Source organism: Nostoc sp., assembly GCF_036916985.1.
In the GTDB taxonomy this organism is placed as follows: Bacteria; Cyanobacteriota; Cyanobacteriia; order Cyanobacteriales; family Nostocaceae; genus Nostoc.
In genome coordinates, this window is the sequence record NZ_JBALFD010000070.1 from 1 (window position 1) to 57,671 (window position 57,671).

Annotated in this window: 40 protein-coding genes and 2 pseudogenes (1 of these 42 running past the window's edge); 18 read left to right on the plus strand and 24 right to left on the minus strand. The window is 41.8% G+C overall.

Annotation, left to right across the window (positions count from 1 at the left end):
- Positions 1–298: hypothetical protein (locus V7L07_RS23345; RefSeq protein ID WP_335061234.1), on the minus strand; the 298-nt coding region annotated here is incomplete at its 3' end.
- 151 nt (positions 299–449) lie between these two features.
- Between V7L07_RS23345 and V7L07_RS23350 the strand changes: the two genes are divergently transcribed.
- Positions 450–863: a hypothetical protein gene (locus V7L07_RS23350; protein WP_335061235.1), complete on the plus strand. Its 414-nt coding sequence runs from the start codon at positions 450–452 to the stop codon at positions 861–863.
- Positions 864–1,010: 147 nt separating this feature from the next.
- A pseudogene (locus V7L07_RS23355) lies at positions 1,011–1,115 on the plus strand (type II toxin-antitoxin system HicA family toxin); the annotation flags it as partial.
- Between the two features lie 142 nt (positions 1,116–1,257).
- Here the strand turns inward: V7L07_RS23355 and V7L07_RS23360 are convergent.
- Positions 1,258–5,259: a DUF2157 domain-containing protein gene (locus tag V7L07_RS23360; RefSeq protein WP_335061236.1), complete on the minus strand. Its 4,002-nt coding sequence runs from the start codon at positions 5,257–5,259 to the stop codon at positions 1,258–1,260.
- 433 nt (positions 5,260–5,692) lie between these two features.
- Complete coding sequence (locus tag V7L07_RS23365) at positions 5,693–7,285, minus strand: glycosyltransferase family 39 protein (RefSeq protein ID WP_335061237.1); 1,593 nt, start codon at positions 7,283–7,285, stop codon at positions 5,693–5,695.
- A 736-nt stretch (positions 7,286–8,021) separates the two neighbouring features.
- Here V7L07_RS23365 and V7L07_RS23370 point away from each other — a divergent pair.
- The gene (locus tag V7L07_RS23370; protein ID WP_335061238.1) at positions 8,022–8,990 is read left to right on the plus strand and encodes a TauD/TfdA dioxygenase family protein; all 969 of its coding nucleotides are present in this window, start codon (positions 8,022–8,024) and stop codon (positions 8,988–8,990) included.
- A 412-nt stretch (positions 8,991–9,402) separates the two neighbouring features.
- Here the strand turns inward: V7L07_RS23370 and V7L07_RS23375 are convergent, their stop codons facing one another.
- On the minus strand, positions 9,403–9,846 hold the full coding sequence (locus V7L07_RS23375) for a TOBE domain-containing protein (protein WP_334775835.1): 444 nt from the start codon (positions 9,844–9,846) through the stop codon (positions 9,403–9,405).
- A gap of 94 nt (positions 9,847–9,940) precedes the next feature.
- Between V7L07_RS23375 and modA the strand changes: the two genes are divergently transcribed.
- Positions 9,941–10,735, plus strand: a complete 795-nt coding sequence (modA, locus tag V7L07_RS23380) for a molybdate ABC transporter substrate-binding protein (RefSeq protein ID WP_335061239.1) — start codon at positions 9,941–9,943, stop codon at positions 10,733–10,735.
- Positions 10,736–10,873: 138 nt separating this feature from the next.
- Here modA and V7L07_RS23385 read toward each other — a convergent pair whose 3' ends face one another.
- The 4 genes from V7L07_RS23385 to V7L07_RS23400 form a co-directional block, all read right to left on the minus strand.
- Positions 10,874–11,431, minus strand: coding sequence for a peroxiredoxin (locus V7L07_RS23385; protein WP_335061275.1), 558 nt, complete (start codon positions 11,429–11,431; stop codon positions 10,874–10,876).
- A gap of 200 nt (positions 11,432–11,631) precedes the next feature.
- Positions 11,632–11,874: a regulatory protein SipA gene (sipA, locus tag V7L07_RS23390; protein WP_335061240.1), complete on the minus strand. Its 243-nt coding sequence runs from the start codon at positions 11,872–11,874 to the stop codon at positions 11,632–11,634.
- 125 nt (positions 11,875–11,999) lie between these two features.
- Entirely contained in the window at positions 12,000–14,285 is a 2,286-nt protein-coding gene (locus tag V7L07_RS23395) for a PAS domain S-box protein (protein ID WP_335061241.1), read from the minus strand.
- A gap of 694 nt (positions 14,286–14,979) precedes the next feature.
- The gene (locus V7L07_RS23400) at positions 14,980–16,281 is read right to left on the minus strand and encodes an adenylate/guanylate cyclase domain-containing protein (protein ID WP_335061242.1); all 1,302 of its coding nucleotides are present in this window, start codon (positions 16,279–16,281) and stop codon (positions 14,980–14,982) included.
- Positions 16,282–16,413: 132 nt separating this feature from the next.
- Between V7L07_RS23400 and V7L07_RS23405 the strand changes: the two genes are divergently transcribed.
- The 3 genes from V7L07_RS23405 (at position 16,414) to V7L07_RS23415 (ending at position 22,167) form a co-directional block, all read left to right on the plus strand.
- Positions 16,414–18,003 carry a DEAD/DEAH box helicase gene (locus tag V7L07_RS23405; protein WP_335061243.1) on the plus strand — a complete coding sequence of 530 codons (1,590 nt, stop codon included), beginning with the start codon at positions 16,414–16,416 and terminating at the stop codon, positions 18,001–18,003.
- Positions 17,933–19,147, plus strand: a complete 1,215-nt coding sequence (locus tag V7L07_RS23410; RefSeq protein WP_335061244.1) for a DUF790 family protein — start codon at positions 17,933–17,935, stop codon at positions 19,145–19,147. Before V7L07_RS23405 ends, V7L07_RS23410 begins: the two co-directional genes overlap by 71 nt.
- 359 nt (positions 19,148–19,506) lie before the next feature.
- Positions 19,507–22,167 carry a chloride channel protein gene (locus V7L07_RS23415; protein WP_335061245.1) on the plus strand — a complete coding sequence of 887 codons (2,661 nt, stop codon included), beginning with the start codon at positions 19,507–19,509 and terminating at the stop codon, positions 22,165–22,167.
- 379 nt (positions 22,168–22,546) lie between these two features.
- Here the strand turns inward: V7L07_RS23415 and V7L07_RS23420 are convergent, their stop codons facing one another.
- Both V7L07_RS23420 and V7L07_RS23425 read right to left on the minus strand, forming a co-directional pair.
- Positions 22,547–22,738 (minus strand): hypothetical protein, encoded by a 192-nt coding sequence (locus V7L07_RS23420; protein WP_335061246.1) that lies wholly within the window; start codon positions 22,736–22,738, stop codon positions 22,547–22,549.
- A 119-nt stretch (positions 22,739–22,857) separates the two neighbouring features.
- Entirely contained in the window at positions 22,858–24,915 is a 2,058-nt protein-coding gene (locus tag V7L07_RS23425; RefSeq protein WP_335061247.1) for a serine/threonine-protein kinase, read from the minus strand.
- Between the two features lie 569 nt (positions 24,916–25,484).
- Here V7L07_RS23425 and V7L07_RS23430 point away from each other — a divergent pair.
- Positions 25,485–26,717, plus strand: a complete 1,233-nt coding sequence (locus tag V7L07_RS23430) for a peptidase (protein ID WP_335061248.1) — start codon at positions 25,485–25,487, stop codon at positions 26,715–26,717.
- A 149-nt stretch (positions 26,718–26,866) separates the two neighbouring features.
- On the opposite strand, the gene V7L07_RS23435 is transcribed toward V7L07_RS23430, so the two are convergent.
- Together V7L07_RS23435 and V7L07_RS23440 are read right to left on the minus strand one after the other, a co-directional pair.
- Complete coding sequence (locus tag V7L07_RS23435; protein ID WP_335061250.1) at positions 26,867–28,903, minus strand: serine/threonine-protein kinase; 2,037 nt, start codon at positions 28,901–28,903, stop codon at positions 26,867–26,869.
- A 425-nt stretch (positions 28,904–29,328) separates the two neighbouring features.
- Positions 29,329–30,429, minus strand: a complete 1,101-nt coding sequence (locus tag V7L07_RS23440; RefSeq protein WP_335061251.1) for a serine/threonine-protein kinase — start codon at positions 30,427–30,429, stop codon at positions 29,329–29,331.
- A gap of 395 nt (positions 30,430–30,824) precedes the next feature.
- On the opposite strand from V7L07_RS23440, the gene V7L07_RS23445 reads away from it, so the two are divergent.
- Complete coding sequence (locus tag V7L07_RS23445) at positions 30,825–30,959, plus strand: hypothetical protein (protein WP_334778570.1); 135 nt, start codon at positions 30,825–30,827, stop codon at positions 30,957–30,959.
- Positions 30,960–31,517: 558 nt separating this feature from the next.
- Here the strand turns inward: V7L07_RS23445 and V7L07_RS23450 are convergent.
- Entirely contained in the window at positions 31,518–32,720 is a 1,203-nt protein-coding gene (locus tag V7L07_RS23450; protein ID WP_335061253.1) for an AGE family epimerase/isomerase, read from the minus strand.
- A 173-nt stretch (positions 32,721–32,893) separates the two neighbouring features.
- Between V7L07_RS23450 and V7L07_RS23455 the strand changes: the two genes are divergently transcribed.
- Positions 32,894–33,793: an aspartoacylase gene (locus tag V7L07_RS23455; RefSeq protein ID WP_335061254.1), complete on the plus strand. Its 900-nt coding sequence runs from the start codon at positions 32,894–32,896 to the stop codon at positions 33,791–33,793.
- 159 nt (positions 33,794–33,952) lie between these two features.
- Here the strand turns inward: V7L07_RS23455 and V7L07_RS23460 are convergent, their stop codons facing one another.
- Together V7L07_RS23460 and V7L07_RS23465 are read right to left on the minus strand one after the other, a co-directional pair.
- Complete coding sequence (locus tag V7L07_RS23460) at positions 33,953–34,639, minus strand: DUF6875 domain-containing protein (RefSeq protein WP_335061255.1); 687 nt, start codon at positions 34,637–34,639, stop codon at positions 33,953–33,955.
- 732 nt (positions 34,640–35,371) lie between these two features.
- Positions 35,372–37,045: an alpha/beta hydrolase gene (locus V7L07_RS23465; RefSeq protein ID WP_335061256.1), complete on the minus strand. Its 1,674-nt coding sequence runs from the start codon at positions 37,043–37,045 to the stop codon at positions 35,372–35,374.
- A 505-nt stretch (positions 37,046–37,550) separates the two neighbouring features.
- Here V7L07_RS23465 and V7L07_RS23470 point away from each other — a divergent pair.
- Positions 37,551–38,009 carry a hypothetical protein gene (locus V7L07_RS23470; RefSeq protein ID WP_335061257.1) on the plus strand — a complete coding sequence of 153 codons (459 nt, stop codon included), beginning with the start codon at positions 37,551–37,553 and terminating at the stop codon, positions 38,007–38,009.
- 88 nt (positions 38,010–38,097) lie between these two features.
- On the opposite strand, the gene V7L07_RS23475 is transcribed toward V7L07_RS23470, so the two are convergent.
- Positions 38,098–39,132: a M28 family peptidase gene (locus tag V7L07_RS23475; protein WP_335061258.1), complete on the minus strand. Its 1,035-nt coding sequence runs from the start codon at positions 39,130–39,132 to the stop codon at positions 38,098–38,100.
- 389 nt (positions 39,133–39,521) lie between these two features.
- Here V7L07_RS23475 and V7L07_RS23480 point away from each other — a divergent pair, with 389 nt between their 5' ends.
- Both V7L07_RS23480 and V7L07_RS23485 read left to right on the plus strand, forming a co-directional pair.
- Positions 39,522–40,667 carry a hypothetical protein gene (locus V7L07_RS23480; RefSeq protein WP_335061259.1) on the plus strand — a complete coding sequence of 382 codons (1,146 nt, stop codon included), beginning with the start codon at positions 39,522–39,524 and terminating at the stop codon, positions 40,665–40,667.
- 410 nt (positions 40,668–41,077) lie between these two features.
- Complete coding sequence (locus V7L07_RS23485) at positions 41,078–43,420, plus strand: adenylate/guanylate cyclase domain-containing protein (RefSeq protein ID WP_335061260.1); 2,343 nt, start codon at positions 41,078–41,080, stop codon at positions 43,418–43,420.
- Positions 43,421–43,595: 175 nt separating this feature from the next.
- Here V7L07_RS23485 and V7L07_RS23490 read toward each other — a convergent pair whose 3' ends face one another.
- From V7L07_RS23490 to V7L07_RS23505, 4 genes are all read right to left on the minus strand, one after another.
- Positions 43,596–44,771, minus strand: coding sequence for a homospermidine biosynthesis protein (locus V7L07_RS23490; protein WP_335061261.1), 1,176 nt, complete (start codon positions 44,769–44,771; stop codon positions 43,596–43,598).
- Positions 44,772–44,951: 180 nt separating this feature from the next.
- Positions 44,952–45,650, minus strand: a complete 699-nt coding sequence (locus tag V7L07_RS23495; RefSeq protein WP_334695473.1) for a DevA family ABC transporter ATP-binding protein — start codon at positions 45,648–45,650, stop codon at positions 44,952–44,954.
- A gap of 119 nt (positions 45,651–45,769) precedes the next feature.
- A complete protein-coding gene (devC, locus tag V7L07_RS23500; protein WP_335061262.1) occupies positions 45,770–46,945 on the minus strand; it encodes an ABC transporter permease DevC in 1,176 nt (391 codons plus the stop codon).
- Positions 46,942–48,249: an ABC exporter membrane fusion protein gene (locus tag V7L07_RS23505; protein WP_335061263.1), complete on the minus strand. Its 1,308-nt coding sequence runs from the start codon at positions 48,247–48,249 to the stop codon at positions 46,942–46,944. Before V7L07_RS23505 ends, devC begins: the two co-directional genes overlap by 4 nt.
- A gap of 325 nt (positions 48,250–48,574) precedes the next feature.
- Here V7L07_RS23505 and V7L07_RS23510 point away from each other — a divergent pair, with 325 nt between their 5' ends.
- Positions 48,575–49,192, plus strand: a complete 618-nt coding sequence (locus V7L07_RS23510; RefSeq protein ID WP_335061264.1) for a TetR/AcrR family transcriptional regulator — start codon at positions 48,575–48,577, stop codon at positions 49,190–49,192.
- 134 nt (positions 49,193–49,326) lie between these two features.
- Here V7L07_RS23510 and infC read toward each other — a convergent pair whose 3' ends face one another.
- Positions 49,327–49,818, minus strand: coding sequence for a translation initiation factor IF-3 (gene infC / locus V7L07_RS23515; RefSeq protein ID WP_334695575.1), 492 nt, complete (start codon positions 49,816–49,818; stop codon positions 49,327–49,329).
- A gap of 236 nt (positions 49,819–50,054) precedes the next feature.
- Here infC and V7L07_RS23520 point away from each other — a divergent pair, with 236 nt between their 5' ends.
- The 3 genes from V7L07_RS23520 (at position 50,055) to V7L07_RS23530 (ending at position 53,498) form a co-directional block, all read left to right on the plus strand.
- Positions 50,055–51,395, plus strand: coding sequence for a DEAD/DEAH box helicase (locus V7L07_RS23520; protein ID WP_335061266.1), 1,341 nt, complete (start codon positions 50,055–50,057; stop codon positions 51,393–51,395).
- A 422-nt stretch (positions 51,396–51,817) separates the two neighbouring features.
- The gene (locus tag V7L07_RS23525; RefSeq protein ID WP_335061267.1) at positions 51,818–52,522 is read left to right on the plus strand and encodes a Uma2 family endonuclease; all 705 of its coding nucleotides are present in this window, start codon (positions 51,818–51,820) and stop codon (positions 52,520–52,522) included.
- A 304-nt stretch (positions 52,523–52,826) separates the two neighbouring features.
- Positions 52,827–53,498 (plus strand): glutathione S-transferase family protein, encoded by a 672-nt coding sequence (locus V7L07_RS23530; protein WP_335061268.1) that lies wholly within the window; start codon positions 52,827–52,829, stop codon positions 53,496–53,498.
- A gap of 247 nt (positions 53,499–53,745) precedes the next feature.
- Here V7L07_RS23530 and V7L07_RS23535 read toward each other — a convergent pair whose 3' ends face one another.
- Both V7L07_RS23535 and V7L07_RS23540 read right to left on the minus strand, forming a co-directional pair.
- A complete protein-coding gene (locus V7L07_RS23535; RefSeq protein WP_335061269.1) occupies positions 53,746–55,809 on the minus strand; it encodes an SUMF1/EgtB/PvdO family nonheme iron enzyme in 2,064 nt (687 codons plus the stop codon).
- Position 55,810: 1 nt separating this feature from the next.
- A complete protein-coding gene (locus V7L07_RS23540) occupies positions 55,811–56,203 on the minus strand; it encodes a Pepco domain-containing protein (RefSeq protein ID WP_335061270.1) in 393 nt (130 codons plus the stop codon).
- 331 nt (positions 56,204–56,534) lie between these two features.
- Between V7L07_RS23540 and V7L07_RS23545 the strand changes: the two are divergent.
- Positions 56,535–57,419 (plus strand): annotated as a pseudogene (locus V7L07_RS23545) (Rpn family recombination-promoting nuclease/putative transposase).
- A 68-nt stretch (positions 57,420–57,487) separates the two neighbouring features.
- Here V7L07_RS23545 and V7L07_RS23550 read toward each other — a convergent pair.
- Positions 57,488–57,671, minus strand: the final stretch of a protein-coding gene (locus tag V7L07_RS23550; RefSeq protein WP_334764728.1) for an NAD(P)H-quinone oxidoreductase subunit J. The gene runs 347 nt beyond the window's last position; 184 of the gene's 531 nt are visible here — the last part of the coding sequence; its start codon lies beyond the right edge, outside the window — the gene reads right to left on this strand; it ends in the stop codon at positions 57,488–57,490.

The following is a 57,671-nucleotide window of genomic DNA, read 5'->3' on the forward strand; positions in this document are numbered from 1 at the left end:
CATTTGCTATTTCGGCGACTACATTTGCTATTTCGGCGACTACATTTGCTATTTCGGCGACTACATTTGCTATTTCGGCGACTACATTTGCTATTTCGGTGACAGCATTTGCTATTTCGGTGACAGCATTTGCTATTTCAGTGACAGCATTTGCTATTTCGGTGACAGCATTTGCTATTTCGGTGACAACATTTGCTATTTCGGCGACAGCATTTGCTATTTCGGTGACAACATTTGCTATTTCGGTGACAACATTTGCTATTTCGGCGATCGCTGTTACATAAATGATTGCGTTCATCCCGAAATAACAGACAAATACAGATGGATAGATTAGTAAAAATACAGAGAAACTCTCAATATTAACTCTTAATTAAATCCACAAAACTACTCATCTCACGTAGAAAGGCATTCCGCTATGTTGAAATAGAACTATTTAAGAAATATCTCCCATGTCTCTAAAAACTCGCGGTTCTGCTGCTGTAGACAAAGCTCAACGCCGTCTTGCACTGCTTAAATCCATTAATGAGAACTTGGATTTAGGACATGGATTAACAATTGAAGCTTATACTCGCTTCATTGATAATACCCGTGCCACCCTAGAAGCTCATAATACCCTTCTGTCTAATCTTGAGGAATCTCGTAAGACGATGAATCAGATGGACAAAGGACTCTCGGAACTATCTGAGAGGATGCTTAGTGCAGTCGCAACTGTCTACGGCAGAAACAGCATGGAGTATTCAAAGGCAGGTGGCTCTAGCCGAAAGCGGAGTACGAGTAAAAAATCTATTTCACAAGTTCCTACAGTTGTAACGGTTCCCGTCACTCAACCCACCCAAACTACAACTAACGGCAAAGGTGGGTAGAGAAATGTCTAACGACAATCTGCTACGCATCTACGTCTTATTTTTGAGGTTTTCTGTAGGGCGATACCTACGGTGAGCTATGCTGCTAACGCACTCACTCTTCCACAACAAGCGATGTCTACGACGGGCTACGCCTACGCTTCTTCGGTAAAATTAAATGATGTGAAAGCTGTTTTTCACGAACCGCATCCTCAAAATGAGACAGATAAAGGAGCAGTCAAATCTGTTAGAGAATTTTTAATTAAGGCAGGTACACCCGTAAGGGCACGGCAATGCCGTGCCCTTACGGGTGTACCTCATCTGAATGGTAACCGCTATAATGCACCGACGGTAATGCGATCGCCCCAAATTATGCACGGCGTTTAGAAGGCAGAAAAAGGTAAAATATCTATCGCTATTCCCATGATTGAAATTCATCAATGGCGCTACGAATTAGGGATGTTATTTGAGCGCGGCGGGTTTCAAAGTTGGCGGCGATGTAAATTAGCAAGATGCCAACTACTAAGCCAATAACCCATTTTAAAAAAGAGTAATGCAAGCTTAAAATTACCGATTGATTGATTGTAGTAATTAAAAAAGTGGCTGTACCAATGTAGAGAAAAGCCCGTACTCGCAAAGCTAATCCAGCAAAAATAGCGATGAGACTGAAAATTCCAGGTATCCAGGCTGTATCTTGATTAAATAAAATTGCCCACCCACAAATTAAACCACTCCCTAGCACTCTCAGAAGATGACGAGATTTTTTGTACTCTGGTAGCTTCAGCTGGGTATCTACTTGAGCAATATAAAGCAGTGATAATCCAATTGGTGTGACATACCACAAAGCATCAGTTAGATGTAAGGAATTAAACCAACGGTAAAACGCCCAATCAATCAAAGCGACACTAACATAAGTAAAACGGATGTTTTCACCCACCTTTGCTAGGAAGATGTAGAATCCGGCTGCGAGTACTAAGGTAACTGGGTAAGTTTGCAGTCTGGTTTCCCATAAAATTATTAGCGGTATGATGTAAGCGGCTTGTTGCCAAGGTCTTTTAGACCAACCCCACCTTTCCCAAGGTAGGATGTACAGAAAGTAAGCTACCACACAAGCGATCGCACCATTCCACGGAACTAATGGCCCAGCCCAAAATTTTCCGACTGCTGTCTCGCGCCAATAAACCCTCATGCCGGCTACCTCTAATAAACCAAGGTAAACCCACATTTCGGCGATTGTAATTCCTCTGAAGAAGTTGGGGGAAATGCGCGAATTTCGTCCCTGAAAGATGGCATAACGAATCAAAAATACTCCCGTTGCCAATCCCACTAAACGGTTAACTGCAATGGGAAGAGGAATGGCAGCCATTAATAAACAGCTACTCCAAGCCCAATGAATATGGGCAATTCCTTCTAGTTCTTGAGGAGTTAGACGTAAGTAGCTGATTAGCCAAGGTGACAGAATGCGGTAAGCATACATAATACTTGCACCAAGGGTAGACATGGCAATCAATCCATCACCTAATGCTCCTCCTGATGCTTGTGACATTTGATAGAACAAAAGTTCATAAGCAGAAATGGATATGCCAATAATTCCTAAGTACAGCAAGGGTTTGAAGTTCTCGCGCCGTCGCCCCACGCCAATAATAATTAAAGCTACACCCAAGGAACACAACCCTGTCCACTCGGTAAAGGTGTTCAAACGCAGGAATACACTGAATGCACCGTAGATTAATGGCAAAATGTGAAGGCTGCTAGGAAGCTTTTCTAATTGATGTCTTCGCCGCCACCACTCGCCGACAAGTTGAGCAATTAAACCTAAAGCAATATTGGCGATTGGCAAGCCACGCTCCGCGAACGCTATTTTAACAATTGAGCGTTCCCCCAACCCTAGCACCTGGGCAATCAACAATTCTAAACACCAACCAATACTATAAAATGCCCAATTTGTCGGTTCTCGCCAACTGCGATAAACAATAGCTGCCAAGGTGATGGCAGTGGCAATTAAGAAGAAAAATCCGGAAGTGGTAAACCCTCGATAAATCAGTACTGAGTGCAGCGTCAAACTCAACAATTCAAAACCACACAAGGCGATCGCCCACTGATCGCTAGCGGCTGCATAGATAGCTGCTAATTCGTTACCGCGTCGGCTTAAAACAGTCCGTGCTAACCATAAACTTAAAGTTGCGATCGCTCCTGCGACAAACCAACCTCCTATGGCTAGGCGAGGCAAACCAGGCACACCTGTCCACAGCAACGCCCCAATGAAACTTAAAGCAAATCCTTCTGTAATTGCCGCAGATAGCTGGTTTCGCAAATAGCGCGTATTGGCAAACATCAACCCAGCACCTACAGCCAAACCGATTAATCTGATTCCTGGTAGCTGTAACGTCAATAGCTGGGCAACTACCACAGTTAAGACACTCAAGTAACGGCTAGTAATGCGACGCTCGATAATTGTGGCATTGGCAACACCCGTGAGAGCTAAAGGCGTAACTAGCCATAAGACTCCCCAATTGCCTTGACTATCAACTATGCCATACCAAGATGATTCTGCATTCATCCACAAGATTAAAAAACTAGCTGCGGCTAGTCCTAAACCGATGTCCCATGCACTACGCCGCCATAGTCCATTGCTGAGGCTAAATCCCCATTCTGCAACCATCAGAGCTAATAAAATACTTGCCCAGGCTTGTGGACTCAGGTTTGGTAACAGCCAATTAATGGTAGAGCAAAATGCCAGCACCCCCATGATGTGAGTTAGGTATATCAAGGGAAGGGATGAAGGGGAACGGCGTTGAGTGACGAATGCCAGAGTGGTGGTAGAAAATAACAGATTTAGCGATCGCAATGTCGGATTTATCAGAGCGATCGTTGTTAAAAAAGCTCCTAATAAGAGGGTGAGTAGTTCGCCAAATTTAGCTAATTCTCGCTTTTGACTGCGATACAAGCTATCTGTGAGCGCCACCATCAAAATTACGTAGGGAAATAAAGCTATACCCAATAAAGCCCAAGGTTCATTTTGAGAATTGGTGAGTTGAGTACTAGTTGCGATCGCTAATTTCTGTAAGTTATCAGGTACTAACCGCCAACCTAAGCAAATCGTCTGTAAACCAATGACGAAAACCGCTGCCAAGTCTACCTTTAGACTGTACTGCCGCAAGCGACTCCCTACAAACCACAAACCCAAACCACTGACAGCGATCGCTTGCCAAGGATAATTTACTACCGATACCAGCCAACCCAAAAAAATTAAAATGCCACCAATTTTTTCCCAGAGTAAAAGAAATGAGGAAGATGAGGAGGATATTAATGTTACTTCCCCTGCCTCCCCTGCTCCTCTGCTCCCCTGCTCCTCTGCCCCCTGCTCCCTGCCCCCTGCCCTTTGCACCAACCAAGTAACCAACCAGCCGCAAATACCAATCGCTAACCCCAACTGCGTGATATCTACCTTGGCAACAAAAATTGCTCGTACTAACAGCACTATTAGAGCATAAATAATTACAGCAGCAGTTGAACTAATACTTAGCCTACGGCGTAGGCGTAGCCCGTCGTAGACATCGCCTCGATCTTCCTCACTGACAGGATGAGGCTGTTGGTAAAGATTGTGATAGATAGTAATAATAGTTGTGCCGATCATTGCCACATAAACAGCAATTAAGGGAAATCCTCTTAATTGCCAACCCCAATGCAGATAACTCAGTCCAATAATATTTGCTAGAGGTAATTTGCCAGGATGTAAATTAGCAAAAATAGTCCGATTTTTGGAGAGTAAAACAGTTATAGCAGTGAGGATAGGACAGGCGATCGCAACTACAATCCAATCAACAGGATTCCGCCACAATTGAAAGCTATCAATTGCCCAAAAATTTACTGGCACTAACAAAAGAGTGACAATCAGCAATGTCTGAGCTGTCAATCTGAGGTTATTTTGACTAGTCGCCCAAAAGCTTAACCCCCAAAAACTTAAAGTATAAGCAAATAAAACCCCATACTGTCCAGAAGCCGGAAACCTCTCCCACTGACTAGCAGCCAGTACCCCAGAGGATACCACTACCAGGAAAACGCCTAGAAAAAGCAGCCAACGTACACTCAGTTCAGCCCCCAAGGACTGTAACATTGCACTGATAAAGTTGGGTTTAGGTGGTGTTTGTTGCGATCGTCTACGGCTACTAGATTGTAAAGCTGCTGTAGACAACTCCTGTACGGGGTCGTAAGTTGCAAATACTACCTTTGTTTTCGCTTCAGCTTGGGGTTTTAACACCACCGCACACACCAGAAACTCTTGGCATAGCTGCTTAACTTGGGTATCGGATATTAAACCTAAGCGCAGCCATATATCTAGTCCTTCTAATAAATGAGGATGGGAAGATGGCAGTCTGACTTCAATTATCAGCGGACGCTCAAGGGGCGATGACATAAGCGGCGGGAGTACAAGTATATACTTAAATTATTTGTTTAATTAAAGTATATTTTGGTTCTGATTGTGCCACTGATTAGGCTAATTAATATTAATTTTTAACCTACGAGGGATATTCAAATGCCAACTGTCTTGCTTTTAGGTTCGACATTCTAGTTTGGCAACAGCTAGATGTGTCCCTATCTTTGGTTTAATTGTCAGGATTCAGGAATCAGAATAGTGGAAAGTTCGGGAAACAACTTGAAGCGGTTAATGTACTTGCGATCTCAAACCTTTCAGACAGCAGATTTCAGGTAAATGAGGTACAAAGTTTAATAAAAAAGCCATATACCAATAGACTTTCAAGTCTGTTTCCTGTTCCCTGCTGTAAATTCCGACTTCTGACTCCTGTTAGTGTTAACGGGGCGTTGATCCAGTGCTGAATTCTTAACGTTTAACTAGGCTTTGTTATTTTCCAGAGAAAGTTATTTACCTGCTGTAACTTTGAGTGATAAACTTTTTCAATTCCAGCTTTTAAGAAGTCAGAAGGCTCGAACAAGAACACAAAGATGTCAGTAAAGCCATCAGTAATTTCTGGTAACTGATTTTCTTTGACAATTTGAAATCGCACTTTTGAATCAACTAAGTGACCAAGTATTTGTATTGGTGGAAGTATATTTTTCTCATCACTAATTATCAGGGGTTTATTACCTTGACTAATAATATGAGCAATTTTAGGAAATTCTTGGTATTTTTCAGGGAATTGGTTCCACCAAATCTGTGCTTGAGAGTGGTATATACAAGAGACAACTCCGCCCGTAATTACTATAAATGCTACAAGTGAACAGAGTTGTTTTTGCCAAACTTTAGTAGAGATAGACGTGATTTTATTGGTAAATAGGTAAGCAACAGCCAACTGTATACCTAAAACTGAGGGAAGTGTATATCGACTAGTAGCGTATCGTTTTTGCAGGATAAAATCCGTTATTAGTAGAGGAAGCGCTACAGATCCAATCAAGGTTAAGACAAATAACCAAACTTCTTTAGAGGTTCTTCGACAGAGAAAATAAATTGAGTAGCTGATTAGAGCTAAAATAATTAAAATAAAAGGGATCAAGACAATCTTAAGTTTTCCTAGATCGATAGGGCTAACACCAAAATCAAGAAACGTCCGGCTAAAGATGCCAGCCCACCTTACCCCTGACCCAAATAATGTTTGTTTAGCATTTGTCCAAGCTACTGCCGCTGGCTGAGGATTGGTATAAATAATCCAAATCCAAGGTACAAAAGTTATAAAACCCGCCAGCGATGATATCAGGTAATGAATTGATGTTTTACTCAATCGGAAGCGTTCAATTGCAAGTACATAAATTCCCTGTGCAAAAGCAACCAAGGTAAAAAATACATGAGAATAAAACCCTAGTACCAATGTTGCTGTATAAATGCACCAACTAACCTTTGTTTTCAGGCGTATAGCTCGCAATAGTGCTACGCTCGATATTAAGATAGCTACTATCCCTAAACTGTATGCTCGTGCTTCTTGTGCATACACCACATGAATAGGTGAAACAGCTACCAACGCAATGGACACCCACCCTACTAGTGAAGACTTAAATAATTCTCGACATAGCCAATAAATACAAGGAAAGGTGAGCAGACTCAGGAATGCCGAAAAACTTCTCGTCACTGCCACAGAATTGCCAAAGCACTCTACCCAAAATCGGGTCAGCAAGATGTATAAAGGCAAAATCTGCGAGTCTTCTAAAACAACCCCTTTAAGTGTATCAATTGCGTTTTTTTGAGGATTGGGATACTGGTATTTATGCAAATCTTCTATGCTTAATAAATGACCATTATCTAACTGCTCGTTCATTTCTGACTGCATATAGCCAGAGATGCGTAAAGATGAGAAAACTTCATCACCCCAATAAAGTTTTTTGTCAATATTAGCGAAGCGAAAAAATACGCCTATTACCAATAGGATAATGATTAAAAAACGTAACCCAGATTTAGAAATAATCCATCTCTGTGACAATTGCTTTTTCATGTAGTTTTTAATATCCTCAAGGCCTTGATAAACGGTGGCAGAGTTTTATTACTTTTTATCGCCAGAGAAATAAAAATCTCCTATTTCTACAGTATGAGTTTCAATGACTTTGCAGCTTTTGACAACAAAATTCCATAATAAATATAATTGTTTACCTGTCATCGTATAGTATAAATTAATCAAGACATGAAATACTTGTGTTAAAAATAAAAATATTTCATAAAGTTTATATTAAAATGCTGTCAACCTGCCTGCGAGTAGCAAGCAACACAAAGATCCTATAGGAATCCGATTTGATTCCTGAACTTACTTGCGTAGGATAGGGAACTCTTAACTGGGAAGAGGGAACAGAACAGAAGCGAATAGATGTGATGTGTACTGAGTTTTTTCAAAAATAAACCACCTATTTCAAATCAATGAAACGCTTACGCTTGCCTTGCGGTACTAAGTGCCCAAGTGTAGCGATGTCCAGCTTTGCACTACTGGTGTGGCAAGTCTCAATTAGTGCTTGTGGGTCTATTTAAACTTGCCCTTACCCGAACACAATCAAATATTGTTCTAGCAGGCTAAAATATAGTAATTATATACTACGGTAAATTGATAGATTTGCCGTATGATAGGATTTTGAACTGCGATCGCTTCCTTTGGTATGTAGCCATTTGAATACAAGCAACGTACCAGAGTAAACCGACGAGTGCAAACACCGTCCATATCAATCAAACTCTGGAGAATTGACATGAGCAACAAACACATTGAAGTCAAACAAGTAGCAGGTTTCATCGGTGCCGAAATCAGTGGCGTCGATTTGTCGCGTCCTTTGCACGATGATGCAGTCAAAGAAATTCGTCAAGCACTGTTGAAGTGGAAAGTCGTATTCTTTCGTGGTCAAAACATCGATCATGCTGCACAGATTGCATTTACGGCTCGTTTCGGCGAAGTAACTTACGCACATCCCCATGAAGATGAGCCGATTGAAGGCTTTTCAGAAATTCTACCCATTGACCGCAGTCGTTACGAGCGGCGGAATGGTCTACGCCGTTCCAGCTACGAAAGCCGTTGGCACACCGATGTGACAGCAGTTGTCAACCCACCTGCTGCATCGATTTTGCGTGCGGTTAACGTGCCTAACTTCGGTGGTGATACACAGTGGACAAATTTAGTTGCAGCCTACGAGGGTCTGTCAGCACCCCTGCGGGCGCTTGCAGACACATTGAAAGCCGAACATCGCTTCAATGCACGTTTGAATTTGCCCAGCAACAGCAAAATTGCCCAGCGCATTGCAGCCAATCCGCTGGTTTCAATCCATCCAGTGGTTCGGGTTCATCCTGAGACTGGTGAACGGGCATTGTATGTTAACCCTGGCTTCACCTCGCACATTCTTGACGTATCACGACAAGAGAGCGACTTGCTGCTTGAGTTGTTCTTCAACCAGATTACCAAGCCTGCCTACACCACCCGCTTCCGTTGGAACAACGGAGACATCGCCTTCTGGGATAACCGCGCCACCTCGCATTTGGCCCCTCAGGATTTGGATCATGTGGAAGTTGAGCGTGTACTTTATCGCACTACCATCACAGGTGACGTTCCAGTTGGGCCTGATGGTTTCCGATCGCAAGTGGTTGAAGGTGAAGCCTTCAGTAGCGAATTACCAACCGTCTTGAAGAAGAAAGCCGAGAATTTGGAAGCGGTACCAGCGCTTTCATAACCTACAGAGTGGTAATTTATCCCACGGCTATGATTGTTTATCTGGCGATATGCCCCCGCCCCGCGATCGCTCGTTTTCATAAAAAGCCGTGGGATTTTGAGTCATTATTAGGACTAGCACTTTCAAAGTGGGCGGGAATTTTAGTCCATAAGTTCCTCTTTAAATACGGTTCAATAAATTACGTTTAAACCGCACAGACGCAGAGAACGCTGAGAAAAAACCAGATATTTCATCCTACTGGTGTGGCAGGCAAAAAATAGTACATTAGACGTAGGTTGGGTGGAGCGGAGCGCAACCCAACATATATCAGGATGTTTATCAGGATGTTGGGTGACGCAAAACCAACACCCAAGCTTATTAGCCTTGTCAGACCACTACTCAATGCTGAGTTGTCCAGAGACATCACCACAGCCTATTCTCTGGCAATAACTATATCGTTGGACTTAATAACGGCATAAGCCTCTTTCCCTTCAGACAAATCCAACTCTTCTACCGATACTCTGGTGATAATCGAAGTTAACTCAACTTTGTGAACAATCTCCAGCGTCACCTCACTATTAACAGCTCCAGTGACAACTCGCTTCACAACACCCTTGAGAATATTGCGGGAGCTAACTTTGAGTGGTTTCTTTTGAATACTAATTTCGATCTCAGGTATTTGAGTGTAGATATCTTCCTCTTCTGTGTTTATACTTGGCAGCGAATTTGATGGTGAAGAGTGTTGATTAAGACCACGTACCAATTCCCGAAGAATCTCGGTCTTGGTTCGCTGAGACTGGCCGCAAAACTCTTCCAAAATCTTTCGCTCTTCTTCTGAGGTTTGGAATGTGACCCACCCTTGTTCTTTTCTAGGCATATTTTTACCGATATAGTTGGTTAGATGTTGGTATATTTGGTACTATTTTACCTAGCATCAATTTTATGGAAGAAACCTTTCAAACGCATTTTTTATGAAAAGAAGACAAATTTTTGGTTTCCTGGGTATAGTGGTTGCTGGCTGGCTGTTAGCAATTGGTTTACCATTAGTTACTCCTTCTCCTGTAATAGCACAGTCAAACACCAACATACTCGTGTCCGCAGCTGCCAGCTTAAAAGAGGCGTTGGAAGAAATTAAGCCTTTGTACCAACAAAGTAAATCAAATATCGATATTAGTTATAACTTTGGAGCTTCTGGTGCGTTGCAACAACAGATTGAACAAGGTGCGCCAGCGGATATTTTTGTATCTGCCGGCAAAAAGCAAGTGGATGCCTTGGAAGAAAAAGGACTATTACTACCAGGTAGCCGTACTAACTTAGCAAATAACCGTCTAGTCTTGATTGTGGCTCAGGATGTTGTTGGCATCACTAGTTTTTACAATTTAACAGATAGTAAGATTAAAAAAATTGCGATCGGTGAACCCAGAAGTGTACCCGCCGGTCAATATGGAGAGCAAGTATTAAGGAAATTGAAAATTTACGATCGCGTCAAGTCAAAATTAGTCTTTGCTAACAATGTGCGTCAAGTTTTGGCAGCAGTAGAAAGTGGTAACGCCGAAGCAGGTTTAGTTTATGCCACTGATGCCAAAATTTCCAACAAGGTAAAAGTCGTAGTCGCTGCTGATGATAAGTTTCACTCACCAATTGTCTATCCAATAGCTGTACTCAAGAGTAGTAAAAATGCTTCTGCGGCTAAGGAATTTGTCCAGTTTTTATCTGGTAGTCAAGCCAAAACTGTACTCAAAAAATATGGGTTTATCGTCAATTAAAGGATTGAATAGCAATTCTTTGTAAAGCTGCACAAAATCAGTCTTGGTGAGACAAGGGGCTTAAGCCCCTTATTTTTTATACAGCCTCCTATGTAAGGGAACTCCAAGAAATAAATTATCCAAACTTAGGCTAATTGTCTAAGAAGCCGCTGACTGCAATTTTTCTAATCGTGCTAGCACTTCTGAACTGTGAATGGTTGGGTTGACTTTGACAAAAGTCTCGCGCAAGACACCTTGAGGATCGATGATAAAACTATGGCGCATAGATAAAAATCCGAGCCAGGAACCATAAGCTTTACTTACTGAACCGTCAGTATCAGCCAACAGGGGAAATTTTAGTCCCTCTGAATCACAAAATTTGGCATGAGAATCAATGTCATCAGCACTAATGCCAATAATTTGGGTATTTTTTTCCAGGTATTGGGGTAAGTCTTGCTGAAAACGACGAGCTTCTATAGTACAACCAGAGGTGAAGTCTTTAGGATAAAAGTACAGAACTAGCCATTTACCGCGCAAGTCAGAGAGGGAAATTTTGCCATCACCTGTGTTGGTTGGCAAAGTAAACTCTGGTGCGGGTTGATTAATTGCCGGAAGTTTACCACCAAGGGCATTCGCAGCAGTAGTGAAATTCAGCCAGCTGATGACAGAAATACAGCTGGCAAATAATATGCTTAAAAAAGTGCGGCGGGAAATCATGGTACAAACCAGAATCACAACTTTACCATACTGAGTGCTGAGTGATGAGTGTTGAGTGCTGAGTAAAGAAGATTGAATACTCAGTACTTTTGCACTATGGTAAAAGCCCCGCCCCTTGTGGGCGGTCTTTCATCTCAGCACTCCGAACTCGGAACTCAGCACTTTTCATACAAGTTTACAATTCTTGGTTGCGAGAAATCTCATTCTAAATGAGATTCGGGAGGGGTATCTGTGCTTTCGATGTATTGACTATCTAAGAGAAAAGCCCCCTTAGTAAAGCGAATACCCCAATATCCACCGGGTCTACGGTCAATGACTATGCCTTCTTCGCCAATGTGAATCACATGAGGAGGGCGCAGCATGGGCATGGGTTCAGCAGTTTTGACGTAGGCTGGTAGCGCCACAACCCGGACTTTACTACCAATTGCGAATTCTTTAGACATCTTAATCAAGCTGAGAGTTTTGAATTAACTCATAACTCATAACTAGCTTGAAAGTCTAGTGAAACACTCCCACACTATTGCTGAATTTTTGGAATCACTCTTTGATATTGGATGCTCACAAATTTCTAAATGGTTTTTATTGGTAGACTGACTACGAATGTTGCCCCTTGTCCAATTCCTGGACTTTTGGCGCAGACTGTACCACCATGTAATTCTACCAAGTGGCGGACGATCGCTAACCCTAATCCTAATCCACCATGCGATCGCGTGCTAGAACTATCTGCTTGACGAAAGCGTTCAAATACATAGGGTAGGAATTCGGCAGCAATTCCCCCTCCCGTATCACTCACCTGAATTTGCACGCAAGATTCAATCCGCTCCAATTGCACATCAACTCTTCCGCCTTTGGGTGTAAACTTGACGGCGTTGGAGAGCAAATTCCACACAACCTGTTGCAAGCGGTTGACATCACCCACAACTACCTCTACTTCTGGGTCGAATCTACACTTGATACTAATCTCTTTCGCCTGGGCTGCTGGATACACAGTATCAATTGCTGCCTCTATAAGTGTTGCAAGTTTTACTTGCTCCATGCTTAGATGAAGTGTACCTCTAATAATCCGTGACACATCTAGTACATCTTCAATCAGTTGTGTCAGGGATCTACTGTTACGCTCAATTGTTTCTAATGCTCTACCAGTAAGATTTTCATCAAACTTGCGTCTTCTAAGTATCTGTGACCAACCCAGTATAGCATTTAGGGGTGTACGGAGTTCATGAGAAAGTGTAGCCAGAAACTCATCCTTCATTCGGTTTGCTGTTTCTGCATCGGCGCGTGCGGCTTGTTCGCGCTCAAGCAGTCGTTCGCGTTCTTGCTCTGCTAACTTCTGAAGTGTAATATCTGTACTTAGGACAACAAATCCTTCTACTTTCTCTTGCTGACTGAATTGTGGAACGTAAGTAACATTCACGTAATGGTTTTTGCCATCTTTATCGGATAATTGGGTTTCGTAAGTTACTTGCTCTCCTGAGAGTACTGTTTCTACGTAAGGAAGGATTGATTGATAAACTGACTCTCCCAAAACTTCTCTGATGTGTTTACCAGAAATTTCGGAAGTAGGAAGCCCAAACCAGTCTTCATATCCTTTATTATTAAAACGATAACGTTGCTTACTATCAACATAGGAAATATTAACGGGTACAGCATTTGTAATCAGGCGTAGCTCATCTTCTCGTTGACGCAGTGCTGCTTCTGCTTGTTTGCGTTCTGTAATCTCGCGTTGAGTTCCCCACGCCCTGACTAAAAAGCCATTTTCGACAATTCCCACCAGATTATTCAAAAAATATTTGGAATTACCTTGCTTATCTATTTCATGAGACTCGGCATCAATTAGTCGGTAGTTAGAACGGATAAAATTACGCAGGTATGCAATATTATGTGGATCGGAGGGAACAAGAAAGTCTCCTAGTCTGACACCGAGAATTTCTTCGGCACTAGAACAGCCATACATCTGCGCCATCACATTGTTGCATTCTGCTAAGTAAACATATTGGTAAAAATGTTGAATTTGTTCATCTTCTGGGCAATCTAGCGAAATTGGTACTTCCAGTTCGATGCACCAAATACCTTCTGAACTATGCTCTAAAAAAGCGCGGTAACGTTCTTCGCTTTTGGAAAGAGCTTGCTCTACTTGTTTGCGTTGGCTTAAATCAAGTACAAAACAGATAACATCCTCTGGAGTATTTTCTAACAAAGCGCAACCTAATAGGATGGGAACGCGGCTGTTATCTTTGCGGATGTATTGGTTCTCAAAGGGCTGACACACACCTTTAGTTTTGAGTTCTGTAATCGCACTATTGTTAGCTTCAATATATTCTGGTGGTATCATGTCGCGCCATCGAACTCGCCCTGCTAGTAAATCTTCCCGCGAATAACCTACCATTTCTAAAAAAACATCATTAGCTTCTGCGATCGCCCCGTCCATATTGGCTACAATTACCCCAATGATGTTGGACTCTACCAACCTTCTAAACCTTACCTCACTCACCTGTCGCTTCTGCAAACTCGTTTGCAGATGTTGTTTGGCAGTGCGTAACTCTGAGTTCAGCAAGGTGATGAATGTTGTCACCAGTACAAATAAGCCTAAACGTCGTATGCTGTCTAGATTCGCAACCAAGAGCGAAAACACTGGCTCTAAGAAAAAGTAGCTGACGGCTAAAGTAGATAAAGTAGTAGCCAGTAACCCTGCTTCTATGCCGCCATACCAGGCACTAATCGCCACAGCAGCAAAAAACAGCAGAAAAATAGTTGGTTTCAGTAGTGGCTGTAGCAATAGTGTTAGTAGTAATCCGCTACCAACAGCTAATAGTGCAACAGCATAGGGTGCTAGAAGGGAACGTATTCCTTTCAATGTAGCTTCTCCTTTTATGCAGCTAGCTAAAGGATTATTCCCAAAATCAGCGAGAAAATGCGTAGGCATAGCCTGTTATAGACATAGCTCAACACCTATTAGGCATCAAAAAAATACACACCTAAGCAGTTACTTACTGTGAATCTATCTAAAGTAGTAAAGCTTAGATTTAGCAAAGCTTAAATAATCTGATAATTATAATTATCGCTTTAATTATACATGTTTTGTCTTTGAGTCTCTGTCAAACAGTAGAGATTTATTCAGAAGAATTCAGAACTCAGTAGTCAAAATTCAGTATGAATTAAAGTCATATTAGAGACTTTCAAATAAAAAATATCCAATTAACTCTTGTGGACTGGGCATCTTGCCATAGGTGTCAACTTAACGTGAAACCACTTGTCCGCCGGGAATTTCAATTCCCGTCTCATAGCTAAAGTCATCTGAAGATGACTAAATATCGCTAAAAATCTCCAGTCTACTTCAGTAGACTTAAGCTAAAAGCCAAAGAAATTTATTTTTGAAGTAATAAATAATGAGTAATGGGTATTACTGATTACTGATTACTCATTACTCATTTATTTATTTCCGGGTGGGCATGGAAGTCAACAGTTAAGCTATTTCCAGCTTAAGTTGACACCAATGGCATCTTGCCCACCCCACAATATTCAGGATTCTGAATTCTGACCCTTATTTATTAAGTTTTTGAATTAATTTCTTTAAGTATATAAGTCATCATTTCACCTTTACCTTTAACCTGAATTAAACCTCGTTTTTCCAATAAGTACTTATCCTTTAAAAGCTGATAACTTGCTTCACAAACCTGAATACTACCTGCAATACCATGAGATTCCATTCTACTAGCTGTGTTGACTGTATCTCCCCAAAGGTCGTAGGCAAACTTTTTCAGCCCAATCACCCCTGCGACTACTGGCCCAGTACTAATGCCAATACGGATGCAAAAGGATTGGTTATTTTCTTCGTTAAAGATGGCTACAGCCTTTTGCATATCCAAGGCCATATTAGCGATCGCTGGAGCATGATTGTTAGATTGATTTGGCAACCCGGCAACAGCCATATATGCATCACCAATAGTCTTGATTTTCTCTACTCCATGACGTTCTGCTAATTGGTCAAACAAACAGAAAATTGTATTTAATAACTCAACTAACTCCGCAGGAGATGTACGACTTGAAAGCTCTGTAAAGCCAACAATATCAGCAAATAGCACCGTAACTTCCAGAAAGCTGTCGGCAATAGTCGTCGGCTGTTGTTTTAATTGTTCTGCAATCATCTCTGGCAGAATATTTAGTAATAGCCGTTCTGATTTTTGCTGTGCTAGTTCCATTGCCCTACGGGTGTAAAATTCCTTTTTTCGCAAGCGTTCGTATAAATATACAGAGAAGACACAAATAATACAAGTCCAAAAGAAATATAAACCCTGCTCAATATAAAAAGCTGATGGATTTTTTAATAAGGGATTATATGATAAATATAAAATTAGATAGCAACCAATTGTTCCAAGTTGTGCTATTAAATGTAGCCACCATTGTACCGGAATGATTGTAGCCTGAGTGAGAAACATCAGATTCCAGAAATTGGTTCTAGGTTCTAGATTATTAAACAGCAAAGCAACATCAATTTGCACGGCACAAGTTACAGACCAACATAAACTCAAAAAAATTAGGTTTGGGTAACGACGACCTATAGAGGTTTTACATAAACACCAACAAATAAGTGTAAATAGTTCTACCGAAAAACCAATTTTAAAGGCATATATTTTCTCTTGTACCTGTGAATTTACCCAAAGGAAAAAAATAATCAAAGTCAAGCCAGAAATCAGCATAATCTGAGCCTGCAATTGCAACCGCTTAAGCAGGAAGCGCTGTCGCTGTTCTTCGTAAGATTCGCCAAGGCTACTGCTCATTTGCCAATTGGACATTCCTTGACTCATGAGCGCATCTAGTTGAGTTTTGTCAGAGTTGTTTGGATTAATCATGCACTTTTTACGTTATTAGTAATCAAGGGAGTGGGGAGTGGGGGGATGAAGAGATGAGGGAGATGAGGGAGAATACCTCTTAACTCCTAACTCAGCACTCAGCACTCAACACTCAACACTCAGCACTCTCAAATGGCTCGTACCCCTACATTAAATTTTGATCGTGGCACATTAATTTTGCATCCACCACCACGCGGTAAGGGTTGGATGGACTACGCTACGTGGGATGATAGAGTTGAAAAATTCCGCATTCCAGCAGTTAAATACCGATCGCTTGTAGAAGCACTACAAGCGGAAGATGTTTATTTTATCGATGAGGCCAAGGAATTTTATCCTATAGATTTGGTTCCTACCCTAGAAATGGAACCCTATCCCCACCAGACTGAAGCGCTAGCGGCTTGGAAACTGGCGGGTAGACAAGGGGTGGTTGTGCTTCCCACGGCGGCGGGAAAGACTTATTTAGCGCAAATGGCGATGCAGTCAACGCCGCGCACGACGTTGATTGTAGTGCCTACTTTGGATTTAATGCATCAGTGGTATGCACATTTAGTTGCGGCTTTTCCTGATGCTGAGGTGGGATTGCTGGGGGGTGGTTCGCGGGATAGAACGGCTATCTTAGTTGCAACTTATGATAGTGCTGCAATTCACGCTGAAACCTTGGGAAATCAATATGCGTTGATTGTTTTTGATGAATGTCATCATTTACCGACAGATTTTAATCGGGTAATTGCTGAATATGCGATCGCACCTTATCGTCTGGGACTCTCCGCGACACCGGAACGCACCGATGGGAAACACGCTGACTTAAATATCCTCATTGGACAAGAAGTATATCGCAAACGCGCTGAAGATTTGGCGGGGAAGGCGTTAGCAGAGCATGAAATTGTCCAAATTAAGGTAAAGTTATCGCAACTTGAGCGGGAAAGATACAATCAGTTAATTCAAACCCGCAATGACTTTTTGAAGCAATCAAAGATTTCTTTGGGGAGTTTGCAAGGTTGGCAAATGTTCGTGCAAATGAGCGCGCGATCGCAATCTGGACGGAGGGCGATGTTAGCGCATCGAGAAGCGAAAGATATCGCTTTGGGTACTGATGGGAAGTTGCGAATTTTAGTTAATTTATTGGCAGAACATTATCCGGCAAGAATTTTGATTTTTACTGCTGATAATGCGACGGTTTACCGCATTTCTCAAGAGTTGCTAATTCCGGCAATTACTCATCAAACTCCTGTGAAAGAACGGCATGAGATATTAACAAAGTTTCGAGAGGGTAAATATAATACTTTGGTTGCTTCTCATGTGTTGAATGAAGGGGTTGATGTGCCGGCGGCAACTGTTGCAATTATTTTATCAGGAACGGGTTCGGCTAGGGAGTATACTCAGCGCTTGGGGAGGATTTTACGGAAGGGGAATATTGAGAATAAGCAGGCGATTTTATATGAAGTGGTGGCTGAGGATACGAGTGAGGAGCGGACTTCCGCTAGGCGGAGAGGGGAGAGAAATGCAGGGGAAGCAGGGGGAGAAAAAGAGAGGAAAGGGAAGTTACAGGTTGTGTATGGGAGTGGGAAGGAACGGAGTTTGAAAGCTGCGGAACAGTTAGAGATTAATTATTCAGTCCAAAATCCAAAATCTAAAATCCAAAATTCAGCAGATGTTACCGACAGACTTACTGATGCATCGCCAAAACGGGGAGGAGATCATTCCGAAGAGACTGAAGATTGATCAAAAAACTTCGGAGTTGGCGATTGAGTTAATTAATTATTTTCAATCAGCAGTGGGGAAAACTCAAGGTGTGCTTGAGCGACAACTGACTGATTTTGAAGGAGATTCTACAGATTATCGGGTGAAGCGGGGATTAGCTTATATTCTCAAAAGTAGTTTTTGTACTTTTGAGGTGGTTAGTCCTTTGGAACCACAAATGTTAAGAGAACGGGTGTTTTCTCTGGCTGCAAAGTCTGTTTCTAGTCGGGAATCTACCCAAGTTACTCTGAGTAAAATTGCTGATGAGTTAACTCAAGAACTTGAGCGGGAAGTTTTATTAGAACAGGTTCGGAATGGACTATATGCTGATTTATCTGAGAATAAAATTTTGACTGTTTTTGATGCACCAACAGCGCCAGATGTGTTAAATCGATATAACTTATCTCAGGTGCAGGGTGTATTTTATAAGGCCAGTAAACTGGTGTTAAATGCTCATCGGAATGTTCCAGGTGAATATAAGCTATTGTTTCGCTATTTAAAGTTGTTTCAATTGATGGCTTATATTGAGGGCGATGCTGACCACGGGTTTACAATTACGATCGATGGGCCGACGAGTTTGTTTAATCCTAGTACGCGATATGGGTTAGCGATCGCTAAACTTATTCCTGCTTTACTTCACGTTACTAAATGGAGTCTTTCTTCCATTCTTCAAACCCGCGACGCTTATACCAATAGTTGGAAAACTGGACGTTTCACTCTCAATTCTGAATGTGGTTTGGTATCCCATTATCCACCAGGTAAGCCCTACGATAGTATGCTAGAAGCATCCTTTGCTGATAAATGGGATGCATTGAAAAGTGGTTGGGCGTTAGAACGAGAAGTTGATTTGATCCCAATTCCTGGTAGTGTGATGATTCCCGATTTTCGCTTAGTGCATGCTGATGGACGCACTTTCTTATTAGAAATTGTTGGTTATTGGCGACCAGAATATTTACAAAAGAAGTTTTCTCAGGTGCGGCGGGCTGGACGTGATGACTTGATTTTGGCAATTTCCGAGCGACTTAATTTAGAAAAAGCGGGAGTAAAATTAAATGATGTCCCCGCTAGAATTGTTTGGTTTAAAGATAAGTTATTGCCGAAAGCTGTGTTAGCTGTAATGGATTGATTAAGGAGACTGGATATTGGGTACTGGGTATTGGGTACTGAGGATTGGGTACTTGGTATGTGGAAAACTCTTTTTCCTAGTCCCTAGTCCCCAGTCCCTAGTCCCCAGTCACTTTTATTAAGGAGAAATGAATTTTAAAGTAAGAATGTTGGAATTTCTTTTCGCCCACATTCGCGTAGTGTCTCGTAGCTATAGCGGGATGTTCGCGATCGCATCTCTAAGAGTTGTACGATTTTAACCTATACTTAGAGGCCTGTGGACTCGCTGGCAGAGGCTCTCCTAGAGAAGAGACTGCGCTATCCGCCACTCGTACAGAATACCTAACTGAATTCTGACTTCTTCTTGAAAAAATTGATATCATGTGGTATTTATCTATCTTCCAGCGCTTTCGGCAACTGCTACAACCACGGCGTCGTTTAGCAATTTTTGAAGCTTGTCTGATTGGTTTGGTTTCTGCTCTTGGAGCAGTCTTACTCAAATCGGGGGTGGGATTGCTAGGCGCTTGGCGAGTGCAGACATCGCTACTGCTACCAGCTTGGTTAGTGCTGCCAGGTATCGGACTCGCTTGTGGATTCCTCGCGGGATGGCTAGTTGAGCGCGTAGCACCAGAAACTTCTGGGAGCGGCATTCCTCAAGTGAAAGCAGTGTTAGCGCGTATACCAATTGCTCTAGATTTGCGGGTTGCCGTGGTCAAGCTAGTGGGTGGTATTCTGGCACTAGGTTCTGGGCTAGCTTTAGGGCGGGAAGGGCCAACAGTTCAACTTAGCGCAGCTTTAGCAGCTCAACTTAGTCAGTGGTTTCCGACTTCACCAGACCACCGCCGCCAGTTGATTGCTGCTGGTGCAGGAGCCGGGTTAGCGGCTGCCTTCAATGCACCGATCGCAGGTGTATTATTTGTAGTAGAAGAACTGTTACAGGATTTTTCTGAATTTACTTTGGGCACTGCAATTCTGGCTTCTTTTATCGGTGCCGTTGTCTCGCGGGTATTGGGTGGTCGCAGTCTGGATCTCAATCTAGCATTAACTGCTTCCAAGACAGATTTTTTTGTTCAAGATATTCCCTTCTATTTGGTGTTGGGGGTTGTGGCTGGGTTGATGGGAGCGTTATTCAATCGCGGGATTATTGCCAGCTTAACTGTTTACCGCCGTTCTCTACGTTTTGGATTACCTGCTCGTGTGGCTTTAGCTGGGTTAGTGTCTGGGGTAATTGTGGCATTACTACCAGTAGCGTTTCGAGATAACACAGGACTGCGGGAAATTTTAATTACAGGTGAGGCAAGCTGGTCAATAGCTGCGATCGCCTTTGTCTCCCAGTTTATCTTAACTCTCGTAGCTTATGGCTCTGGTGTCCCAGGAGGATTATTTGCTCCGGCTTTAACCCTTGGGGCTGCTCTTGGCTACTTGGTGGGTATGGGAGAACACGCTCTGCTGCTTCCTTTCGGGATAGCGACTGGATTACCAATTACATACGCCTTGGCAGGAATGGGCGCTTTTTTTACTGCGGTGGCCAGAGTGCCAATGACGGGAATAGTCATTGTGTTTGAAATGACTACAGATTTCAACTTAGTACTGCCCTTAATGATTGGCTCTGTAACCTCGTATCTAGTTGCTGAAAAGTTAGCACCAGGCTCGCTATACGACAAACTTTTGGAGTGGAATGGCATCATTATCCAAAAAGCAGCACCAGTAGGGGGGATAATGACAAATTTGACAGCCAAAGATGTCATGCAGCAACAGGTAGAAACTCTGGATACAGAGATGCCTTTAGATGAAGTAATCCAAGCATTCGCCCGTTCTCATCATCGTGGCTTTCCAGTGGTAGAGGAGAGCAAACTTGTAGGGATTGTGACGCAATCAGATTTACTCAATATTCGCGATCGCAACTTAGCAAATAATACTCCCTTAGGGGAAATTATGACCACCACTCCGGTGACAGTAACACCGATCCACACCCTAAGCAATGTACTGTATTTACTCGATCGCTATCAAATCAGTCGCTTACCAGTGGTAAATGGACGAAAACTGATTGGGATTATTACCCGTGGAGATATTATTCGAGCGGAAGCAGACCATCTTAATGGTGCAAATGCGACCCCCAAATTACGACCAGATCCTTCATACATAGTTTACCAAACACGATCGCCGAGCACTGGTAGAGGTAGATTATTAGTGCCCGTAGCTAATCCCGAAACTGCGGGTATTTTATTGCTGATGGCAGCAGCGATTGCCCGCGATCGCCATTATGAAATAGATTGCGTCCAAGTGATGCTAATACCCCGCCACAGTTCCCCGTCGGAAACACAGGTAAGAACGGCAAAAAGTCGCCGCTTGCTACGACAAGCAGAAGTCTTAGCAAAAAAATGGCAAATTCCCCTGCACACGCAGATTCGAGTTACCCACGATGTCGCCCAAGCAATTTTAGAGACAATCAACGAACAACACATCGACCTAATCTTAATGGGATGGAAAGGTAGCACATCTACCCCAGGTAGGATTTTTGGTAACGCCGTAGATACCATCATTCGCCAAGCCACCTGCGAAGTTGTATTAGTAAAATTAGGCACTACTTCTCACTCCTCACTCGCCACTCAGCACTCGCCACTCAGCACTCAGCACTCCTTTAACAGCTGGCTAGTTCCAATGGCTGGAGGCCCCAATTCCCAACTGGCGATTAAATTGTTACCGGCTTTAATTACATTGGGAAATCAACCACAAATTCGTCTGACACAGGTGTTTAAACCATCTGAACTTAAGCCAGATATGTCAGTTTTAGAACAAGCCATTCGCCATTTGATGCGTCGGCGCAAATTGTCCAGCAGTGTAGTTGCTCTCCCAGTCCAAGCTAATTCAGTTGCAGAAGGTGTGATTAACCTAGTAAAAACCGAAGGTTATGATGTTGTGGTTTTGGGAGCTTCACGCGAGGGATTGTTGCAGCAGGCGATTCAAGGTAATATTCCAGAAGCGATCGCCTCTGGTGTAGAAAGTACAGTGATTTTGGTTAGGGGTGCAATTAATACTTAAAAAATCCGGCTCTTGCGTCCCTTTTATGGTAATTGAGGATTGATTGTAACAAAACCCTTGGTGGGCAAGGGTTATAAAGAATTATGGGACTGTTTTGAATGAAATGCTTATAGGATAAGGCTTTCAATGATTTTGAACCAGATTTTCCATATAAATAACCGAAGAGCCAATAATCCAAAGTTAATTGAACATCTACTAGGAGTTTTAAGAGGATGTTTGAAAAGTTTTCGGCGAATTAATAGGGGATCTAACCATCATTCCTCATTACTCTGATTTCAGTCCGTTGAAACGGACTTGAACTATTAGCCCGAAATTTATTTCAGGGCGGGAAAGCAACGCCAAACCAATGTTTTAGGGGTGATATAATGTCCGGTTATTTTTAATAATAAAATATACCAATAATTAGGGAAAAAATTATTGGTATTAGGATTGGGATAGCAACTATTAGTCCCCACTTCCCAAACTTAATTTCCTCACCCTCAGATTTTAAAAATGCAATCCAACCGACAACTCCCATTAAAATCCAAATAAACCCAAAGCCAAGAAATATAATAAATACTGAATCTTCCATTTTCAAAAATTTAAATTAAGTTTATATAGAAAACCTAGAAAATGAATTTTGATTCATCCCCCATTTTACTAAGACCTCAGATGCTAACTGCTATTAATTCACAGTTTCTATCGCTACATTTAATTCATCTCCCAAATCTTGAGAATGTTCTCACCACTACCACCACCAGCAATAGTTTGTCCATCTGGGCTGATGGCAACAGCATAAATGTATCCAGAACCCGTCTCTAAAGTGCGGATTTCTTTTCCTATAACTGGATTCCAAAGTTTGATTGTCTTGTCACTACTACCACTGACAAGGGTAACACCATTTGGATTTGCACTTGGTAAAAAGGCGACAGAATTAACCTTATCATTATGTCCCTTTAAGGTGTGGATTAACTTTCCTGTTTTCAGATTCCACAATTTAATTGTCTTGTCTTTACTGCCACTGGCAAGGGTGATACCATCAGGAGCAAAAGCGACTGAAAGAATCGAATCTGGATTTCCCCCTAAAGTGCGGATTAACTTTCCTGTCTCCAGATTCCACAATTTAATTGTCTTGTCCCAGCTACCGCTAGCAAGGGTTTTACCATCAGGACTGAAGGCGACAGATTGAACACCATTACTATGTCCCTCCAAAGTGCGGATTAACTTTCCTGTCTCCAGATTCCACAGTTTGATTTTCATATCCTTACTAGCGCTGCCACTAGCAAGGATTTTGCCATCAGGGCTGAAGGCTACTGAAGTAACTCCATCGCTATGTCCCTGTAAGGTGCGGATTAACTTTCCTGTCTTCACATTCCACAGCTTGATTGTTTTGTCCGCACTACCACTGGCAAGAGTCTTGCTATCAGGACTAAAGGCTACAGTCCAAATCCAATTGGTATGTCCTTCTAGAGTGCGGATTGCTTCTCCACTTGCTATATTCCAAAGCTTGATTGTCTTATCATCACTAGCACTGCCAAGGGTTGTGCCATCAGGACTGAAAGCTACGGAATTCACATCGCTGGAATGCCCCTTGAGAATTTTGGATAGAAAAGAATTTTTCGAGACGCTCTTTGGGGAAGGAATCGGCGAAGAAATCGACGGAGAAAATTCGCTCATTGTATGGGGGCGAGTTTGGAAATACCAAACTCCCCCTAACCCTAATATCAAAATGCTAGAACCTAACAGCAGTTGAGTTTTCAGATTGTTATTTGATTTTGATGAAACTGGCTCCTTGTTGACTGGGGTAGCTGTAAATGTTGGTGTAATTATAGTTGGGGGTACTGATGACGATAGTGGTAGCCGAGTTGTCAAGTCAGTGATGACTTCATCAGCCGATTGGTAACGCTTTTGGATGTCTTGTCGCAACAGCTTATCCAAAATTTCACCCAACTCTATAGACACAGAAATCCCATCCTTACCTGGACTGGTCAAATATTGTCGCCAAGATGAAACCCAACCATAACCTTGCTGTATCCACAATTGAGATGGGCGAACCCCGGTGAGTAAATGAAAACAAGTCGCCCCCAAACTGAATAAATCACTGCCTGGGTAAGCTTTTCCATCTTGCATTTGTTCCAGTGCAGTGTAACCGTGTGAGCCAATAACAGTACCCATTTTAGTCTGCACTGTTGCCGTCAGCTGCTTAGACGCTCCAAAATCAATTAGCACTAATCGTCCATCACTTCGACGGCGAATAATATTCTGTGGTTTGATATCCCGGTGAATCACTCCCCGCACATGGATAAACTTCAGCACAGGTAATAAATCTAGCAAAAATTCGCGAATCTCTATTTCGCTATAGCTTCCCCGCGTCTCCCATTCCTTAAGCAAATTTTGCCCATCGATAAACTGCTGTACCAAAAACAGATAATGATTTTGCTCAAAATAAGCCAATAAAGTTGGAATTTGCGGATGTTCTGCGAGTTCTTGTAGTCGGCTTGCTTCTTGTTTAAATAGCTGAGTAGCCTTTGTTAGTGGCCCAGTTCCCTGAAGTTTTGGTGCGAATTGCTTCACAACACAGCATTCATTAAGTTTGTGTACATCTTCTGCCAGATAGGTTCTACCAAATCCACCTTCATCTGACAACACCTGAATGGGACGATAGCGACCTCCCAGTAGGGGTATCAATTCCGCTCTACAACTGTGGCAATAGTTGTTTTTATCAGAATTTCGGGGGTTTTGGCAATCGGGATTCACACAACAGAGCATACTGGGAATCCATTTCAATTGGGGTATATATTCATCTTAAGTCATGCAGTATAATCTCTCTTGTTAGTAAATATCACTGAGATACCATACAAATCCCCAATTTCCTTACGTCATCAGGTATTGAACAATTTAGATAATTTGGAAGAATTTTTGATCGAGCCATGACTTTTGACAAATTAATCGGCGTAAGTTCTACTTGGGCATTACATCTAAAGTTTGCCATTTAGTCAATCTGACAAAAAATATCTGGGCAATAATCCGAAAAACAGCATTTTAGGTTTGTAGTTCAGTATATACTTACGAGATTGGATTTTATTCTAGTAATATAAATTGAGAATATAATTTCTCTGAATCTAATGATGGCAAATATTTGAGGTATGTAGAATATATGAATAAATTAGATTACAGGCAATTATTTTGGCAAGTCTCTAAGTGTATACGCTAAATTTACCTTTCCGTTTAAATAAGAATAATTCAGATTTATTTGCTGCGGTAAAAGCAGCAAATGATAAATAAAAATCATCCTATTTCTGAAAGACAAAATTATCAGCAAAACTAGGAGTGTAATTATGCTAGTAGAAACCCAAAAATCTCACCGCAAACTAAGTCAGATTTTAATTTGTTGCGTAAGTAGTAGTTTGTTAATTACAAGTAATGTGCTGCCTATAAATGCTTTGGGAAAACCTCAAAATTCTCAAGGCTTTATAATTGCCAAGTCACCCGATGAGAGACAACCAGAAGCAGTAAAAAAAGGAATTGAGCAAATTCCTGCTTCTCAAGCATCAGTATCTCCAAGACGGAAGATATCTGTTGATTCACCAATACAGCAGACTCCTGGTATATCGTCTAACACAGAAGATTCTCAGCCAACTTCTAGCGTTTCCAATGATAACTCTACTTCTAGATCATCTGGACGTAGGACTTCTAACTCAAACTCTAATCGTTCCAATGGTGGTACATCTAGATCATCTGGAGGTAGAACTGCTAACTCAAACGCAAATCGTTCTAATGGTAGCTCTGGAAGAGTTCGCAAGCCAAGTTCTAATGTAGCTACAAGTGGGAACCAAAATCTCGATAATTCAGCACTTTCTTCTGCAACACCTACTTATAAAGAGATTAACTTTGTAGATGTTGCATTGGGCATTCTGAGTAAAGGTGATTTTAAATCTGAAGGTAGATATTTTCATTTCTACCAGTTTGAAGGGAGAGAAAATCAATTAATCCAAATTAGGCTTGTTGGCAGTAATGATACACGCAGATCCAATAACTTGAGTTTAAAACCCTTGTTGTTTCTGCACGATCCTGATAATAATATCGTCGTCAAAAAAGGTGCTTTGGATAAAAGCAGTGGTGGCGATGATGCATTTATTTTTGCACGGCTGCCGAAGAATGGCATTTATAAGATTGCAGTTACTAGCCAAGCTCCCGGAGAGATAGGTCGCTATAGTTTGGCTTTGAGGAATGACAGAGCTAGCTATACTTTAGATGAATCAGATCAACTAACTGCCAAAAGCTCAACCCTGAAACAAAATGGCGGTGCTTACAATGTTTCTAATTTTCAAGGCAAAAAAAATCAGCTTGTAAGTATTCGTGTAGATAGTGTTGATGAAGAGTTTTCGCCTTATGTAGCTTTGCTAAATTCTCAAGGACAGGCGATCGCTATCGATAAAGACAAAGATAAAAATGGTGTGTACAGTGCTTTAATTGACCGAGCTAGGCTGCCTGAAGATGACACTTATTATATAGTTGTTACTTCCAAGAATCCACAGGAACGCGGTAGATATAGATTAACTATATTTTAATACCATTTCTGCATGAAGATATAAGGCCAAGGTGTACACACAAGTCCTTCTCACCCCCTCTAACTCCCCCTTGGGATCGGCTATGGTGTACACACAGGGTTTACTCAGCACTGGCTCAACCTTAGCTATCCGCTAACAGTACTCAGCACTCACTGAGACAACCGCCAAATCTTAATAGTGTTATCTTCACTACCACTGACAAGGGTTTTGTCATCAGGACTGAAGGTAACGGATGTCACGGTGTTGGTGTGCCCTGTCAATGTGAGAATTTCCTCTCCTGTGGTTGGATTCCACAGTTTGATGGTGCGATCGCGGCTACCACTAGCAAGAATTTTACCATCGGCGCTGAAGGCTACGGATGTGACTGTGTTGCTATGTCCCGCCAGTGTGTGAATTTCTCTACCAGTATGTAGATCCCAAAGTTTGATGGTGCGATCGCGGCTACCACTAGCTAAAGTTTTACCATCGGGGCTAATAGCCACGCTTGTTACTGTTTGAAAATTTTCTTCTAGTGTACGGATTGGGTATCCCTTTGTTAAATTCCAGATTTTGATCGTCTTATCAAAACTGCCACTAGCAAGAATCACGCTGTCGGGGCTGATGGCTACTGAACGCACCCAGAATGTATGCCCTGCTAGTGTCCGAATTTGCTCTCCTGTTGCTAAATCCCAAATTTTGATTGTGTTGTCATCACTACCAGTAACCAGAGTCTCGCTATCAGCACTGATGGCTAGGGCATGAACTGAATCAGAATGCCCCATAAGAGTGCGAATTTGTTTTCGTGTTGTCAGATTCCAGATTTTGATGGTGTTGTCATCGCTGGCACTAACCAGAATTTTGCCATCTGGGCTAATTACCACGACATTCACCTGCTGAAAATGCCCGTTGAGTGAAGAGATTTGTTTTCCAGTTGCGAGATTCCAAAGTTTGATTGTGCTATTGTCGCCACTGCTGGCAATGGTTTTACCATCGGGGCTAATGGCGACAGATAAAACTGAGTTTTCGTGTGCTTGGAGGGTGTTAATTAGGGAAACCTGATCCAAAGTAATCTTTAGTGGTTGACTTAAAAGCGCTTCATCTTTGCCAGAATTATTATGGTGAATCAACCTAGAAACCAAAGTGGTCTGAATCTGGCGAAAATGTTTATACCAAGATTCTCCAAAGCCGAACAACATAATCAAAGCACTTACCAAGATTAAAATTCTCAGTAAGGGATAACTTTTTGGTAAAGATGGTGCCCTAGTTGGTGGTATTTTCCCAGATGATTTACCTGCTGGTGGTAAGGCTAGGAGTTGTTTTGGGGTCAAGTCTCTAAGGACTTCATCGGCTGACTGGTAACGTTCATGAATATCTTTTTTCAAAAGCTTGTCGATGACAAAATCCAACTCAGGATTTAATGGACTCCGTAAATATGCCCGCCAATTACTCACCCAGGCGTACCCAGATTCCATCCACAACTGAAAGGGCGAATTTCCCGTTAGCAGATGAAAGCAGGTAGCCCCCACACCAAACAAATCGCTGGCGGGGAAAGCTTTACCATCTCGAATCTGTTCTAGGGGAGAATAACCATGTGAACCAATGGATGTGCCAGATTTCTGCTGAACTTTAGCAGTGAATTGCTTTGAGGAACCAAAATCAATCAGACTTAATCGCCCATCACTTTTATGGCGGATAATATTTTCTGGCTTGATGTCCCGATGAATGACTTTGCGATCGTGGATAAATTTCAGGATGGGCAATAAATCTAGCAAAATAGATTGAATTTCCCTAGCGTTATAAGACTTGCGCTGTTGCAACTCCTTTAACAAATTCTCCCCATTGATAAACTGCTGCACCAAATATAGGCAGCCATCTTGCTCAAAGTAAGCTATTAAAGTTGGAATTTGGGGATGTTCCCCAAGGTCTTGTAGACGCTGGGCTTCTTCAGCAAACAACTCCATCGCCTTTTTTTGCGACCAAGTTCCTTGGAATTTTGGAGCTAACTGCTTGATAACACAACGTTCATTGAGTTTATCTACATCTTCTGATAGATAGGTTCTGCCAAATCCCCCCTCATCTGAAAGGACTCGGATCACACGGAAGCGATTTCTTAAAAGTGACACCAGCGGGGTGCTACAACTTTGGCAAAACTTCTTTCCATTGGAATTCAGGGGATTTGAGCAATCGGGATTTAAGCAGCAGATCATGATCTGACAGGCGCGACTGCATGACAACTTAGGCTAAGTTTGCCCCGAACTTTCCCTTAATAAAATTGACTCTCGGTTACTGGTGGTAGAAAACCCTGTTCTGGGGTTTGGGGAATTACTTATATAGTTAGCGTTTGTAAATAGTAGTCAGTCTTCCTCTTCTGGGGAAAACTACGAGAGCCATAAGATTAATTATTCTATCGATTATATAATAATTTGAATATAAATAATTTTCTGAAATATTAAACCTAGTAAATTTGCTTGTATATTGACAAGCAATAACTAACTAAGTATTGAAGATAAACCCTGATTAATTAATCATCACTGAATATCAAGTATAGTTAAAATAATTACTAAATTTGTTTTGGCTATTTTAAATTGCAGATGATTAGTTATTCATTTGATACTTTAGATAAAAAAGGCTTCTAACTGTGCCATTGTGTTTCCTTGATCCTTGCTCTCCATTTCCGAATGGCACTAGCAGTTCTGACTACAGGTGGCACGTATACATCATAATTTTCGTATTGTGTAATTTCGTGTTTTGTAATTTCATATTTGGTATTTTCGTGTTGTGTAATACTTCTATTATTCAATTTTTGGGTAGTTAAACAGTTCGCCAAAGTAAGTGAATAGCTGTCATTCCCTAAAGCTTTAATTACTTCATCAGCAGTCTTAAATCGATCCTCTAAGGTAATTTTCACCATCTTTCCTAAAATCTGGGCGAAACTGTTACTGATATTTACGTGTTTTTGCCAAGATATTTCACCAGTGTTATGGTCGTAATCCAGTTCTAAAGGACTTTTTGCAGTCAACATATAAATACAAGTTATACCCAGTGCATAAATATCACTGGCATAAACTGGACGCAGAGAAAACTGTTCAGGTGGTGCAAATCCCCTAGTACCGATAAAGTTGGTATTTGCGTGATTCATTGAGTTTTCACAAGCATCAGCTAATTGCTCTTTCACCGCACCAAAATCAATCAGCACTACCCGCCCGTCATACTCACACCGCAATAAATTCTGGGGCTTAATATCCCGATGAATCACATGATGTTTATGAAGATACTGTAATACAGGTAATAATTCCTGGAGAAATTGCTTAACTGAGGCTTCACTTTTGGCCCCAGTTTGCCGCACTTCTCGCGCTAAAGTCAAACCCGGCACGTATTCTTGAATTAAAAAAAACTCCCCACTCGCCTGAAAGTAGTCTAATAGCATGGGAATTTGCGAATGACTACCGAGTTGACCCAAAGTTCTTGCTTCTTTTTCAAAGCGCATACATGCCCTTTGCCAACTTTGGGGGCTAGTTACTTTCGGACAAAGTTGTTTAATGACACACAGGGGATTCCCAGGTAATACGGCATTTTTGGCTAAAAAAGTGACACCAAAACCACCTCGTCCCAAAATTTGCAGTATTTCGTAGCGATCGCGAAATAACCTTTTAGAACCACACATCTGACCAAGCTGAGTTTGCTGTGAAATAATCTGTTGAGAATTTGTTATTTTCTGAGAAAAGCGATTCATTAGTATAAAATATCTGCTCTGAAATGTCTCTAATTCTACGACAATTTTTTACTGGCAACAGTAAAATTACTGGGTCTTTGCCAAATCCTCATTAGTCTTCTATTAAAAATTTAAAAAGTAAAAATAAATTTTTGTATAACTAAGTAAGTTGGCAATGATAAATCAAACTATGTTAATACCGTTTTTGCTTCTGTTAGCGCAGCAGAGCGTAGCTCATGCTGACCAGAGCTTTCGGAGTCTCTAGCTCCGCTCCTAGATTCTGAATTCTGCTGTATATTTATTTAGCTTATATTCTCTAAAAGAAATCCAAAATGCCGTTTTTAAGCAATTTTACTGATTTTGCTTCAAACTAAGAATATAGTCAACACCAATTTTCAAACGGAGAAGGTTAATATATGAGTTTGATAGATGGTATATTCCTGACGCTGTTAAATACTGTTGCCTGCCTAGCACTGCCTAAGCTGCTATCTGTAATTCTGCATGGCAAAAGTCAATACACTGAACCATTGCCATCTGCTTCACAAGATTAAAACTGTGAAATTGCCAGTTTTTCTTAGTGTTAACTGACTTTATCTATATGCGATCTATTCGTGGGTCTTCTATTTCCAAAAAATGGTCAGCAATTGTGATTTTCGGCTTGAGCTTCATAGAGAGGAGATGGGAGAACGTAATCCTTCTTTCTGATAAATGTGAGAATACCACGTTCTTTAACAGGTAGCCGTCCCAATACTGCTCGCTTCGTGGATTTTTAACTCGGAATTGGGTTTTGGGTAAAGGTTAAAGGGTAAAGGTTTTTTCTTTCCCCTTTCCCCCTTCCCCTTTTCCCCAAAACCCGACAAGTATTGGTAGCCGTCCTGACTTTTTACGCCATCTGTAAAAGTCACTTTGATCAGTTAGCGATCGCATAAATTGAGTTTTTCTTTGCGCTGATCTTCTCGTGATTCATTTTCATTAATCTAAAACTATTTATAATCAGACTGTGAGAAATCCGAGTTCAATCAATCGATGGTATTCTGCGAGCGCAAATCGTTTCGGTGTCATAGCATTCATGAGACATCTTTCCAATACTATTTGTACACTAGCAGAGATTAAACTGACTGCGATTTCAATGCCTCAAATTGCTGCCAACAAAGGTACAATGCACGCGGTACGTGAAAACATCCTTTCCATTTGCCGCCTTTAAGGTTCAACAATACTTCTCCACGCCGATTCAGATAGCCAAACCATTCACCGTACTCGGAATCAGCAAAGTGTGACCAGGCATAATCGTGCATCTTTTGATACCATTCCCAACACACCTCACGCCCTGTCAGGCAATAGCCCATTGCTAATGCAACCAATGATTCTAGGTGAACCCACCACAGTTTTTGATCCCATTCCAATTGTTGTGGGAGATGACCGTCTGCATCCATAAAGTAATACAAGCCGCCATACTCGCTATCCCAAGCAAAATTCAAGATATTTAGCACCACATCAACGGCTTGGTTAATAGTTTTGGTGTCGTTTTTCCGACGCGCGATGTCCATGATAAACCACATCGCTTCGATACCGTGACCTGGATTAATCAGCCTTCCCTCAAAACAATCGATGTGAGAACCTTCAGGGGAAACGTTTTCATACATTAGTCCCCGTTCTGGGTCGAGAAAATCGGTCATCACTTCGCGGACAGTTTCAGCTAGGACATTTTCTAAGGTTTGCTTTGGCAGCAACCATTCCATTTCTAGAGTTAGGTTGGCTAAAATCATCGGTACAGCCAATGATTTCATCGGGCGTGTATTGGGGTAGGTTTTATTATATTTGCCCTTGGGGTTGTCTTTGCGGCGTAATACGTTGTTATAAGCCTGCATTGCCACATCCTTTGCCCATTCTTCACCACCAGCGAGTGCATATTGACTAAATGCCATCGCCGCAAAACAATCAGAAAAGATATTGTAAGGCTGAACCAGTGGTTTACCTTCACGGGTGAGGGCAAAGTACCAATTACCATCGCTATCTCTGCCATGTTGGGCGAGAAAATTAGCACCATTACTGGCAATTTTTAGCCAATTTTCGCGCTTTTCTAGCTGGTTGTAAAGCATCGAGAAAGTCCACACCTGGCGGTTTTGCAGCCAGATGAATTTGTCTGTATCATAAATTTTGCCTTCGCGATCGAGGCAGGTGAAATAGCCGCCTTGCTGCCAATCGAGAGAATATTTTTCCCAAAAGGGGAGTACGTCGTTGAGGAGAGCATTTTTGTAAAGTTCAGCGTAGGCGTAGCCCGTCGGAGGCATCGCTTGAAAGTCATTCTCCATAAATTTGCTCCCCTTTTATACCAAAACCAACAGCTTAACAGTTATCATATTTTGGCTCGAACATGGAGCGTTCGCGTCAGTCTTTTACAAGATTTAGTTAGCAGTAGTTCTTCTATCTTGGATCTTGCACCATTTTCAATAATCGTAGGGTAGTTTTTTAGACAGAGGTGGTTATGAGTCAGATTGAACGAGTTGCGATCGTTGGAGGAAACCACGGTAATGAGTTAACAGGAGTACATTTAGTCAAAAAGTTTCAGCAGTATCCTAATTTAATCAATAGATCAAGTTTTGAAACTCTGGCATTACTTGGCAATCTTAAAGCTATTGAAGAAGGCAAACGATACATTGAAAAAGATTTAAATCGTTGCTTCACTAATCAAGGCTTACAAAATCTCCAACTCTCAAGTTATGAAGATACGCGGGCAAAAGTAATTCAACAGATATTGCAACCGCAAAATCAGCCTTTTGTAGATGTAATTATTGATTTGCACAGCACAACTGCCAACATGGGGTTAAGTCTGATTTTTTGCGATATGCATCCTTTATTACTTCGGTTAGGTGCTTATTTAAGTTCTATCAATCCTTTAGTGAAAGTCTATATTAATCAGGAATCCAAAGAAAATGGTTTTCTCCGTTCTTTGTGTGAATTGGGTTTTGTTATAGAAGTTGGGGCTGTGGCTCAGAATATATTAAACGCCGAATTATTTCAGAAAACAGAACAGCTTATTTATGCGGTTTTAGACTATTTTGAAAGGTGCAACCAGGGGAATATTCCGCAGACAAGCAGCCAGCTTACACTTTATAAATATATTAGAACTGTGGATTATCCTAGAAGCAATGCCTACGGAGGGCTGCACCTACGAGGGGAGATTCAAGCGATGATTCACCCCCAGCTTCAGTTTAGGGATTATGAACCTTTGAATCCAGGCGATCCAATGTTTCTGACTTTTGAAGGCAAAGATATTTTCTATGAGGGAACGTCTACTGTTTATCCTATTTTTATTAATGAAGCAGCTTATTACGAGAAAGGAATTGCGATGCATCTAACTCAAAAGCAGCAAGAGGCCGTTTAATTTATTCGTCCTTCTCACCAAGATTGCAAATCAGCCTCATAATTATCTGGAGCTTCTCATAATAGGTAGTCTTGATAAACCAGCTTTACTACCAACGCTTTCCTCATCTCATGCACATTTAGGCTTTGAGCGATCAATTCTTGCAGCTGTCATTACTGATTATATGCAGGAACTCACTAAATTTTCTTTTTTAAGCTGTTCTTTCGCTAAAGCCAATGCTTGATGAGCATTTTTAAACTTAGTTGCATCTGTAAAATTATGACCAAAACGCTGTAAGTAAGCTTCCAGATATCGAATACGTAAGCGTGGATTGGCTGGACTCACAAGAAAAGGGAGGTCAGCTTCAACCATAAACCGGATAGCTAACAAAGGGATAGGGCTATGAAGTGGACGAAAGTTTGGATTGTGCAGACCAGGACTTTCATTACGTTTATGAAATTCTCCTATCATCAGTCCTGACTCAACAAACAAAGGTTTAAGTTTTTGTTGGATACTATCTACTACTATAGAAGCATCATCTATATGGATATCAGGCAAGATAAGTAAAAAAGCTTTATTAATTGCTAATTCCTGCTCATTATTATCTATTTCTAGAAATATATCTCGGTAGCGTCCAACAACCTCTTCTAATTGTTCTGGATACAAATTTTCTGTGTGAATAACTGCTAAACGAATACTATTTGACTTGAGAGAGTAAGGAACAAAAGGGCAAACTGCGCCGGGTCTGCCTAAGTTAGGATGAGGTTTTCCTAGAAAATTTTTCACCCACTCCATAATTTCAATTAAGGGAGAAAGGTCTTCGTGCTGTTGAAGTTGTTCGATTTCACGAGTTGTATAGAGTTGCATAGGCTTGACTGAAATTGAGTAATTGTTTAATTCTGAATCCGAAATTAGTTTTGCTATATCATGTGCCTAAAATTCTTTGTTGCCTGAGTAAATGAAAACAAGAATTGAGGTTTTTCTGTTGTGTTCATCTGTAGTTTTTCGTGGATAAATTTGAATAGTTTTGTACTACAAAAGGCATGAACATATTTGGCACTAAGCAACTTGTGTTCATTGATTTTTGGCATTTTAGCTGGAATACAAATGTATTATCCAGCAGATGCTCCTCATTTTTACACTCTCAAGCTTCTATTATTTTTAACGAAAATATTATGAAGTTTATATCTAAATAGTTATTTTTACTGTGAAAATTTAGTATTGCTTTAATAGCAACTATAAGTTTATTAGCAGGTTGGTATACTTTTATCTAAGTAAAACCATCAAAATTCAGCCCAATTTTATTGTGCAAACTGATTTACAACAGTTTGCACGTAAGTGAGGTAGAAAATGTAAGACTCACGCATCAGATATAAAGAGTTTCTACCTCCTGCCTCAAAATCTGTAACTTTATACTTCATGTAAGAGAAAACTGCTGTATCTATTAATCGTAGGGAAGGCAGGATGAGAGGCAATACTTTTCGGTTAAGACAAGAGACGCGATGAATCGCCGTCTTTATAATAATCAGTCTTTCGTCTTGAGGGCGATTTATCGCGTCTTTGTATTGGATATTTTTTTATTTGGAAGTCCGTTAAAGCTTATTTGTCAACAAATTCTTTTACTACTGCCATAGCATCAGGAGGAATCTCCGTAATGAGACGAAATGGAAATGCAGCAGTTGAAGCAAACTGAGCATAATCTGATGTCAAAAAGACAGCGTAGTTTTTAGCTTCTGGAGTCATCTGTGCAGCAAAGGCTAAAACTATAGCTTTAACGTACTTGCGAACATCTGCTGCTTGTTCACCCACAACTTCACCGCCACTAATCGGTGTATTAGGTTGTCCTATCTGATCTAAAGTGGTGCTGGGGTCTTTGACGCTCAAATGAGTGCCTCCAACTATACCAACTAGCCATTTGGGGGATGGGATTTTGTTAAATCCCACAATCTGTTCAGTTAAAGCTGGGGTGGTTTTATCGGCGGAACCTGTTAACACTAGAGTAGGAACTTGTATTTTAGTTAACCCAGTTTCACCAAAAATTAGAGAAGTTGTAGGATTGAAAGCGATCGCCTGTTTTATTCTGGGATCTCGTAGTTGATAACTATTTTCTGGTAGTTCTTGAGCGATGCACTGCATATCTTCTCCCAGACTCAAGACAGCCAAGTTCTTTTGACAGCGTTGTTTAAGATGTTCTAGTTGTAACTCGGCTCCAGCGAGTGCTAAAGCTGTACCACCGCCAAAAGAATAGCCAATAATCATCGCTTTATTGGTTGCAAGTTTCCCTTGCAGCGGATGATTAGCCGTTTGGTTGAGCTTTTCTAGTTCGTCGAGAACAAAACTAATATCTTGAGGGCGATCCAAAAACTCCTGAGGCTTCATAACTCTGGTTTTGCCTTGGAACGCTAAGTCAGTATTTGCCTGATTACTACCGGGATGTTCTAAAGCTGCAACTACATAACCGTGGGATGCTAAATGTTCTGCTAAGTAACGCAAGTCTGTGCGGACTGACGCGAAGCCATGAGAAAGGACAATTACGGGTTTGTCGGCAGTTGCAGCAGTTGACCAATAAATATCAACTGGAATTTGGCGATCGCGCTTTTGGTCATTCAGGCTTAAATTGAGTATTTTTACTTGAGCGTTTCCTGGTTGGCTGGGATCAAAAGGGAAAGCAATCTGTGGTGTTTTAGAATCAAGTTGCAAAGCGATGTCTGACGACAAGCCGCTACGCGTCAACGCTAGCATAAATTGTTGAGTACGCCAAAAAGCTGTATTCAAACTCCCTGCAACTAAAAAAGCCTGTGGCAAATCAATTTCTAGGCGTTTACTGGGATAAGCGGCAATAAAACTTAGTATAGAAAGACCCTGCGGTGCAGTAGAACCTAATACCAATCCGGCTCTCAGTGCTTGTACCCCGGCTTTATCCCTTCTGGCTAAGGCCGTAGCGAAGTCATTGAGAATAGTTGTGCCAATCCGACTATTAACTAACTTATCAACGGTGACAATATTCATCGGTATATTCATACCCAACGCCCCCAGGAAGAAGCGGCGTTGTTGTTCAGATAATTCTTTAGTGTAGGGCTGCAAACTCTCAGGCAATTCCCCAGTTTTTGCAGCCTTTTGCAACTCAGTAAGAGAGATGGACTCTGTAAATAAGCCCAAACGCACAATCACTGTGTCAGCCGCAATGACCGAAGCATTTCCCCCGAACTGTGTAAGTACAATCGCACCTAAGAAACCCGCAACTGTCTTAAGACTTCCCCAATTTCTTCCCATAAATATTTATACCAAGTGTTACTTACGGGAATATAACGGATATTTGTGTATTTGACTACCCTATTAATGGCTGAGAAATAAAAGTAAATTTTTTCCTGAAGTCGATGGCGATGTCTACGATGGGCTACGCCTACGCCCAGATATCCTTAAAGTATCTGCTGATGGGAAAAAAGCCCATAAAAAGCAACAAATTGTAGAATTCATCACAGCTAAAAAATTGAGCATAAATCAGTGTTAATAGCCACAAAAGCCTAATTGTTTCTCCGCTAGGTTTAATACTATAACAGCGACAATTAAAAATTAGTTATTCAGAGCAATTTATGTATGGGATTAATCCAAAATATAAAATTGAGTATAAGTTTTGATAATACGAAAACTTAAAGGCAAATTAATGTTTTATCTTTGACCTTTGGAGCATGTTGCAGGTAGATAGTCTTAGTGCTGTAGCTGCATTATCATTACTCATCAAATTCTACCAGCCGCATCAACAATTTCTCTTGGTTTTATGCGTCGCAGACTCCGCTATATTTTACTTTTGCTGCTCTCCCTGAGTATTATTACATTGTGGTGGACTGTGAATGATTCTGATTGCAATTTCGAGCCTTTTCTAGCATCAAAAACTACAAAATTCCAAGTACATGCTACTAAAGTTATTATTCAGCCGTGGCGTGGTCGTCACCACGTATATGGAATATTTATGATTCCTGATGAATACAAACAAGCTCCATTTTTTGTGGTGACAGTTCAAGGTGCTGGTAGTTATTGTTCCAAACAATCTGGTTATCAAAAAAACTTTGATGATATCTTTGCTGAACCAGGAACTTATCTAGTCAGAAAGTTTATTAGAACTCGAATAGCTCTGCGGCTAATTCTCCAAGGTTCGTACTTTCAACTCAATGATAAACAGAACTGGACATTGACTTTCCCGGAACAAAAGACTAGTACCGCAAGGCGTAATTCGTAATTCGTAATTCGTAATTAATTGTTTACAAGGATTTCAGACATTTAAAATGGGTGGCTTATTTCCGCCGCGCTGTAGTAGTCAACATAATTCATAAGTCGGTTTTCTCTAACAAGGTAGTCGTAGCATTGACTACAATCTGTGCTGCTCCTGTGAAGAACGACCGCTCGATAGTCGCTGGAACATCGCTAGGTTTATGATAGTACGGAGTACGTAAATTTGCGGTATCTGTTACTAGCACAGCACCCACGCCCTGATACCAAAATGGTGCATGGTCGCTGCGTAGAGTATCGGGTGTCAGTAAACCTTTAAAAGGAATCGGCAATGTTAGCACTGCTGGCAGATTTGATTCCTGTTTATTCAGGGCAGTTAATGGGATATTCTGTGAGTTTTGAAAGGCACTCAGTAAAGATAAATGTTCTGTATCACCGATTACTGCTAAAAAGTCGCCTTTGTCGCTAGGTGGCTTAACAGGCAGTCCAGCAGGGTATTTCTGACATCCAGCAGTGTAACAAGCATAACCTACCATATCCATAACGATCGCTCCGCCTAAGTTTTGTAAGCGTGCTGTCTTGCTAACGAAAGCCTGACTACCTAAAAGTCCTGCTTCTTCTTGGTCAAAAAAAGCTAGCTGTAATGTTCGTGGCGTGGGGTAGGAACCGAGTAATCGGGCGACTTCCAGCACTACGGCTACACCACTGGCGTTATCATCAGCACCGGGGGATGAGGCAACAGTGTCGTAATGCGCTGCTACGAGAATTGCTTTTGCAGCTTTGTTAGTTCCTGGACGTTCGGCAAAAATATTCACACCATCGGAGAACTTTTCTAATTTAGGCTTCCAGCCTAATTTTTTTAGTTCAGTTGTGATATAAGTGCGAGTAAGCGATCGCTCTGTTGTAGTGTAGCGCTGAAAATTTAACTTTTGGATATGGGTTAACAGCTTGTCAGTAGATACTTGTAGGATATTGTTAACTTCTTTCGACTCTGGCTGTGGTTGAGGTGTTTCTACTGGAATGCGCTCAACAATCGTCGGTGAGGGAGGCTGTTCAAAAAACGTGCTACCTCTGCTACCCACCACCACAACTGCCATCAGCGCTAACAGTATCAGCCAAATCCATTTTTTCATTATGATTTATCCTTGGCTTCCTGACTTAGGGTAGCGCAAATCTACAAGCATAACTTTCCAGAATTGCTAGGAAGGGTTTAATATTTCGGTTCCCTAAATGATTAAGGAACAAACAATCAATACATTTGCGTCTGCCTTTACATCTGTTTCAAAAGACAAATATTAAATTAATTCCGACTCGTGAAGTTTTGGAATTATATGCTTTATAAGAAGAATTCAGAACTCAGGAGCGGAGCCGGAGACGCTCCGCCTCCGGTCAGAATTCAGTATGAATTCTGTACGAGTGGGTAATGAATATTAGTTAGGGTAGAGTATTCTGAATTCTGAATTATGACTACTGGTTTATTATCAATTAGTAGCTGGATACCATTTTTTCGTTCTATATTAATATGAAATTCATGTTGAAAAACTACTTTAGCACCAATCAAGGACGGGTTTTTACGGCTTTAATTCTGACTGGACTTTTATCTGTTTCTAGCGGTTTTACACTTATCAAAGGTGCTGTGGGGGCTTCTGCGAACTTTTCTTTAGAAACAAGCAATGAAGTCCTCAAAGACAATATTAAACCAAACCGCTTGCCAAGTCTAGTAGCTAATGCAGTACTGCGAGATTTAGCCCGTAGACAGGGAATTTCAACCAGAGAACTGCAAATTATTAACTATAATCAACAGACTTGGCGCAATGGGTGCTTAGAACTGCCTCAATCGGATGAAATCTGTACCCAAGCATTAATTCCAGGTTGGCGAATTGTGGTATCTAATGGCAAACAAAATTGGATTTATCATACCAATAGCAATGGGCGATCGCTACGTTTAGCTTCGGCAAACACTCCCTCAGAAAATCTGCCAGATCAACTACCCACATCTGTAAAAAATGCTGTTTTACAAGCTACATCTAGACGTTTGCAACAGCCAATTTCTCAGCTAACGATTATTCAGGCTCAACAGCAAACTTGGAGAGATAGCTGTTTAGAATTAGCTAATGCCGATGAATTTTGTACTCAAGCTTTAGTATCAGGCTGGCGAGTGGTTATCGGCGCAGTTGACCAAACCTTGGTTTATCATACCAATCAAACAGGTTCTTTACTCCGGCTCAATCAAAAGGCTAACGAAAGTACACTGTCCCCTGTGCAAATTCCAGTTAGCGAGTTACCGCCACCGTTAGATCGAGATATAGTCTTTCGGCAAATCTCCAGTGGTGGTTTTGCTGGCAGAACCTACGAGACTGTTTTACTCAAAGATGGGCGATTGATTCGCGTGCGGATTGGTGATGCCAATGATTCTGAGCGTAGTGTTCGCCGTGTTTCTGTGCAACAGGTAAAACAATTTGTGCGATCGCTAGAACGTTCTAAGTTTAGTAAATTTAAGAATTTGAGTTACCCAGCCCCCAGCGGTGCTGCTGATTATATCACCTATACTCTGACTAGCCAAGAGGGTACGGTTCAGTACAACGATATTTCCCAAAATAATCTACCCAAGAATTTACAGACAGTAGTTAAAGCCTGGAATCAACTCGCAGCCAGCGCACAATCATAAATCTCCTCGATGGAATTGAAAAAGGTATTGGGGACTGGGGATTAGGGACTGGGGACTGGGGACTGGGAAAGCACTATCTGTTAATCGCTAGAATTCAGAATTGAATTCTAGCAACTTCTATTTTGTTAAAGTTAAAGATGAAGACTACTATTGAGTACAAACCTTCAAAATTACACTATTATATTCAATTGTCAATCATCCAAAAGAAATACATTCAAAATATTACGCGAGCTTATTTATGCCCACTTACTTAAGCAAGGTGTAGGGGCAATACCCTGCGGGTGTACCTCATATGAACGAGAACCGCTATATCGCAAAAATTAGAGGTTTTTTCTTCCTATTTCTTAAAATCTTCTCTTCCTCTAAATCTTCCTTTTAAAGATAAGTCTAAAGTTTGTTTCCATACCATAATGAAAGACCAAGTATTAGACCGGATTTTTAACAAACCTTCTTTTCCCCTTAAATTTGAACGCCTAGAACTGGATGAGAATTTTTGCATTATCGATACATCCGAGCAAGTGCAACGGTTTGCAAAACATCCTGAGGACGTGATTCGGGGAAAAGATATCCGGCTAAGTTTTCCTGAGTTGAGAGGACTTGAAAATATCCTGAAATCTCTTCTACAAGGAGAGAAAGAACTGTTTGAATTACAAGCAATTGAACGATATTCAGAGCAGAATATTTCTGTATATATAGATATATATATTATCGGCGAACAGCAAGAAAATAAATTAATTATCCTGATTGAAGATGTTACCGACAGGCTTGTTTTAAAGCAAAAACTAGCACAGCAAGCTAATGAAACTAATCTGCTATCAAGTGCTTTAATCTCATGTGAAAACTACATGGAACAAGTAATCACTTCAATGGCAGATGCTTTGTTAGTAACCAGTAACACAGGAAAAATAAAAAGAATTAATCATGCTGCTCAAAAACTATTTGGTTTTAAGGAAGAAGAATTAATTAATCAACCAATATCAATGATTATTGATAATAATCATATATTACTAAAAGCTATTTATCAGCATTCTTATTTAAAGCGAAATTTACAGAATATAGAGGTAGTTTGTCGAACAAAAACTAGAGAAAAGCTGTTGATTGCTTTTTCTTGCTCAGTGATTGCAAAAAAAACAGAAGGACTAGAAGATATTGTCTACATTGGTCGAGATATTACTGCTTGGCAGCACCGAGAACAGCGTACAAGTGCCCAATATGCTATCACTCGCATATTATCAGAATCTCAAAGTATTAAGCAGGTAATTCCGCAAATTTTGCAGTCGATTTGTCAAAACTTAGGGTGGGATTTAGCCGAGCTTTGGACACCAAGTCAATATATTGGCACTTCAGTACCAGGAGATAGTCTTAATGCAGTACTAAGGTGTGTGGAAATTTGGTCAAGTCGATTGATTTCTGTCCGAGAATTTAAAGCAATCACATGGCAAACTACCTATACGCCTGGCGCTGGCTTACCTGGTCGAATTTGGATTAGACGTTTGCCTTTGTGGATTAAAGATATCACAGAAGATAGAGATAAAAGTCGATCGCAAGCCGCGACTGAGGCTGGATTACACGCAGCTTTTGGCTTCCCGATCTTAGATGATAGTCAAATCTTAGGAGTGATGGTTTTCTTCAGTCGGGACGTACAACCAAAAGATAAAGACCTCTTGCAAATGATGGGTTCTATTGGTAGCCAAATCGCCCAGTTTATCAAACGCAAACAAGTAGAAAATGCTCTAAGAGAAAGTGAAGAACGATATCGAGATTTATTTGAAAATGCTAATGACTTGATTCAAGCTGTCAATGCTTATGGGCGTTTTTTGTATGTTAATCGTGCTTGGCGAGAAACTTTGGGATACAGCGAAGCCGAAATTGCGAATATGAATATTTTTGATATTATACATCCAGAGTTTAAACAACACTGTTTGCAAAGGTTTTATCGGGTGCTATCAGGAGAAAAGCTTGGGCAAGTAACAGCTACATTCGTTACTAAAAATGGTCAAACAATCTTTCTAGAAGGTAACATTAACTGTAAATTTATCGAAGGTCATCCGGTTGCGATTCGCGGCATTTTTCGCAATGTCACCCAGCGACTAGCAGCAGAAGCAGCGCTGCGCCAACAGCAAGAAGAAACCGAACGTTTATTGCTGAATCTTTTGCCAGCAGCAATTTCCAAAGAAATTCAAGAAGAAGCAGCTAGTATTGCCGAAGACTTTATTGATGTCACAGTTTTATTTGCAGATATCATCGGCTTTAGCGAAATTGCTGCTTATATGAGTGCAATTCAACTAGTGAACTTACTCAACCCAATTTTCTCAGCTTTCGATCGCCTCACCGAAAAACATGGTTTAGAGAGAATCAAGACTATTAACGATGCTTATATCGTAGTTGGCGGCTTGCACACACACCGCCAAGATTGTGCTAAAGCGATCGCTATTATGGCACTAGATATGCAAAATGCGATCGCTCTCTTCAATACTGAGAATAACCAAAACTTTAGCATCCGTATCGGCATCCATAGCGGTTCCGTAGTGGCAGAAGAAATCGATCTAAACGAGTTTACTTGCGATCTCTGGAGAGACACAGTAAACATCGCTAGCTGTATGGAATCCCAAGGTATTGCTGGTAAAATCCAGGTTACAGAAGATATTTATAAGTCCTTGTGTAATGAATTTTTATTTGAAAAGTGGGACGAAATTGAAGTTAAAGGCAAAGGGAAGATGACAACTTATTTGTTAATTGGACGGAAGGGATGAGGGGGATTGAAAAGATGCAGAGGGGCGGGGTGCGGGGGGCGGAGGAGAAAACTCTTCTCCCTTGCTCCCTGCCTCTTCCCTAATAGACATCTCCAGAAATTAAATATGCGTTACCCCCATAACCCTTGTAGAGACGTAGCACTGCTACGTCAAAACAATTCTTTTTCGGAGATGTCTAATGACTATTCGGAATCAATCGACCACAGGGATAAGTCGCTGTTTGCTGTGAAGCACTTTCGGCAACTACTGCTGGAATCTGATCTGATGGTTGGGTTTTGGCTGCTAGATAGTCTTTTTGCAGTTTATCTAAAATAGCTTCTCGCCTGTCGTAAATACGCTTCAAGGGACGAGGCTGGCATTTGTTCAACACATACGCTGTCACCAGTGGTAAAGCGATCGTGCTATCGGTATAACAAACGATTGTGTTAGGTAACTCATCTGGGTCAATCTTACCCCAGCTAACGGCTTCCGATGGGGTTGCCCCAGATAAACCGCCTGTATCTGGACGTGCATCGGTAAACTGCACAAAGTAATCGTGTCCTCGTTCTTCTAGTCCTAAGACCTCGTGAAGTTGCGGCTGAGTTTGTAGTAAAAAGTTCTTAGGACTACCGCCACCGAGAATTACAGCTGCACTTTTACCTCCTGATTCACGGGCATTATATGCGATCGCTGCTGTCTCATTCACGTCAATTGATGGATCTATCACCAACTGCGAACCTTCCAATGCTAAAGCCGCCACGTTCATCCCAATTGAGCTATCTCCTGGAGAAGACGTATAAATCGGTACGCCATATTCATAAGCTGTAGCTAGTAAGCAGGAATTCTCCACACCCAATTGCTTTTCTACTTCTCGGACATATTTACCTAATAAATGGTGAAACTCGGCCGTTCCCATCCGCTTTTGAAACGCTTCTCCTTGGAGAATTTTGCGGATAAACGCATCAGTTTCTAGCAGCACATCGTAACCAAAGATAATGTCGTAAATGCGAATAGTGCCTTCTTGGCGCAGTTTCACATCATCCAAAAATGGATTACCAGCAAAAAGTTCAAAACCTAATCCGTAGTGCATATCGTGGTAAAGATTTGCACCAGTACTAATCATCCAGTCAATAAAGCCGTTGCGAATTAAGGGTGCAAGCGCTGAAACCCCAAATCCTGCTGGCGTCATCGCACCGGAAAGGCTAACTCCCACCGTAACACCTTCTGTTAGCACATCGCGACTCAGTAGTTGACAGATTTCCCGCAACCGCGCTGAGTTGTAAGCGGTGAAGTATTGATCGATCAGATCCACCACATTGATATCATTCGATATAGGTGTGGGTGCGATTTTTTGACCCAGCTGTTTAGACATTTTGGCACTCCCGAACAGTAAACACGCCCGAATCAATGTTATCTAGCTTTCAGCCAAAGTGACAGCAATACTTTTTGAGCGCTAGCTTGAAAAAGAGGCAAGGGAGCAGGGAGCAAGGGGGAAACTTCAAATGGGGATTCGACCCTTAAAATTATGGTGGGGGAGGAACGCCGCGACCAGTTAAGATGCTGCAACAACAGCACGGTCATTTACTAGCTTGCCATCTTCCATGTAGACAATACGATCGGCAATATCTAGAATGCGGTTGTCATGAGTAACCAAAAGAATAGTACAGTCTTGCTCTTTAGCTAATTTTTGCATGAGGTTGACCACATCTCGTCCCGATTTACTATCAAGGGCGGCAGTAGGTTCATCCGCTAAAACAATTTTAGGACGACCAACTAAAGCACGAGCGATCGCAACTCTTTGTTTTTGTCCCCCAGATAAATCATCAGGATAATAATTCAGGCGATGCCCTAATCCTACTTCCTCTAACATTTGGGCTGACCGGGTTTTCATTTCTGCCGGCGAAATATTATTATGCACTTCCAAGCCCATTCTGACGTTCTGGAGTACTGTCAGGCTACCGTGCAAGTTGTGTGCTTGGAAAATATAACCGTTATTACGTCGCACTTGGGTAAGTTGTGCTGTACTAGCGCCACAAAGTTCTTGTCCCAATATCTGCAAACTACCAGATTGGGCAGAACGCAAGCCGCCTGATAAGGTGAGAAGTGTAGTTTTACCAGAACCAGAAGGCCCAGTCATAATAATAATTTCGCCGGCATTAATATCCAGGTTGATATCAAAGAGAACTTGCTTACGAAGTTGACCATGACCAAAATAGTGATCGAGATTTTTAACAGAGATAACGGGAAACATACTAAATTTTAGATTTTAGATTTTGGATTTTGAATTGGTAATTTAGAGACTGGGGACTAGGGACTGGGGACTAGGAATTAAAAGTTAATATTCAACACCCAGTACCCAATACCCATTTGTTAAAACATATCTGCGGGGTCAGCAGATTGTAATTTCCGAGTAGCGATCGCACCAGAAATTATACACATAATCATTGTTAGGATTAGCACTGTGGAGGCTCGTGCTACGGTCATGTAAAGTGGTAAATTGGTGGCATTGCGAGTTAAAGCATAAAGTCCTAAAGGTGCGATCGCTCCTGGGATAAAGCCCAAGATAGCCAAAATAATCGCCTCTTCAAACACCACACCTAATAAATAAAGATTGTTATATCCCATTGCCTTGAAAGTGGCGTATTCTTTGATGTGGGAATTCACATCTGTAGAAAGAACTTGATAGACGATAATCACGCCCACCATAAATCCCATTCCTACACCCAGGCTGAAGATAAACCCGATGGCTGTATTTTTTTTCCAATAATCTGTTTCAAATTCGATAAATTCTGCTTTGGTAAAAACTTTAACATCCTTATCTAAATGAGATGCTAAAGCTGCCTTTACCTGTTTTGCGTCATAACCTGGTTCTAGTTGAATCAACCCTAAACTTACACTACTTGCTTCTCGCTTCGGAAATAGCCGCAAGAAATTCTGGTCACTGGTAATCAGGTTTCCATCAGCCGCAAAGGAAGCACCGATTGAAAATAAGCCGCTAATGGTAATCGTCCGGCGGTCAATTTCAGTTGTAACAGGTTTGCCTTGTGCAACTTGAGCGATCGCTTCTTGATAATCTCCTCTAGAGGCGCGATCAAACAGCAGGGTATCTGGTAACTTCACTCGATCTATCTGGCTGTTCACATCCGGTAAGTCAAAGGCTGGTTTTTCAGGATTGATCCCGATAACTAGCACAGATGTCTTTTGGCGTGTTTTAGGATTCTTCCAATCGACAATGCTGATATACATTGGTTCTGCTGACTTCACCCCTTGTATATCCATTGCCTGATACAGCCGCCGCCGTGTAAAGGTGGACGCATTTAACACGTTACGGCCTTGAGGACTAACTAGAATAATATCAGCCTGTATACTTTTGTGCAGCTTAGTATTACTTTCAAATAAGGCGGTCTGAAACCCTAGCTGCATGAACATAAGAACATCAGCGAAAGCAATACCTCCCAATGCCACCAACAGACGGCTTTTTTCGTGACTCAGTTGCAGCCATCCTAAAGGGGTTCGCTGCCGCAATTGTTGAATAAATCCAATCATAGTTCAATCACTGCCTTTACTTGCAGATTGGTAAACTTGGCAGCTTTGACGCTAGATGCTTCATCTAGTCGCACATGAACTTCCACTACTCTGCCGTCAATATTGCTAGAGGGATCGCTGTTAACGAGATTTTGCCGCTGTACCTGCATCCCCATCCAATCGACGGTTCCCTGTAATTCTCCAGGAAGGGAATCGCTGATTACTTTTACCCGTTGCCCCGATCGCACTTTGTTAATATCACTTTGGTAAACTTCTGCGACTGCATACATCTGATCGGTTCGACCTAATTCTACAATCCCGTCATTAGAAACGGTTTCTCCAGCTCGTGTATTAATCTTCAGAATTTGTCCCGCTTCGGGTGCGCGGACATAAGCCTGATCGAGTTGCGCTCTAATTTTTGCCACAGTCGCTTGAGCGCTGTCTACCTCTGCTTGGGCGTTGGCAATATCTGTTGGACGGACTTCAGCCGTTTGGTTAAGGGTGGCTTTAGCTTCGTTAATCTGCTGTTGCAAGCTAGCGAGGGTTTGGTTACGGTTCGCTTTGGCTTCTTTAATCTGCTGTTCTAAAGTCGCGACAGTTCTTGTCTTGTTAGCTTGGTTTTCAATTACCTGCTGAGTAGAAGTTTCTGCACTCAAGCGTTTTTGATCGGCTTGCTGACTAGAAATTGCCCCTTCTTTATATAAAGCTTCGTAGCGTTGCACTTCTACTTGAGCGTTCCGCTTTTCGGCGGCGACGCGATCCACTGTTGCTTGTAAACTCTGCCGTTGTCCTTGCAAATCGGCTTCTAGGCGATCAATTGTGGCTTGCTGAGTTTTGATATTTCCTTCTAATTCAACTTGCAGACGGCTGACAGCCGCTTCTTTTGCTCCAATTTCTCCCTGTTTTGCTCCCGCTTTTACTTTGTTAAGGTTGGATTGGGCAACTTGAACTTGTTTTTGGGCTTCCACTAAACTTGCTTGCAAGTGATCGCGACTGTCCATAACTGCAATTACCTGCCCAGCCTTGACGCGATCGCCTTCTTTTACCAATAGCTTCTGAAGCAAACTTCCCTCAGTAGAAGTTGTTGCAGACAGTTTTATAACTTCTCCATTCGGTTCTAAGCGTCCCAATGCTGTGACTGTTTTTACTACTGGCTGAACAGCTATTGGCGTGGCTGGCTTCTCATTAGAGGTCGCCTGAAACTTTAGCACCGTATAAACACTAGCTCCACCTATTGCTAGTGATGCAATTATCGCTAGTGTGGTGGGCGATCGCAAAAGATTTTGGGGAGACTTTAAATCCTCTAATTTCCAGTTCTGCACCATTGTGTTCACCTTTCCCCATTAGTAACTTGTACTAAACTGTTCAGTTCAATTCATGCTAAACTAAACGGAGTAGTTTAGTCAAGAGCGCCAAGCTGAAATTCTCAATTTAACGGGTTGCGCCAGGACTGGGGACTAGGGACTGGGAACTAGGAATTAAAAGTTAATATTTAACACCCAATCCCCAATCCCCAATACCCAATCCCCAGTCCCTTTTTCAATAAGTTTGCGTTGAGTTATACCCAGAATGCTTGTCACAACTGGATTAATGACGTAAGGTAAATTGCCGCATCTATTAAAATTGTTTATAAGAGAGGATAATTAATAAATGGTACGGATTAAAGCTGACGAAGTTGCTCGAGATAATTCCGTTGATAAAGTAGAGCAAATTTTGCAAGGAGCAATGCAGGAGTTCCTGCAAAATGGCTATGCTGGTACAAGTATGGATCGGGTAGCGGTAGCTGCGGGTGTTTCTAAAGCGACAGTCTACAGCCATTTTCAAGATAAAGAAGGACTTTTTAAAGTATTGATAGAGTCCTTAGCACATCAGAAGTTTAACTCTCTCTTTGACACGGAACCGATGGAGGGAGAACCAAAAATTGTCCTGCGCCAGTTAGGAAGCAAATTATTAGAACAGATGAATAATGACCACGAACACTGTGCATTTATGCGAGTGTTAATTGGAGAATCGGGTCGTTTTCCGGAATTAACTCAGATTTGCGTAAGGGCGATGATTAAACCAATGCTGGAAACGATCGCTCAATATTTGGTTGTTCACCCAGAACTGAATATTACTGACCCAGAGGCAACAGCGAGGATTTTTTTAGGTACATTAGTTAATTATCATGTGACTCAAGATGTCATGCATGGGAGAGATATTATACCAATGGAAAGCGATCGCTTGATTGATGCCTTGACACACCTAATCACTAAATGCGCCGATTGATTGGTTATATCCCGGCGCGTGGCGCTTGTTTGGTCGGAAAGTTAAAATTACCTTGAGTAACAAAAGTATTGTCTCTGGCTTTTTTCGTTCCTTACAAGCTGCCACAATACATCTTCTAGCGATCGCCAGACTAACTAGGCAGGAATAACTTGAACAATTAGTGCGCGTTTATCCAACGACTGGATTTTACCTACTTGACTGAGATCGTTTGCAATTCGGTCTAGCAGTTCTCCCGCTTGATCACGATATTGGTGTTCTCGACCTCGTAAACGGATGGCAAATTTCACAGAATCGCCTTTACTCAACCACTCAACTGCTTTCTGAATGCGTAAATTGTAATCAGCTATACCCACGTTTAGCCCGAACCGAACTTCCTTGACGGTGGGTCTAGCACTCTGGCTCTGACGTTTTTTCTTTTGATACTGAAGCTTCCCATAGTTGAGAATCTTCGCGATCGGAGCATCTTTGCCTTGGGAAACTACAACTAAGTCAAGCTCTAAGCTTTCGGCTAGCTGTAGCGCCTCATTGGTATCGATCAAACCACGATTGTTATTTTCATGGTCAATCAAGAAGACGCTAGGTGACTTGATTTGTGAATTAATCAGTTGCTTTTGGATTGCGATAATGAATTTCTCCTATTTGTTCAATACTTTGCTTTATAAGCAGGTAATGCCAATTTAACACAACACTGAATCAGAGCAACTTTAACAACACAATGGACGGCAATCTGTTAAAATAAAATACTGCGGCACTCGCTCTCAGTCTTTGCGCTACTGCCCATCCAGCTTTTCAATAATTTTTATCCGTCCGCCTAAGACTGACGCCATCATTGGCGACAGGCCGATGTTATTTTTGGAGTCTTATGTCTTTTTCTCATCTCGGCTTGTCCAATGAAATTATCCGTGCCGTTACCGAACGAGGGTACACGGAACCCACCCCAATCCAGATGCAGGCGATTCCTGCTGTATTGTCGGGTAGTGATTTGTTAGCTGGGGCACAAACTGGCACTGGCAAGACCGCTAGTTTTACCCTGCCGCTCTTACATCGGTTGTCGTCTAGCAAAAGCAAAGGTACATCTAATGGATACCCACCAATCCGAGCCTTGATTCTCACACCGACTCGTGAACTCGCGGCACAAGTGGAAGAAAGCGTGCGCGAGTACGGCAAGTACTTAAATCTCAACTCAATGGTGATTTTTGGCGGAGTCAGTATTAATCTGCAAAAACAGCGTTTGAGGGGTCGAGTGGATATTTTGGTCGCTACTCCAGGGCGACTGCTAGACCACGTACAGCAGGGTACGCTGAACCTATCGCAGATTGAGGTTTTGGTGCTGGATGAAGCCGATCGGATGCTAGACATGGGTTTTATTAATGATATCCGCCGCATCCTCTCACTCCTGCCCAAACAACGGCAAAATTTGCTATTCTTCGCTACTTTCTCAGACAAAATTAAGGCACTAGCCGCCGGACTGCTCAACAACCCAAAAATGATTGAGGTAGCACGCCGCAACGTTACCGCCGAAACGATCGCCCAGAAGATTTATCAGGTAGACCGTGACAAGAAACGTCAATTACTTGCTCATCTAATTCGGCGAGATAATTGGTATCAAGTTTTAGTCTTCACTCGCACTAAATATGGCGCTGACCGTTTGGTGAAGCAGTTGGGCGAAGACCGCATTCAAGCATTAGCAATCCACGGCAATAAAAGCCAGCCTGTGCGTACCAACGCTTTGGCAAAGTTCAAAAATGGCAGCTTGCAAGTATTGGTGGCGACCGACATTGCTGCTAGAGGTCTTGACATCAGCGAACTGCCCCATGTAGTTAACTTCGATCTACCCAATGTACCCGAAGATTATGTACATCGCATTGGTCGCACCGGTCGCGCTGGCGCATCAGGTGAAGCCGTATCCCTGGTTTGCGTCGATGAATACCCTCTATTGAAAGATATCGAAAAACTGATCGAGCAGCGCTTGCCCAGGGAAGTAGTCGCTGGCTTTGGCCCCAACCTCGACATTGAGCCAGAAGCAATCCCCAATGGACGGCAACACAGACCAAAGCCTGGAGGTGACAAGCGTCCGGCTCGTACTGCTAAACTGTCGCCACCGACATCAGCTAAACGTAAAGCCGCACCACCTGCCACCAATGGCGATAAACCTAGCGCTCGTTCATCTGCATCGCGCCGTTCTGCTAAACGCGATCGCTAATTTTCTTTAGCTGTTCAAGTGGAAAACCTTTCTCTTGTTAATAAGAGAGAGGTTTTGAATTTTTCATACAACCTCAATACGGTTCAGTTAAAGAACGAACCCCAACAAACCCTATGAAATCTTGAGTTTCGTTCCTCAAAGCAACTTACGTAGTTTAAGGTTTTTGGCTCTAACTGAACCGTATTGGGTTAACGATCTGTTTCTGCGACAAAATAAAAATCCTTAGCAAACTGTTTGAGCGATCGCTAGGGATGATTAATATTATTGTCAGGTGTTGCTGAATCAAGGTATGAATTTGGATGTAGAAACGTTGCATTGCAACGTCTCTACAAGGATTTTGAAATAACGCAAACGAGTATTTTGGATGATGATAGAACTTAAAGAACAGCAAGTTAACTGATAACTGTCAACCACCAAGTATTATGTATAATTACAATCCCTTAGACTGCCTACCTTCATCGGCGGAATTACGAGATTCTGATGATACCCCTGTGGATAACGAACTACAAATATTAATTCCTAATTTATTGTTAGCCATCTTAGCTTCGATTTGGCACAACCGTGATGACTGGTTTTTCGGTATCAACATGGGGATTTACTATACACCATTACAACCTGCTATAGTCCCCGATGGGTTTTTGAGTTTAGGTGTTGAACGTTTTGTTGGAGAAAATGGACGTTCTAGTTACGTTTTCTGGGAAGAAGAAGGGATTACGCCCATTTTAGCTTTAGAAGTGGTTTCTCAAACCTACAATGGCGAATATGAACAAAAGAAAATAGATTATGCTCAATTAGGCATTTTATATTACGTCATTTATGCACCAACGCGGCTACGTCGTAAGCGTCAACGTTTAGAAGTTTATCGCTTAGTTGAAGGTAAGTATATTTTACAACTCGGCGTTCAAATTTGGATGCCAGAAATTGGTTTAGGGATTGGACGAGAACAGGGTACTTATCAAGGAAGAACACGAGAATGGCTGTTTTGGTATGACCAAGATGGTAATAGATACCAAACTCCAGAAGAGATAAATGCACAACAGCAACAACAGCTAGAACAAACTCAGCAGCAGCTTCAAGAACTTTTAGCGAGATTACAACAACAAGGAATTGACCCAAATTTACTGTAAACTACCCCTGGCTCAAACTTTTGCACAGCAAGAGGTCTAAGAGCATGTTTGAAAAGTTTTGGGCGAATATAATTCGCTACTACACAGGTATTGCTATACATATTTTCATAAAGACTGTAGACTATTAAAAGTCCGGTAAATCGACCGACAAGCTGGGGTATGTCATCTTAGCTGACGTAGATACCTGCCAGTAAATTATTTAACTGTACTAATTAACACATCTCAACTTTTGTCTTATTGCTTGAGTTGGAGTTGTGCAATCTCAAATAGTCTACATTCACAATAATTGCAAGGAAAAGATTTCATGAGTAACATACAACTGTACTTCGCCCAAGCCTCTACCTTCTCTCAACGTACTCGTGTAGTCTTACTGGAAAAAGGCATTGATTTCACCCCGATAGAAATTGACTTACAGAACAAGCCAGATGAGTACACGCAGATTTCGCGTTATGGTAAAGTTCCGGCGATTAAACATGGGGATATTGAAATTTACGAGTCTGCCGTTATTAATGAATATCTAGAAGAGGTTTTTCCAGAACCACCATTGTTACCTAGCGATCCTGCTGCAAAAGCGATCGCTCGCATTTGGATAGATTACGCCAATACTCGCTTTGTCCCAGCTTTTAACAAATTCCTGCGCGGTAAAGATAGCCAAGAACAGGAACAAGGAAGAAAAGAGTTCACAGAAGCGCTCTTATATATTGAACAAGAAGGGTTAGGCAAAGGTGATTACTTATTAGGAGATCGGTTTAGCCTTGTTGATATCAGCTTTTATCCCTGGTTTGAACGTTTACCACTCTTAGAACACTTCCGCAAATTCACACTACCAACAGAAACACCCCAGTTGCAGGCATGGTGGAATCTGGTAAGCGATCGCTCCTCAATTAAAGCAGTTGCAAATCCTGCGGACTTTTATTTAGAAAGATTCGCCAAAGTTCTCGGTGAACCTCTTCCCGTTGGTGCGGCACAAAAATAGGACACAGGGGCGTGGTGATGGGATTCATTAGGGGTGTAGGGGCTTGGTGCGTGCGAATTATTTTTGGAAAAAGTCGGGAATCTCGCAAAATTAATTGAGTCGAACAACTGTTCGGTTTTGCAACCTACCAAGCTATCCGACTCGGTTTTATATTCGGAGGTTGTCGCCTTCCTCGCTGGTTCAGGTCTGGACTCCCTGATGTACGCTCGATAAATTCCCATTTACCAACTCTGACAATGGGGAGTACTCACGCCACAGCCACCGCCACTACGCGAAAACCAGCACCGTAGCTACGAACAGCGCGCGCGTACCTAAGGCGATAGGCAGAACGGCAATATCTGGCAGAGTCGACCAAACTACCGCCACGCAGCATCTTCGCGTAATTATATTTACCAGTTAACCACGGACTACCATCTTTTGGCGCACCCTGGTAATTGTCATGATATACATCGAGACACCATTCCCATACATTACCATGCATATCGCATAAACCAAAGGCATTAGGTGGAAAACTACCAACTGGTTTTGTTTCTTTACCCTCAAAATTTACTAACTTAGTGGTAATCGTTTCACCAAAATAGAATGGGGTCTTGGTTCCAGCACGGCAAGCATATTCCCATTCTGCTTCACTGGGTAACCTGTAGGTGTGTTCTGTGTTCTTCTGACTCAACTTTTTACAAAATTCTACCGCATCATCCCAACTAACTTGTTCTACAGGTCGTTTCTCACCTTTGAAATAAGAAGGTGTTTTCTCCATAATTGCTTGATACTGTGCCTGGGTGATTTCATATTTACCCATGAAGAACCCAGGTACTTTTACCTGATGCTGTGGACTTTCAATTTCATATCTCCCTGCTTCTGCTTCCGGCGAACCCATCATAAAGGTTCCCCCTGGTATCTGCACCATTTCCAGGGTGACACCATTCCCTAAGTCTTCTTCAAAATATTTCGCTTCCTCATTACGGCGGTTGGTGATACTTCCCTGTGCATTGACAGTCACCGTTTCAAATCGAAAGGTTTTTAAATTGGAGGAAACGCCAGACGGGTTCGGGTTACTAGGAGGTCTTGTTATTTCTGGTGAAGCTGCTGGTGTAGCTCCTGGTGCATCTGTTGGTTCACCTGTAGCTTTTGGTGTAGTTGTTCCAGACGGCCAAATGCGAGGTACTACAATTGCCAAACCCAACCCAGCACCCGCAAACCCAACAGTTATCACCCTTCGCCGTGACCAGTTAGATAATATTGGGTTTTTTAATGGCGCTGGAGGTGTTGGATTTGTAGATGTTGCAATTTGTCCCGCACCCGAAGTCTGAGTATTAGTAACAGGGGATGGTGAGATTGGCTTATTTGTGACTGACTTAGATGCTTGTGGAATTGTTTGCTGAGGTAAATCAGGAATTGCAGAACTATTTCGCAACCGAGCAATTTCTTCTAAGGCTTCTATAGCTTCCATATCTTGACCTGAAGCCGCAGCTAATACCCGAATCCAGAGTTGTTTTGCTAAATCAAAGTCTCTTTTACTCTGAGCGTAATAAGCATCATTTTTCAACGTGGCGATATCCACTAGAGTTGCGTATCGTGGCACAAGTATTAAGTGGGATTTATTCACAGGTTCAGCAATCACATAAGGCGTTTGCCTTGTATTCTTATGCTGGCGAACCAGTTCAGGCACACGAAGTCTGAGATATTGCTCCAAGCGTTCAACAGTAGCGCATTTACCTTGAATTCCTAACCCTTCTAGTAATGCAGTGGTAAAAGCACCTTGTTGTAAAGCATTAATTTCATAAGAATACTCTTGGGGAATACAGGAAAAAATGCTGATAACTCCTTGTTGACGTGCTTCTTCTGCGGTTTGTCGCCCAATTCCTTCACCTGTTTTTTTGCCTTCATTGCGACAAGCATCCAGAATCAAGACAACATTATCAGCACCGCAGCGACGCAGGCGTTCACTCACAAAGTTAATCGCTATTGCCGTGTTTTCAATATCCTCTGGATCGCCATCACAGGGCATGAGATAATCACGGTCAGCGTATCTTATCCCATGCCCACTGAAGAAAAACCAGAAATTATCCCCTGCTCCCATAAAGGGATTGTCAAATAACTGTCGCAAGACTCGCAGTAAGTTAGTGCGAGTTGGGCGAGTCGATTTTCCGTCAACATGAGGAGAGTCATCAGAGAAGAAGAATATCCGCTCAAATCCGGCTTCATTGGCCAGAAACTCTTGCATTAACAGTGCATCCCGCTTGGCATAGTTTAGCGGTTGCAGATAATCATACTGGTTAATACCAATTGCGATCGCCCAATTTTTTGCCATTTCACCCTGGTTCTTGGCGCTTGAACTTCAGCTTAATTGCTCCTTTACTCCCAGCTTTGACACCACTGCCAATTAATTTAACTTCCCCATCTGCACTAATTTCTACCGATAGCTCAATTTCATCTAGCTGCATTTTGGAGTTGACTTTTGCTTGCTGTTCAGCTTGACTAAACAAACTTCCCACTACTTTGAGAAAGTGAGTCATATTTTGCTCTAATGTTTGAGCGCTAACCTTAACGGCATCTGCTACCCCTTTGCTACCAGTACTATCCCTAGTTTCGTCTCCCCAACCGCGTGTATTAGTACTCCCGCCTTTAGCACCATCAGGAATTGATATTTGCGGCACTTCATCCGTCACAATCCAAATACCGTCGTTTTGGGGTATTTCTGACATATTACTTTAAATATTTAGATTAAATTGTCCCACAAATATAGATACAACGGTAGAGACAGCGATTCCGATTACTAAAAAATTTCACAGAACATCTTAGACATCTCCTTTGCGAACCTCTGCGCTTCCCTCCGCGCCCCTCTGCGTTAAAAACAGGACTCTAAGTAATCCAATCAAAAATCTGACTGTAATCCAGTATTAAGTACAATTATTTGATAAGACATCTCCGAAAAAGAATGTAGAGACGTAGCAGTGCTACGTCTTTACAAGGGTTCTGGGTAACGCATATTTAATTTCTGGAGATGTCTATAACTTTCAGTGCGTTTACAACCCCATGAGCAAACCTGCCGATGTCAGTACCAAACGCTTAATCAGCCTTGCGCCTGATAACTGGGTAAAATGGGTAACACAAATTCCTGATATTGTTGCTGGCGAAATTATCAACTCAGAATTTCAGTGGATAAGTCGAGAAAGTGATGTTTTAATCCGTGTCGAAAGTCCCCAGTATGGAAAATTTCTCGTTCTTAACGAATTACAACTGCGCTATAAACCAGAAATGCCGCGTAGGATGCGTGCATACACAGCACTTGCAGAAGAAAAATATAATTTGCCCACGTATCCAGTACTAATTAATATCCTCAAGGCAAGTGATGCTGAAATACCTACAAGTTATGCATTAAATATTGCTGGTTTACGTGCTATTCAAGATTACCGTGTCATTAATCTGTGAGAAGTTGATGTAAACATTGCCTTTGCACAACCATTACCATCACTACTTCCATTTGTACCCATCCTCAAAGGAGGTGATAACGAGTCTACGATTCGGGACGCATTGCGAATATTACGTGCAGATGAACAATTGAATCAACTAGAAACAGTATTAGGATTTTTTGCTACCTTTGTATTAGATAGTGCAATAGTTCAACAAATTCTGAGGTGGGATATGGCACTTTTAGAGCAGTCGCCTTGGTATCAAGAAATTTTTAGCAAAGGGGAAGAACGAGGAGAAGCACGCGGAGAACTGCGAGGAAGAAAAGAAGAGTTGTATTCAGGAATTGAATTAGCATTAGAAATTAAGTTTGGCAATCAAGGTTTAGAATTGATGCCGATAATCTCTCAAATTACGGATTTGCAAAAATTAAAAGCAATTCAGCAGGCAATTAAAACTGTAAATACAGTCAATGAATTACAGCAAATCTTGTCAACCAACTTGACATGAAAACACCAAAAACATAACCCCTCTCCGTCACCGGAAAGGGGTTAATTAATGGTGAAATTCAGCAATCTCTAATAAGCGTCTTGCAACTCGTAGAAATCAGGCGAGATATAATCCTTCCGCAAAGGCCAACCTACCCAATCTTCCGGCATCAAAATTCGCTTGAGATTTGGGTGTCCTTCGTAGATAATGCCGTACATATCGTAAGACTCGCGTTCTTGCCAATCTGCGGTCTTCCAAATCCAGTACACAGAA

What these genes read in the sequence shown, in the direction of transcription:
- V7L07_RS23350 (WP_335061235.1), top strand. Translation starts at nt 450, where the DNA reads ATGTCTCTAAAAACTCGCGGTTCTGCTGCTGTAGACAAAGCTCAACGC.
- V7L07_RS23360 (WP_335061236.1), bottom strand. Translation starts at nt 5,259, where the DNA reads ATGTCATCGCCCCTTGAGCGTCCGCTGATAATTGAAGTCAGACTGCCA.
- V7L07_RS23365 (WP_335061237.1), bottom strand. Translation starts at nt 7,285, where the DNA reads ATGAAAAAGCAATTGTCACAGAGATGGATTATTTCTAAATCTGGGTTA.
- V7L07_RS23370 (WP_335061238.1), top strand. Translation starts at nt 8,022, where the DNA reads ATGAGCAACAAACACATTGAAGTCAAACAAGTAGCAGGTTTCATCGGT.
- V7L07_RS23375 (WP_334775835.1), bottom strand. Translation starts at nt 9,846, where the DNA reads ATGCCTAGAAAAGAACAAGGGTGGGTCACATTCCAAACCTCAGAAGAA.
- modA (WP_335061239.1), top strand. Translation starts at nt 9,941, where the DNA reads ATGAAAAGAAGACAAATTTTTGGTTTCCTGGGTATAGTGGTTGCTGGC.
- V7L07_RS23385 (WP_335061275.1), bottom strand. Translation starts at nt 11,431, where the DNA reads ATGATTTCCCGCCGCACTTTTTTAAGCATATTATTTGCCAGCTGTATT.
- sipA (WP_335061240.1), bottom strand. Translation starts at nt 11,874, where the DNA reads ATGTCTAAAGAATTCGCAATTGGTAGTAAAGTCCGGGTTGTGGCGCTA.
- V7L07_RS23400 (WP_335061242.1), bottom strand. Translation starts at nt 16,281, where the DNA reads ATGATTAATCCAAACAACTCTGACAAAACTCAACTAGATGCGCTCATG.
- V7L07_RS23405 (WP_335061243.1), top strand. Translation starts at nt 16,414, where the DNA reads ATGGCTCGTACCCCTACATTAAATTTTGATCGTGGCACATTAATTTTG.
- V7L07_RS23410 (WP_335061244.1), top strand. Translation starts at nt 17,933, where the DNA reads ATGTTACCGACAGACTTACTGATGCATCGCCAAAACGGGGAGGAGATC.
- V7L07_RS23415 (WP_335061245.1), top strand. Translation starts at nt 19,507, where the DNA reads ATGTGGTATTTATCTATCTTCCAGCGCTTTCGGCAACTGCTACAACCA.
- V7L07_RS23420 (WP_335061246.1), bottom strand. Translation starts at nt 22,738, where the DNA reads ATGGAAGATTCAGTATTTATTATATTTCTTGGCTTTGGGTTTATTTGG.
- V7L07_RS23425 (WP_335061247.1), bottom strand. Translation starts at nt 24,915, where the DNA reads ATGCTCTGTTGTGTGAATCCCGATTGCCAAAACCCCCGAAATTCTGAT.
- V7L07_RS23430 (WP_335061248.1), top strand. Translation starts at nt 25,485, where the DNA reads ATGCTAGTAGAAACCCAAAAATCTCACCGCAAACTAAGTCAGATTTTA.
- V7L07_RS23435 (WP_335061250.1), bottom strand. Translation starts at nt 28,903, where the DNA reads ATGATCTGCTGCTTAAATCCCGATTGCTCAAATCCCCTGAATTCCAAT.
- V7L07_RS23440 (WP_335061251.1), bottom strand. Translation starts at nt 30,429, where the DNA reads ATGAATCGCTTTTCTCAGAAAATAACAAATTCTCAACAGATTATTTCA.
- V7L07_RS23445 (WP_334778570.1), top strand. Translation starts at nt 30,825, where the DNA reads ATGAGTTTGATAGATGGTATATTCCTGACGCTGTTAAATACTGTTGCC.
- V7L07_RS23450 (WP_335061253.1), bottom strand. Translation starts at nt 32,720, where the DNA reads ATGGAGAATGACTTTCAAGCGATGCCTCCGACGGGCTACGCCTACGCT.
- V7L07_RS23455 (WP_335061254.1), top strand. Translation starts at nt 32,894, where the DNA reads ATGAGTCAGATTGAACGAGTTGCGATCGTTGGAGGAAACCACGGTAAT.
- V7L07_RS23460 (WP_335061255.1), bottom strand. Translation starts at nt 34,639, where the DNA reads ATGCAACTCTATACAACTCGTGAAATCGAACAACTTCAACAGCACGAA.
- V7L07_RS23465 (WP_335061256.1), bottom strand. Translation starts at nt 37,045, where the DNA reads ATGGGAAGAAATTGGGGAAGTCTTAAGACAGTTGCGGGTTTCTTAGGT.
- V7L07_RS23470 (WP_335061257.1), top strand. Translation starts at nt 37,551, where the DNA reads ATGCGTCGCAGACTCCGCTATATTTTACTTTTGCTGCTCTCCCTGAGT.
- V7L07_RS23475 (WP_335061258.1), bottom strand. Translation starts at nt 39,132, where the DNA reads ATGAAAAAATGGATTTGGCTGATACTGTTAGCGCTGATGGCAGTTGTG.
- V7L07_RS23480 (WP_335061259.1), top strand. Translation starts at nt 39,522, where the DNA reads ATGAAATTCATGTTGAAAAACTACTTTAGCACCAATCAAGGACGGGTT.
- V7L07_RS23485 (WP_335061260.1), top strand. Translation starts at nt 41,078, where the DNA reads ATGAAAGACCAAGTATTAGACCGGATTTTTAACAAACCTTCTTTTCCC.
- V7L07_RS23490 (WP_335061261.1), bottom strand. Translation starts at nt 44,771, where the DNA reads ATGTCTAAACAGCTGGGTCAAAAAATCGCACCCACACCTATATCGAAT.
- V7L07_RS23495 (WP_334695473.1), bottom strand. Translation starts at nt 45,650, where the DNA reads ATGTTTCCCGTTATCTCTGTTAAAAATCTCGATCACTATTTTGGTCAT.
- devC (WP_335061262.1), bottom strand. Translation starts at nt 46,945, where the DNA reads ATGATTGGATTTATTCAACAATTGCGGCAGCGAACCCCTTTAGGATGG.
- V7L07_RS23505 (WP_335061263.1), bottom strand. Translation starts at nt 48,249, where the DNA reads ATGGTGCAGAACTGGAAATTAGAGGATTTAAAGTCTCCCCAAAATCTT.
- V7L07_RS23510 (WP_335061264.1), top strand. Translation starts at nt 48,575, where the DNA reads ATGGTACGGATTAAAGCTGACGAAGTTGCTCGAGATAATTCCGTTGAT.
- V7L07_RS23520 (WP_335061266.1), top strand. Translation starts at nt 50,055, where the DNA reads ATGTCTTTTTCTCATCTCGGCTTGTCCAATGAAATTATCCGTGCCGTT.
- V7L07_RS23525 (WP_335061267.1), top strand. Translation starts at nt 51,818, where the DNA reads ATGTATAATTACAATCCCTTAGACTGCCTACCTTCATCGGCGGAATTA.
- V7L07_RS23530 (WP_335061268.1), top strand. Translation starts at nt 52,827, where the DNA reads ATGAGTAACATACAACTGTACTTCGCCCAAGCCTCTACCTTCTCTCAA.
- V7L07_RS23535 (WP_335061269.1), bottom strand. Translation starts at nt 55,809, where the DNA reads ATGGCAAAAAATTGGGCGATCGCAATTGGTATTAACCAGTATGATTAT.
- V7L07_RS23540 (WP_335061270.1), bottom strand. Translation starts at nt 56,203, where the DNA reads ATGTCAGAAATACCCCAAAACGACGGTATTTGGATTGTGACGGATGAA.